Source organism: Pseudomonas rosaeacicularis, assembly GCF_057128745.1.
The window spans coordinates 1-57,043 of record NZ_JBSKHT010000015.1 but is presented as its reverse complement, the minus strand read 5'-3'; the positions used below and the strand labels follow the sequence as shown (position 1 = coordinate 57,043).

The window sequence follows — 57,043 nt, the reverse complement described above, 5'->3', positions numbered from 1 at the left end:
CGTGCACGGATTTGCCCACCTGCCACGGCCAGTGGTTGCCCAACACCGATTTCACCAACGGCTTTCACCTGACCCAGCACATCGGGCCGAATTATCTTGGCGGGCAATTGGACAGCGATGCGCGAACGGCCATTCACCTGACCCATCGTATCGGCGCACTGCTGGTGACGTTTTCTTTGCTGGCGCTGGCTTGGCGACTCAGTCGTGAGGGACTTAGGGGCATGGCCGGTTTGTTGTTGCTGGCGCTCGGGATGCAGATTGCGCTGGGCCTGAGCAACGTGATTTTTCACCTGCCGCTCGGGGTAGCCGTGGCGCATAACGCAGGCGGCGCGGCGTTGATGCTGACGATGACGTTGATCAATTATCGGGTGCGGGCGGTGCGAGTCGTTGCCACCAAACGCGCGCCGAGCTTCTGGCATTACGCGAACATGATGTTGCACCTGGGTCCGCATCGGTGATGACACCAAACCTGTAGGAGCCAACTTGTTGGCGAGCGTGACGACGCGGTGTTTCAGGCAGGACCTCTCGCGAACAAGTTCGCTCCTACAGGGGGCGTGCGATTAACAGGAGATGTCGTTGATGAGCAGTTTGATTGTCAGCCGCCATGTACAAGGCGTATGGCGTGACTATCTTGAACTGACCAAACCCAAAGTCTTGGTACTCATGCTGATCACCTCGCTGGTCGGGATGTTCCTGGCCACGCGGGCGGGTGTGGCGTGGGAGGTCTTGGTGTTCGGCAATCTGGGCATCGCCCTGTGCGCGGGCGGCGCGGCGGTGGTCAATCATGTTGTGGATCGCAAGATCGATGCGTTAATGGCGCGTACTCACAAACGCCCTATTGCTCAAGGCCGCGTGTCCCCTGCCGCCGCGCTGACCTTTGCGCTGTTGCTGGCGATCAGTGGACAAGCGCTGTTGCTGGCATTCACCAATGCACTCGCCGCTTGGTTGACCCTGGCTTCGCTGCTGGGCTATGCCGTGATTTACACCGGATTTCTAAAGCGCGCGACGCCGCAGAACATTGTCATCGGAGGCCTTGCCGGCGCTGCGCCCCCTTTGCTGGGTTGGGTCGCCGTGACTGGGCACGTTACCGCCGAGCCGCTGCTGTTGATGCTGATCATCTTCGCCTGGACCCCGCCACACTTTTGGTCGCTAGCGATTCACCGCAAGGACGAGTACGCCAAGGCCGACATCCCGATGTTGCCGGTGACCCATGGCGAGCACTACACCAAAGTCCACATCGTGCTTTACACCCTCGTGTTGCTGGCCGTGAGCCTAATGCCCTACGTCATTCACATGAGCGGGGTGCTCTACCTGGCGTGCGCGCTGGGGCTGGGCGCGAGGTTTCTGTATTGGACCGCCGTGTTGTACCGTGACACCCGGCCGCATGCCGCGATCAATACGTTCAAGTTCTCGATTTACTACTTGTTCCTGCTGTTCATCGCGCTGCTCGTAGATCACTACTTGTTGTTGAATTTATGACCCGAACCCAGAAAACCGTTTTCATCCTTGTCGCCATCATCGCGTTGATTCTAGGCCTGACGGTCAACCGAGTGCTCTCTGGCAAAGGCCAGGGCGATCAAACCGCGTTGATAGATGCCGGCGTGATCCTGCTGCCGCAAAGCCGCGATTTGCCGGACCTGAAAATGATCGATCAGGACGGCCAACCGGTGGTCATGGATGAGCTGAAAGATAAATGGACGCTGCTGTTTTTCGGCTACACCTTCTGCCCCGACATCTGCCCGACCACCCTCGCCCAGCTGCGCCAGATCAAGAGTGAGTTGCCCAAAGAGGCCGCCGAAAAACTAAGGATCGTGCTGGTGAGCGTCGACCCGAATCGGGATACGCCGCAGCAACTGAAGACCTATTTGGGGTATTTCGATAAGACGTTCGTTGGGTTGACGGCATCCTCAGTGAGCGATCTGCAGAAGATCGCCAATGCGGTGAGCATTCCGTACATCCCCGCCGACACGAGCAAGCCCAACTACACCGTTGATCACAGCGGCAACCTCGCCCTGCTCGGCCCCGACGGTACACAGCGAGGGTTCATCCGTGCGCCGCTGAACAACCAGAAGCTGGTGGCGCAGCTGCCGGGGTTGGTTGAGAGGAAGTAGCACACGCTATTGATTCATGTAGGAGCTGACGACCAGCGGGAGGCTACGATTACGGCTTGCCTGACACACCGCATCGCAGCCTCCCGCTGGTCGTCAGCTCCTACAAATTGGTTTGCGTTTGGCAGGGGCGTCACGCCAAGAAAAGCAGGCCTGCGTTCATCAAATCAAAACGCCGGAACCACCGCGCCTTTGTATTTCTCCAGGATGAACGCCTTGGTCTCCGGGCTGTGCAGCGCGGCGACCAATTTCTGGATAGCGGGGGCGTCTTTGTTGTCTTCGCGGGTGACCAGGATGTTGGCGTACGGCGATTCAGCGCCTTCGATCACCAGCGCATCCTTGGTCGGATCGAGCTTGGCCGCCAGCGCGTAGTTGGTGTTGATCAGCGCCAGGTCCACCTGAGTCAGCACGCGCGGCAAAGTCGCGGCTTCCAGTTCACGGAATTTCAGGTTTTTCGGGTTCTGATCCACATCACGCGGCGTCGACAGAATGTTGCTCGGATCTTTCAGTGTGATCAGCCCGGCCTTTGCCAGCAGCAAGAAAGCACGTCCTTCGTTGGTCGCATCGTTGGGCATAGCGATGGTCGCGCCGTCAGGAAGTTCTGCCAGGCTCTTGAGCTTGTCTGAGTACGCACCGAACGGCTCGACATGAACCTTGCCGACACTCACCAGCGTCGTGCCCTTACCTTTGTTGAACTCATCCAGGTACGGCTGATGCTGGAAGAAGTTGGCGTCCATGCGCTTCTGATCGACCTGCACGTTGGGCTGCACGTAATCGTTGAAGACTTTGATATTCAGCGTCACGCCTTCTTTGGCGAGCATCGGTTTAACGAACTCGAGAATCTCGGCGTGGGGCACAGCGGAAGCCGCGACGGTCACTGTTTCATCGGCGTGGGCCGACAGGGCAACAACGGCGGCGAAGGCTGCCAAAAGCTTTTTCATGCGTCTACTCCTTGAATGCACGCCATAGAAATACAGCGTGCATTTGCCGATCAGCAATCGGCCAATTCTGTTAACGGTGTGAGAAGTGGGCGACAAGCTTGTCGCCAACGGTTTGCAGGATCTGCACCAGCACCAGCAGCAATACGACCGTCACAAACATCACATCGTTCTGGAAGCGCTGGTAACCGTAACGAATGGCCAGGTCGCCCAGCCCGCCCGCGCCCACCGCACCGGCCATCGCGGTGAAGGACACCAGCGCAATAGCGGTGACGGTAACCGCCGCCAAAATACCCGGACGCGCCTCAGGCAACAGCGCCTTGACGATGATCTGCCGCGTCGTTGCGCCCATGGCCTGCGTGGCTTCGATAATCCCACGATCCACTTCGCGCAGCGCGGTTTCCACCAGGCGAGCAAAGAACGGCGTGGCCCCAGCAATCAACGGTGGCAAGGTGCCGAGAATCCCCAGCGACGTACCAGTGATGACTTCGGTCAACGGCATCATCACGATCAGCAAAATGATGAACGGCAGCGCGCGCAGCATGTTCACGATCAAACCGACCGTTGCATACAGCGGCTTGTTCTCCAGCAACTGACGCGGCGAGGTGAGGAACATCAGCACGCCCAGCGGCAGCCCGAGCAGGATCGTGAAGGCCAGGGATACGCCGAGCATGATCAGGGTGTCGCCCGTGGCAACCCAGATTTCGTACCAGTCGACATTCGAAAACAGATTGAGGAAAGCGTCCATCAGCGCAGCACCTCCATGTGAACGTCAGCCGCGGTGAAGCGTGCAAACGCGGCGTCCATGTCGCCGCCGGTAATGGCGAGCGTCAACTGCCCATAGGGGGTGTCTTTGATGCGATCGATGCGACCGGCGAGGATGCTGTAGTCCACGCCTGTTTCGCGCGCCACCGTGCCCAGCAGCGGCGCGTAGGTCGCTTCGCCCTGGAACGTCAGACGCACGATACGTCCCTGCACATTGGCAAAGTCGTTACGCTGCTCGTTCTCATCAACTTGCTCGTCCTCCTGGACGAAGCGTTTGGTAGTCGGATGCTTGGGATGCAGGAACACATCCGCCACCGCGCCTTGCTCGACGATCACGCCTGCGTCCATCACCGCCACTTGATCACAGACCCGGCGGATCACGTCCATTTCATGGGTGATCAGCACGATGGTCAGCTTCAGCTCGCGATTGATCTCGGCCAGCAATTGCAGCACAGACGCCGTGGTTTGCGGGTCGAGCGCGCTAGTGGCTTCGTCGCACAGCAGAATCTTCGGCTTGGTCGCCAGTGCGCGGGCAATACCGACGCGCTGCTTCTGACCGCCGGAAAGCTGCGACGGATACTTCTTGGCGTGATCCGAAAGGCCTACCCGCTCCAGCAGCTCGGCCACTCGCTGATTGATCTGCGCGGTGGACATGTCACCGGCCAGCGTCAGCGGCATGGCAACGTTGTCGGCCACGGTTTTGGAAGACAGCAGATTGAAGTGCTGAAAGATCATCCCGACCTGACGGCGAAAGCGGCGCAGGCCGTCGGCGTCCAGTGCGGTGACGTCTTCATCATCGACCAGGATCGTGCCGCCGCTTGGCGCTTCAAGGCGATTGATCAGGCGCAGCAGAGTGCTTTTGCCCGCGCCGGAATGGCCGATCAGGCCGAAGACCTGGCCGTTCTCGACGCGAAGGGAGGTCGGGTGCAGGGCGGGAATTTCCCTGCCGGCGACCCGATAGGTTTTATGGACGTTATGAAACTCGATCACGTAGCGAACCTTGTGGGGGCGCGGTAAAAAATCAGCCGACGGGCAGGGCGCGGGTCGGCTGCTGGGGCGATGCCATTGCTGGTTACTGTCGCCTCGGCTGGATAAACCGGGCGCGCATTTTAGCCTGTCCAACCGGGATTGGGCCCAGCGTTCTTAGCATTTATTTCATGACTGATCTGCCAAACGGTAATAACGCCATTTCATTCAAGGGCGACAGGAAAGGTGGACCAAAGGTAAGAAAAAACACGGAACGGCCATTTCGCTCGCCAGTCATTACATAAGCGTCGTTATTTCCCCGTGCCTTTTCCGGGGAGATTTCTTGCTTACAGAGCCCACTCGCTTTTCATTCAAGTGGGCCGTCCGAACCGAGGAGATTCTGTCTGATGGCTACGAACAAACCTACGAATACCCCTGATGGCAAGACCAGTGAGCTGGCAGGTGCCGACACCCTGGACAAAGGGAATACAAACGCCAAGCTCGACAGTCTGGAGCAGTTTCGTTCTGACGCAACCGGTCAGGCTCTGCGCACCAACCAGGGCGTAAAAGTCTCTGACAACCAGAACACGCTGAAAGTCGGCGCGCGCGGCCCGTCGCTGCTCGAAGACTTCATCATGCGTGAAAAGATCACGCATTTTGACCATGAGCGCATTCCAGAGCGCATCGTTCACGCACGCGGTGTGGGTGCCCATGGTTATTTCCAGACCTACGAAAACCATAGCGCATTGAGCAAAGCAGAATTTCTGCGCGATCCGGGCAAGAAGACCCCGGTGTTCGTGCGTTTCTCCACCGTTCAAGGCCCCCGCGGCTCGGGCGATACGGTGCGTGACGTGCGTGGTTTCGCAGTCAAGTTCTACACCGACGAAGGCAACTACGACTTGGTCGGCAACAACATGCCGGTGTTTTTCATTCAGGACGCCATCAAGTTTCCGGACTTCGTGCATGCGGTGAAACCTGAGCCGCACAACGAAATCCCCACCGGCGGTTCAGCCCACGACACGTTCTGGGATTTTGTATCGCTGGTACCTGAGTCCGCGCACATGGTGCTGTGGACCATGTCTGACCGGGCGATTCCGAAAAGCCTGCGCAGCATGCAGGGTTTTGGTATCCACACGTTCCGCCTGATCAATGCCGAGGGTAAATCCACCTTCGCCAAGTTTCACTGGAAGCCAAAGTACGGCACTTGTTCGCTGGTGTGGGACGAGGCACAGAAGCTGGCCGGTAAAGATACCGACTTCCACCGCCGCGATTTGTCCGAATCCATCGAGATGGGCGATTACCCGGAATGGGAATTGGGCGTTCAGCTGGTTTCCGAAGAAGACGAGCACAACTTCGACTTCGACCTGCTTGACCCAACCAAGATCATCCCGGAAGAGCTGGTGCCTGTGACGCCGCTGGGCAAAATGGTGCTCAACCGTAACGTGGACAACTACTTCGCCGAGACCGAGCAGGTTGCGTTCTGCCCGGGCCACGTCGTGCCAGGCATCGATTTCTCGAACGACCCACTGCTGCAGGGCCGTCTGTTCTCGTACACCGATACGCAGATCAGCCGTCTGGGCGGGCCGAATTTCCACGAAATCCCGGTTAACCGCCCGGTTGCGCCCAACCACAGCAACCAGCGCGATGCTCAACACCGCACCACTATCGACAAGGGTCGCGCTTCCTACGAGCCGAACTCGATTGATGGCGGCTGGCCGAAAGAAACGCCATCGGCTCCGATTGATGGCGGTTTCGAGACGTACCCAGAGCGTGTTGAAGCGCACAAGGTTCGTGAGCGCAGTGAGTCGTTTGGCGATCACTTCTCCCAAGCCACGCTGTTTTTCAACAGCATGGCGCACCACGAGAAAGAGCACATCATCGCGGCGTACAGCTTCGAGTTGGGCAAGGTGGAGCGTGAGTACATCCGCGAGCGTCAGGTAAACGAGATTCTGGCGAACATCGACCTTGAGCTGGCTTCACGTGTAGCTGCCAACCTTGGTTTGCCTGCACCGAAGGCCGGAACTGTTCCTGCGCGCAAGGCAACCAAAGCGACGGTGGATAACTCTCCGTTGCTGAGCCAGGCGAACCTGCTCCCTGCTGACATCTCGTCGCGCAAAGTGGCGATTCTGGTAGCAGACGGCGTGGACGATAAGGCGGTTGCAGCCATGAAGGCCGCGGTCGAAGCCCAAGGCGCTCACGCCAAGGTGCTGGGTCCGACATCAGCACCTGTGAAGACTGCTGGCGGGAAATCGCTGCCAGTAGACGCCTCCCAAGAAGGCCTGCCATCGGTGGCTTTCGATGCGGTGTTTATCCCGGGTGGCGCGGCGTCGATCAAGGCGTTGAGCGGCGACGGCGTGGCGCTTCACTATGTGCTGGAAGCCTATAAGCACTTGAAGGCCATCTCGTTCAGCGGTGAGGCCAAGGAGTTGATCACTCTGCTGCGTCTCGAAGAAGATGCCGGTCTGTTGGCAGTGTCGGACAGCAAATCGTTCGATGCCTTCTTCGAAGCAATGAAGCAGCACCGGGTCTGGGCGCGTGAGCCTAAGGCCAAGGCTGTTCCTGCCTAAAGAGCCTGCTGCTCGTTCTGTAGGAGCCAACTTGTTGGCGAGCGATGGGCGCGGTGTTTCAGGCACACCGGCTCGCGAATAAATTCGCTCCTACAGGGTTGTGGTTAAAATAAAAAAAGGCGCTGCCCGTGAGGACAGCGCCTTTTTTGTTGGCCTTAGATCAGAGCTGTGCGGGTTTCAGAATGACCTGAGCTGGCTCCCCCTTCTCAATCTGGCGACGTAGCTGAAGCTCGAAGTCCGGATTGATTCTGGTCACACGCTTGTGGATCAGCGTTGCCAGCCACGGGTAATCATCGACACGCGGTACCTGCAACACGACTTCGCAATTGAATGCAGTCGTGTCGGCAGCGATGTCGTTCAGTTGACGACGCAGCAGCTTCATATCGTCGAGCTTCAACTCAATTGTTGTGCTTTCAGCCGATGGATCGATCACTTTCGCGATTCGTTTGGCTTCAGCCGCTTTAAGCTCTGCTTCTGCTTTCTCAAGCTCGGCTTTGCGCGCATTGGCGATGGCGCCATTCACCCCGCTGGTCAGAGCAGGTGCCTTGGGCATCAGGGCGCGAGCACGGCTTAGTGCGGTGGCGGCGGCATTGACGTCACCTTTTTGCAGCACGATCTGGCTACGGCTCAAATAAGCCTCGGCCAATTCACGCTGGTACTGCTCCAGACGCGGATCATCGGGTTCTTTCGTTTGCAGGGCCGCCAATTGGTCTTCGGCGGTTGCCAGCTCGCTGCTGGCAATGTTTTTCTCGAGCTGTTGATAGGCGTCAGGCGGCGCAACCGGAACGGGCGCCTCGACGGGCTTGTTTTGGCAAGCTGCCAACAGAAAGGTAAATGCAGCAAGCAGCAGATAACGGGATGCGTACGGCTTCATTCCTGCGATTCTCTATTTGCGCAAAAAACGAGCAAGTCTACACATAAGTGCCTTGCACCGAAAACAACGGATCACTGCGTGACGGCGGCGCAACCGTCATTGCACATTGCCGCCATTTATTATCGCCGAGTATGACTGTTCTTCCAGCACAAGGTTCTACCGCTTGGGTAAAACGAAACTCAGCAGGAACAGCGCAGCCGCTGAGACCACGATCGACGGTCCTGCCGGTGTGTCTTTGAACCACGACATTGCCAGCCCGCCGCAGACCGCAATGATGCCAATAAGGCTGGCCCCGACGGCCATTTGTTCAGGCGAACGGGCGTGACGCTGTGCCGCAGCGGCCGGAATGATCAGCAGGGAAGTAATCAGCAGCACACCGACGATTTTCATCGCGACGGCGATCACCACGGCAATCAGCAGCATCAGCGTCATGCGCAGCGCAGCGACTGGCAGACCTTCGACCGTCGCTAGCTCTTCATGCACGGTGATCGCCAGCAGCGGGCGCCATAGCGCCGTAATGAGGACCAGTACCGCCGCGCTTCCGCCGAGAATCCACGCCAGGTCGGTCGGGCTGATGGCCAGCAGGTCGCCAAACAGATAACCCATCAGATCAATGCGCACATCACGCATGAAACTCAGCACAACCAGGCCCAGAGACAAGGTGCTCGGTGCGAGAATCCCCAGCAGGGTGTCCGACGCCAGTGGCTGACGCTGTTGCAACGTGACCAGCAGCACGGCCAGCAATAAGCAGCCTACCGTCACCGCAATAGCCGGGCTGACGTCCAGCAGAAATCCCATCGCTACGCCAAGCAGCGCGGCGTGGGAAAGGGTGTCGCCAAAATAAGCCATGCGTCGCCACACCACGAACGAGCCTAACGGCCCCGCTACCACTGCCAACGCAAGGCCTGCGAGCAAGGCGTACAGAAGAAAATCAGCCATGCTTGCAGCCATCTCCGTGTGCGTGGTCGTGGTTATGATCGGGTTTCGTCGCGGGCGCGGCAGCGCACACTTCGCCGTGCAGATCGTGGGCGTGATCGTGATGATGGTGATAAATCGCCAGGCTCGGTGCGTTCTGGCCGAACAGCTCGACGAATGCCGGATCGTTGCTCACTTGCTCCGGATGACCCGAGCAGCAGACGTGGCGATTGAGGCAGACCACTTGATCGGTGGTGCTCATGACCAAATGCAAGTCATGAGACACCATCAGCACGCCACATTGGTGGCGGTCCCGAAGTCGGGTGATCAGCGCATAAAGATCCGCTTGCCCCGCAACGTCAACGCCTTGCACCGGCTCGTCCAGCACCAGCAGTTCGGGCTTGCGCAATAGAGCGCGAGCCAGCAGCACGCGCTGCATCTCGCCACCGGAAATGCCTTGTAGCGGGCTGTCGATGACTTTCTCTGCGCCCACTTCGGCCAATGCCGACAGCGCGGTGGCGCGGCTGACACCCGGGACCAGACGCAGGAATCGCAATACCGATAGTGGTAGCGTCGCGTCGATGTGCAGCTTTTGCGGCATGTAGCCAACGCGCAGCTTCGGTTTGCGCCAGACAGTGCCAGAGTCCGGTTTCAGCAAACCCAACACCGCACGCACCAGCGTCGTCTTGCCCGCACCGTTGGGGCCGATCAGCGTCACGATCTCGCCGGGATTTACGCTCAACTGGATGTTTTCCAGCACGCTTTGTCCGGCGCGGGTCACGACGACGTCATTCAAGCGGATCAATGCGTCGCTCATCAAGCGGCCTTGCAACCGGTGCAGATCCCGACCACTTCGACGGTCTGGGTTTCGACGTCAAAGCCTACTTCTTTGGCTGCGCTGATGATTGCGTCGCTGATGACCGGGTGCTGCAGCTCGATAGCCGCGTGGCATTCGCGGCAAATAAGGAACTGGCCCTGATGCGCGTGCGTGGGGTGGTTGCAGCCGGCAAAGGCGTTGAGCGACGCGATGCGGTGCACCAGACCGTTTTCCAGCAGGAAGTCCAATGCGCGGTAAACGGTGGGCGGGGCTGCGCGGCGGCCGTCTTCCTCACTAAGGACAGCGAGGATGTCATACGCGCCCAACGGTTTATGGCTTTGCCAAACCAGCTCCAGCACCCGACGACGCAAGGCGGTGAGGCGCAGGCCTTTGCCAGCGCACAGCGTGTCGGCTTCGGCGAGGGCCGAGTGCACGCAGTGAGAGTGATCGTGGGGGCGACTGGCCAACGGTGTTTTAGGCATGGGCGGCGACGACTTTTGTGAGAGACGTTATTATGTTACCCGTTCCTGCCCTCATGAGTGGTCACCGTGTCCCGACTTTTTTTGCTTTTTGTCGCATCCCTGCTTGGATTCCTGACCATTTCTACTGCTCAGGCTGACGTTCGCGTGCTGACCAGCATCAAGCCGCTACAACTGATTGCGTCTGCTGTGCAGGAAGGTGTCGCGGTTCCGGAAGTGCTATTGCCGCCGGGGGCGTCGCCACATAACTACGCGCTGCGGCCTTCCGACGTACGGCGGGTAAAGGAGGCCGATCTTCTGTACTGGATAGGCCCGGACATGGAGACTTTCCTGCCACGCGTACTCGAAGGCCGTAATCAGCCATCCATTCCTGTCGAGTCCTTGCCGGGTATGCATTTGCGTCATTTCACCGCAGGCGCTGCTCACGACGACGGCGATGCCGACGAGCATGATCACGATCATCGTCCTGGCAGTCTTGATGCTCACCTGTGGCTGTCATCGGTGAATGCGCGGGTGATTGCGGCGAAGATGGCCGCGGACCTGAGCACGGCGGACCCGGCCAACGCAGCGCGTTACCAAAGCAACGTCAAAGCATTCGATGAGCGGCTTGACGCCACCGACACGAAGATCAAAGCGCGGGTCGCTGGCATCGCCGACAAGAAGTATTTCGTGTTCCACGAAGCGTTCGATTATTTCGAAGAAGCCTATGGGCTGGAGCATGCAGGTGTGTTCACCGTCAGCAGCGAGGTGCAGCCTGGCGCGCAACACGTCGCTGAGATGCGCAAGCGCCTGGCAGCTTTCGGTAAGACCTGTGTGTTCAGTGAGCCACCGCTGCGGCCGCGTCTGGCAGAAACCTTGAGCGCGGGTTTGCCGGTGAAGCTGGCAGAACTCGATGGCTTGGGTGGCTACACCCCCGCGACGGCTCAGGGTTACGAGCAGCTGCTGCAAAAGCTGGGGGATGATCTGGCGGGATGTCTGGAGAGTTTGTAACGCTGTCGCTTTTGTAGGAGCCAGTGACCTGTGGGAGCGGACCTGTCCGCGAAGACGTCAGTACATCCGACAAATCTTCGCCGACAGAGATACCGCATTCGCGGACAGGTCCGCTCCCACAAGTCCAGAGGTGTCACTTACAACGCAAACGGCAGCGGGATGTGGGTTTCCTGGCGCTGTTCCAGCCGCTTCTGGAATTCCATCGGGTCATGAATCAGCACGTCTTGCCCGGCGAACGACTCGGCCGCGATCAATCGCGACAGCCAAAACCGCACGCAAGCCACACGCAGCATCGTCGGCCATAGCTCGGCCTCGGCCGCCGTGAACGGCCGCAACCCCGCGTACGCCCCCAGCAATGCTCGAGCACGCGGTGCATCGATGGTGCCGTCTTCGTGGGAGGCCCAATCATTCACCGCGATCGCCACGTCATACAGCATCGGCCCGGAGCAGGCATTGTAGAAGTCGATCACACCGGTCAGGTGAGTGCCTTCAAACAACGTGTTGTCGCGGAACAGGTCGGCGTGCAAGTTCGCGCGGGGCAAGGCCATGATCTTCGCCTGATAGCGCGCGATCTCTTCAACCGCCTTTTTCAGCAGCGCGCCCTGCGCATCGCCCAGATGGGAGATGAAATTGGCGCCCTCCTGCAGCATCCAGTCCAGCCCACGGTCAGTTTTGCGTTCCAGCACATGCCCGCGGGTTGCCAGATGCATACGGCCCATCAACTCGCCGATCTGTACACAATGCTGTGTATTCGGTGTGGTCGGGTGCTTGCCCGGCAGTCGCGGTTGCAGCAGCGCCGGTTTGCCTTTCAGCTCGCGCAGTGCCTGGCCATCGATGGTGCGCAACGCATAAGGCACGGGCAGATTGGCGTCGTGCAGCACGTCCAGCAGTTCGATGAAGAACGGCATTTCCTGAACCGGACCGCGTTCGACCAGTGTCAGTACGAACTCGCCCTGCTCCAGACTGATGAAAAAATTGGTGTTTTCACTTCCGGCGGCAATGCCCTGAAAGTCACGCAGGTGGCCGAGCCCGTAGGGGGCGAGAAAAGCTTCCAGCTCGGGCCGAGCCAGGGGAGTAAAAACCGACATAGAGGACTGCCAAATAAGTGAATGTAGGACGTTACCAGCTGAAAATTACCCACTGGGGAATCAGCATGTCCGGCGGGTCAGACCGGATAAATTGCGCGCTTGTACCGTCGGCGCGCACCAGGTAATAAGGCTTACCGTGCTTGGGCGTGATCTTGACCGCATACACAAACCCGTTCACGCGGTATTCCTGAATAAACTTGTCGCCGTCCTGGCGAATCGTGACGTCGGGCTCCGCCGTTGGTGCTTCATCCTCGGCAGCCATTGCTATCAAAGGGCAAATGCACAAGACGCTTGCCAGCCACAGGCGATTAAGCGCGCGCATGATAACCTTGCTCCTTTGTCGTCAACGGTCCGCGCATTCTAGCGCCAGACCCGCCGAAAAGGTTGATTCTGCCCATGAGCCAAGCCCCCCTCGTCCTGGTGGACGGTTCTTCTTACCTGTATCGCGCTTTTCACGCGCTGCCACCGCTCGCTACGTCCAAAGGCCTGCCCACCGGTGCAGTGAAAGGCGTATTAAACATGCTCAAAAGCCTGCGTCGTCAGTATCCGGAAAGCCCGTTTGCCGTGGTGTTCGATGCCAAAGGCGGGACGTTTCGTGACGAAATGTTCGCCGAATACAAAGCTAATCGCCCGAGCATGCCCGATGACATGCGTGTTCAGGTCGATTTGCTACATGCGTGCGTCAAAGGTCTGGGCTATCCGCTGCTGTGCGTAGAAGGCGTGGAAGCGGACGATGTGATTGGCACACTGGCCCGCAGCAGCGCGGCGGCGGATCGGCCGGTGGTGATTTCCACGGGCGACAAGGACATGGCGCAACTGGTCGACGGGCACATTACTTTGGTCAACACGATGACCGGTAGCGTGCTGGATGTGGCTGGCGTCAAGGAGAAGTTTGGAGTCGGTCCTGAGCACATCATCGATTACCTGGCGTTGATGGGTGACAAAGTCGACAACATCCCGGGCGTTCCCGGCGTTGGCGAAAAAACCGCAGCGGGTTTGCTGACCGGTATCAATGGCGGTCTGAAAGAGCTTTACGAGAACCTGGACAAGGTCGCGACACTGACCCTACGCGGGGCAAAATCCCTGGCAGCCAAGTTGGAAGAACACCGGGAAATGGCTTTTCTCTCCTATCAGCTGGCGACGATCAAGATCGACGTGCCGCTGGATATCGAGCTGGACGCCTTGCACTGCGGTGAACCGGATCACGACGCATTGATGGCGCTGTACACCGAGCTTGAGTTCAAAAGCTGGATCGAAGACCTGCAACGTGACGCCAGACAGGCCGGCAAGGAAATCGTCGTTGAAGAGCAAGCGCCGATCATTGAGGCCAAGTACGAGTTGATCCTGGAACAGACGCAATTCGACGATTGGTTGAAGAAGCTGGAGGCTGCCAAGTTGTTCGCCTTCGTGGTGCAGAGCAATGGCACCGACGCGCAACGTGCGAAGATCGTCGGTATTTCCTTCGCTATCCAGACCCACGAAGCGGCTTACATCCCGCTGACTCACTCCTACATGGGCGTGCCGCAGCAACTGGACCGCGACGCTGTGCTTAAAGCGGTCAAGCCGATGCTGGAGGATGCGGACAAGATCAAGGTCGGTCAGCACGCCAAGTTTGCGATTAATCTGCTGGCCAACTGCGCCATCGACGGCGATCAGGCGCAGGGCATCACTGTGCAGGGCGTCAAGTTCGACACCATGCTCGAATCCTACGTCCTCGATTCAACCGCCACGCGTCACGACCGTGACAGTCTGGTCGCCAAGTACTTGAATCACACGCCGGTGAATTTCCAGGACATCGCTGGCAAAGGCGCCAAGCAGCTGAGTTTTGATCAGATCGCGTTGGAGCAGGCCGGTGTTTATGCGGCCGAAGAAGTTGACCTCACGCTGCGCCTGCATGAAACCCTGCAAGCCAGGCTGGCAGCGATTCCTACGCTGGCGCCCGTGCTGAACGACATCGAGATGCCGTTAATGCCCGTGTTGGCGCGAATCGAGCGCCAGGGCGCGTTTGTCGACGCCAAGCTGCTGGGGATTCAGAGCGTCGAGTTGGGTAACAAGATGACTGAGCTTGAGCGCGAAGCTTTCGCTATTGCAGGCGAAGAATTCAACCTCGGCTCGCCCAAGCAGTTGGGGGTGATCTTGTACGAAAAGCTCGGCATGCCGATCATCAGCAAGACCGCGACCGGTCAGGCTTCCACTGCCGAAGCGGTGTTGCAGGAACTGGCCGAGCAGGACTTCCCGCTGCCCAAAGTGCTGATGCAGTACCGTTCGATGAGCAAGCTGAAAAGCACGTATACCGATCGCTTGCCGGAGCAGATCAACCCACGCACCAATCGTGTTCATACGTCCTACCATCAGGCCGTCGCGGTTACAGGTCGCTTGTCGTCCAGCGATCCAAATCTGCAGAACATCCCGATTCGCACTGCTGAAGGCCGACGCATTCGTCAGGCGTTCGTGGCGCCCCAAGGCTACAAGCTGTTGGCGGCGGACTATTCGCAAATCGAGCTGCGGATCATGGCGCATCTGGCCAAGGACGAAGGTTTGCTACACGCCTTCCGTAACGATCTGGACGTGCACCGGGCGACGGCTGCCGAAGTGTTCGGCGTCGAACTGGAAGGCGTTACCACCGACATGCGTCGTAGCGCCAAGGCGATTAACTTCGGTTTGATCTACGGCATGAGCGCATTCGGTCTGGCCAAGCAAATCGGTGTCGATCGTAAGCAGTCGCAGGCCTACGTGGACCGTTATTTCGCGCGTTATCCTGGCGTGCTTGAGTACATGGAGCGCACACGCGCCCAAGCTGCTGAGCAGGGTTTTGTCGAAACCATTTTCGGTCGCCGGTTGTACTTGCCGGACATCAACGCCAAAAACCAGGCCTTGCGCAAAGGCGCCGAACGCATGGCGATCAACGCGCCGATGCAGGGCACTGCAGCGGACATCATCAAGCGTGCGATGGTGGCAGTGAATGGCTGGCTGGATTCGTCAGGGCTGGACGCCCGCGTGATCTTGCAAGTCCACGACGAATTGGTATTGGAAGTGCGAGAGGATCTGATTGATAAGATCAGCCAGGAAATCCGCGTGCACATGAGCGGCGCTGCCGAGCTGGACGTGCCGTTGCTGGTTGAAGTGGGCGTGGGGAATAACTGGGACGAGGCGCATTGATCCGGTTTTGAAGTAGCACTCGTCCCTGTAGGAGCGAACTTGTTCGCGAGGCGTTTCACCTGATGCCGCGTGGAATTCTCGCCAACAAGTTGGCTCCTACAGACAGCGGCGCGGCACTAATTTCCAACCGGTTTTGAACTTCCGCCGTCAAATCCTTGTCAGAGGTTGCGAATGGCTGACGTAGCCATTCAGCTCCTATGTTGTGTTAAGTGTTGGCAGATATCCGGACCTTTCCCTAGTGGTCTGGACTTGGACCCCGAACTTCCCCTCCCCACATGAAGTCCGGGGTTTTTTTTGCCTGCGATTTACTCAGCAGGTGCCTTGTCTTCCAGCTCCATCCAGTCCGCCAACACGGTGTAAGCCTCCTCCAGCCCCAAGCGCTTGGGTGCCGAGAACAGCTGAATCGTGACTGCATCACCCCAACCCTTGCGGATCTCGGCCTGTACTTTGAGCAACACGTTTTTGGCGGCGCCGAAGGTCAGCTTGTCGGCTTTGGTCAGCAGAATGTGCATCGGCATCTGACTGGCAATCGCCCAATCGAGCATCAGCAAATCGAAGTCGGTCATCGGGTGGCGAATGTCCATCATCAGGATTAAACCCTTGAGACTTTCGCGGCTCCCCAGATAGGCCTCCAGGTGACGCTGCCAGTGCAGCTTGAGCGGAATCGGAACTTTTGCATAACCGTAGCCCGGCAGGTCGACCAGACGCCGATCGTCGTCCAGACTGAAGAAGTTCAACAGTTGCGTACGACCTGGCGTTTTCGATGTACGAGCCAGGCTGGCGTGGGTCAGGGTGTTAAGAGCGCTGGACTTGCCCGCATTCGAACGACCGGCAAAAGCGACCTCAAAACCTTCGTCGTCGGGGCACTGATCGACTTTGGCGGCGCTGAGCATGAACTTGGACTGTTGGCACAGGCCGAGGATGGGATTCTTGAGTTGCATGAGATTTCCGGTGGGGAAGTTGCCTGCTGGAGGGCGGCAAGGTGGTTCATATCCGTTTCAGTGGGGCGAGTATACACTTCGGCGGGGTGACAACCCGCCCCGGCCGCCTAGACTTACGCACAGTAACCAGGCACAGCAGCAAGCGGTCAGCCCATCTTTGCGTGAATGCTGCCGCGTAGATTGTGCAGGCACCGCATTGGCGAGGACTACCGAACCATCATCCGCAGGGTGAAAGAGTAGGCCCGCTATTCACTTTTCACTTTTAGCCGTATTGGATTAGCCGATGAACAAACTATTCGTGAGTCTGCTGTTAATGCTAGGCCTATGCGGCACTGCCCACGCCGCTGATGTGGTAGTCGGTGACCCCGCCGCAGGCCAGGCGAAAACAGCGGTGTGTGGTGCCTGCCACGGACCCGACGGCAATAGCATGGCCCCCAACTTTCCAAAACTGGCAGGTCAGGGTCAGCGCTATCTGCTCAAACAGCTTCACGAAATCAAGGACGGCAAGCGCGTCGTTCTGGAAATGACCGGTCTGTTGAACAATCTTAGCGATCAGGATCTGGCGGACATGGCGGCTTACTTCTCTGGCCAGAAAGGCAGTGTGGGCGCGGCCGATGCCAAGCTGGTTGCTCGCGGTGAAGAACTGTTCCGCGGCGGCAAGCTCGATCAGGGCCTGCCGGCCTGCACGGGATGCCATTCACCAAACGGTGCTGGCAACGCCCCGGCGGGCTTTCCGCATCTGGGTGGACAGCACGCCGATTACATTAAAAAACAACTCACGGCCTTCCGCGAAGGCGAGCGCACCAACGACGGCGACACCATGGTCATGCGCAGCATCGCAGCGAAGTTGAGCAACAAGGATATCGACGCATTGTCGGCTTATATCCAGGGCCTGCATTAAGGGCGGATTAAGGCGCGGGGCGACTTTGCGTGCTTTGACATATGCGTTAATGAATCCTGTTTCGCCGGGCCAAAAAGGGTAGCGAACGGCTGCCCTTTTTCTTGGCCACAGGCGTTACACTTGCGAACTCACGCCTCGACGACCGGTCCTAATCCGGTCTCGTCGAGGCGACTTTTCATGCCCAGGAGTTAAGCATGCGTAATCTGATCCTCAGCGCCGCTCTGGTTGTTACCAGTTTGTTTGGTTTGTCCGCCCAGGCCGCAGAGCCTATCGAAGCTGGCAAACAGTATGTCGAGTTAAAGAGCGCCGTTCCCGTTTCCGAGCCAGGCAAGATCGAAGTCGTCGAAATGTTCTGGTACGGCTGTCCACACTGCTACGCCTTTGAACCCACCATCAATCCATGGGTTGAAAAACTCCCTGCCGACGTTCATTTCGTCCGCGTTCCTGCCATGTTCGGTGGCCCGTGGGATGCACACGGTCAATTGTTCATCACCCTCGACACCATGGGTGTTGAGCACAAGGTTCACGCCGCTGTCTTTGAAGCCATCCAGAAGGGCGGCAAGCGCTTGACCGACCCGAACGACATGGCTGAATTCGTCGCCACCCAAGGCGTCGACAAGACCAAATTCCTTGAAACCTTCAACTCGTTCGCCGTAAAGGGCAAGATCGCCCAATACAAAGAACTGGCCAAGAAATACGAAATCACCGGCGTACCGACCATGATCGTTAACGGCAAATATCGCTTCGACCTCGGCAGCGCCGGCGGTCCAGAGCAGACCCTGCAGGTCGCCGATCAGCTCATCGCCAAAGAACGTGCGGCGATGGCCGCCAAGTAAGCGGCCCGTCATGGCGCGCTGGGGCAGTACTGAACGCATCGTTGGCCGGCCTTCGGCGAAGGTCAACGAACGCCATCTGCAGGAAACGGGGCTGCCGGCTGACGGTCGGCTTCGTTTGCTCAGTTTCAACATTCAGGTGGGAATAAGTACTGAGAAGTACCGTCACTACCTGACCCGCGGCTGGCAGCACCTGTTGCCGCACAATGGCCGCGCGGGGAATCTTCAAAAGATTGGCAACTTGCTGGGCGACTACGACTTTGTTGCCCTGCAGGAAGCCGATGGCGGCAGCCTCAGGTCAGGTTACGTCAATCAGGTCGAACACCTTGCCCAACTAGGGTCCTTCCCATATTGGCATCAGCAACTCAATCGCAATCTCGGACGCTTCGGCCAGCACAGCAATGGCGTGCTCAGCCGTCTGAAGCCGTGGGAGATCGAAGACCATCCGCTGCCAGGCCCATCTGGGCGTGGGGCAATTCTGGTCCGGTTTGGTGAAGGCCCCGACGCGTTGATCGTCGTAGTCATGCATCTGGCGCTGGGCGCTCGGACGCGCACGCGACAACTGGCCTACATCCGCGAACTGATCGGCGGTTATCGCCATCAAGTGCTGATGGGCGATATGAACACCCACGCCTCAGACCTGCTCGAATTGTCGCCGCTGCGCGATTTAGGTCTGCTGGCGCCTCAGATCGAAGCCACATTCCCCAGTTGGCGCCCTCAGCGCTGCCTGGACCACATCCTGCTGAGCCCGACCCTGACGCTTGAAAAAGTCCAGGTCCTGGCTCATCCCATCTCTGATCATCTGCCGGTCGCGGTGGAGATTCGCTTGCCGGCCTCATTAATTGGGGACTCCCTGCCGATAACAAGCTCATCTCCTCCGGGACCTGTGGAATGAGCGACGAAGCACAACGCTGGAAAGAAAAGTACCTCAAGAGCATCGATCAGCAAGACAAGTTGGAGCGCCGCTGGAATGCGCGCCTCGACTTGCTGCGACGTGGCTTGGTGCGCAGCAGCCTGGCCGCCGAAGGGGCGGACAGGGCAGTCGATCTGTGCATGAAAGAAATGCGCGAAGTGGTGCGCACCGACGACATGGACGCAGGCTTGGCCGCGCTGATACCCCGTCTTGAAAAAGCGGTGCTGGAATCCGAACAGCGGCGCGAACAGCGTGTGGAGCAAATGGGGGCGGCGTTGACCTCACTGGTGACGCAACTTCAGTCGTTGCCGTTGCCCAAAGAGGTGAGCAAACCGCTTAAGCGATTCGCCAAGGGCCTTGAGGATCGAGTCAACCAGGCGCGCGAATTGCCACTGTTGTTGGGTGAGCTCAGTGGTTTGCAGGGCCAGGCGCTGGCGCTGCTGGAGCACCCTGAACTGGCGGCGCGCCCCGGTTTTTTGCAGCGGCTATTCGGTGGGCGAGACGCAACGGAACAAGAGCCCGAAGAAGACGCGGGGACCGCGCATAGGGTCCAGTGGACCAACGAAGCCCCTGTGCAAACTGCGCTTCAGGAGCCGCCAGCAACGGTGGTGGCTCCTCACGCTGAACCCGAACCTGCGTTGCCCATCGGTGATCTGCAGGAGGCAGATTCTCGGTTGGAGCCGCCGCCGACGCCTATTGCCCCCGACGATGGCTTTTACGAAAAGCCTGCATTGGAAGCGCCCGCGCCAGTCTCGGTTCAACCACTGACGTCGTTACAAGAACCAGCACAACCAGAGCAGGTGCAGGCTCCAGAGCCTGCTCCATCCGAGGTCGACTCGCCCGTTGAAGATCCTCCCACCGAAACACCTTACAGCCTAGACGCCCGACCCGAGCCTCAAAACGAAATAGTGCAACCACTGGAAGCCGATGCCGAAGACCTAGCTACCGAAGCCGACGAAGACAGCCCTTTCTCTCTACCCTCTTCTCCCGAGCCGACCTACAGCTCAGTCGCCGCGCATATCGAGCAAACGCTTTTAGGTTTACTCGACGACCTGACGTTGCCAGAGCATCACCGGCCGCAAGCAGAAGCAATGCGATTGCGGCTGGAAAATGGCCTGAATTGGTACGAGCTGCTACCGATTCTCGACGATCTGGCTGTCTTGATGCTTGCTATCACCGACAGCGGGCAGCACGAGTTTGAGATCTACCTGCAACAACTGAACGACCGGTTAGAGTCTTTCCAGCGCAATCTCCAGGCTGCGAGTGCCGATCATGCCGACACGCAGTCCGCTTCTCGCCAACTGAATGACCAATTGCGTGAGCATGTCGGCGGATTGCAAACCAGCGTTCAGGACGCAGCCGACCTGGACAGCCTCAAAAGCGTGCTGGAAAGCCGGCTCGAGGGGTTGATCGGCGCCATGGATCAACACCAGAAAGAGCGCGATGAGCGAGAGCAGGAGGTTGCAAGCAAGCTGCAATCGTTGGTCGGTCGGGTGGCGACGATGGAGCAGGAGGCTCAGGGCTTCCGCGTTCACCTGGAAGAACAGCGGCAAAAAGCGCTGATCGACACCCTGACGGGGTTGCCCAACCGCGCTGCCTGGAATGAGCGGTTGGAGCTTGAGATCAAGCAGATGCAAAAGCACCGTGCCAGCCTGCTGCTGGGCATTCTGGATCTGGATCACTTCAAACGTATCAATGACGGATACGGGCATCTGGCGGGCGACAAGGTGCTGAAAATCATTGCCTCGCAGCTTAAAAGGCGGCTGCGTCCCAATGACTTCATCGCTCGGTTTGGCGGTGAGGAGTTCGTCTTTCTATTGCCGGGCACTGCGCTGGCGGACGGCCTGACGTTGCTGGAGCGTCTGCGCCTGACTATTGAGCAGTGCCCTTTTCACTTCAAAGGTGAGCCGGTCACTATCACGGTATCGATGGGCATCACCACGTTCAAGCCGGGTGAGCGCAGCGACCTGGTACTCAAACGAGCCGATGAAGCGCTTTACCGCGCCAAACGTGAAGGCCGTAATCGGTTGGAGCAGGGATGACACAAATGGCCAAGAGGTAAGTGGATGTTTCATTTTTGGCCTTTCTTTGAGCACCTCGTGAAGCTTACGTTATGCTATTGCATTACTCGCCTATGTGTTCTGCCTTGATATGAAGCTGCTCTGCTCCGCTCTATTGCTCCTTTTGCTGACTGCTTGTGCCAGCGGCCCGAAGCTCGACACCAGTCACCCCTCGGTTAACTTCGACAATCGCGCGCAGTTTGTGGTGGTGCATTACACCTCCGCATCGCTGGAGCGTTCGCTGCAGTTGTTGACCCATGGCGAGGTCAGTAGCCATTACCTCATCGGTGACGGTCCGGCCACTGTCTACAAGCTCGTAGATGAAAGCCAGCGCGCCTGGCACGCCGGGGAAAGCGAGTGGGAGGGTCGCACGTGGCTCAATTCAAGCTCCATCGGCATCGAAATCGTCAATCCGGGTTACAAAGACACGCCTACCGGCAGGCTTTGGTATCCCTACAGCGAAGCGCAGGTTCAGGCGCTTATCGTGCTGCTCAAAGACATCGTTCAGCGCAACCACATCGAGCCGCGCCACATCATCGGCCACAGCGACATCGCGCCGCTGCGCAAGCTGGACCCAGGACCGCTATTCCCCTGGAAACGTCTGGCCCAGGCAGGCTTGGGTGTCTGGCCCGACGAGCAACGGGTAGCGCAGCGTCAGTCGCAAATGATGGGGCTTGTACCGAGCGCTACCTGGTTTCAGCAGCAGTTGGCTTTGCTGGGTTATTCGACCCCGCAAACGGGCCAGTTCGATGTTGCTACCCGCCATGTACTGGCAGCGTTCCAGATGCATTACCGGCCGCAAAAATTTGATGGTGAGCCTGATCTGCAAAGTGCAGCTATCCTCCAAGTGCTCAATCTCAAGAATTAAATTCGCATGCGCGTCAGAATTGACGGGCTATTTCCGTGCTTGTTGCTATACCTCATGGGTATTCGCGCGGATATCTACCAATGTGGATAGCAACAACCCAGTTACGCTCAATTTTCTACCGACCTTCGCTGCTGGCCTTGCTGGCGGCGTTGTTGAGCGCGGTTATCTTGCTGGCAGGAAGTTTTGGGTTGGCAATGCATCAGGCGCGGCAACAGGAAAGCGCCCAGATGAATGCTCAAGGCGAGCGCTTTCTGGTTCGTCTTGAGCAGTTGTTCGGCCAATTGCGTGCTGGTCTGGATCAACTGGAAGCCCAACCGCTGCGTGGCTGCAGTCCGCAAATGGTTGAACAGCTTCGTGAGGTCAACGCGCGCTATCGCTTCATTTATGAGGCTGCGTATCTGACCGACACCACACTGTGTTCAAGCTGGACGCGGGTAAGCATGATCGGCAAGGTTCGGGTGCCGGACATCCGCGGGCCGACCTACGACTACTGGCTCAATACTTCAACGCAGCCGGATGACAACCTCGCATCGCTGGTGCTTGGACGCGGCGACTTCCGCGTCTCGACCTCTCGCGGTCATCTGACTGACGTGGTTGATTTGCCGCCGGGCGGCAGTCTGATTGTGGTTCTCAATAATGGAGCCAAAGCCGTTCCAGTGCTGGGACCGACCCAAGTGTGGCCGCCCACCGAAGACTGGTCGCCGGCCTCGGTCGAGACGCTGATCACCACTCACGACCAACTCATTTACCGGATGCCCACGCAAAGCCCTGAGTATCAGTTGGTGCTGGTCACGCCTCGCAGCGGCTTACAACAGAAAATCACCGGCGCCTGGTGGCTGCTGGTGCCTGCCAGCGTGCTGGTGTCGCTGTGCATCGGTGCGCTGGTGCTGCAATTGGTTCGCCAGCGCTTGTCGCTGGGCGGCGAACTGCATGGAGCATTGCGCCGGGGCGAATTGAAAGTGCTTTACCAGCCCATTTTCGACCTTAATACGCGCATCTGTGTAGGTGCCGAAGCGCTGGTGCGCTGGCGGCGGCCAGACGGCACGCTCACAAGCCCTGATTTATTCATCCCGCTGGCGGAAAATACCGGCCAGATTCGCCAGATAACCGACTTCGTACTTCAGCAACTACTGGAGCAATTGGGCCAATTGCTGCGGGCCAATCCGCATTTGTATATTTCGGTCAATCTGGCAGCGTGTGATGTCATGGCGCCGAGGATCGGTCGAGTCACAGCCCGGCTGCTAGCCCTGCACCGTGTAGCACCGCGGCAGATCGCGTTCGAGGTGACTGAGCGCGGGCTGATCGACGTGGTCGTTGCGCGTAATCATCTCCAGGCGCTACGCGACCGAGGTCATCAGGTATTGATCGACGATTTCGGCACGGGCTATTGCAGTCTCGCGTATCTGCAAACCTTGCCAGTGGATTGCCTCAAAATCGACAAGGCATTTATTGATGCGCTCGGCCATGATGCCGCCAGTAGCGGTGTTGCGCCGCACATCATTCGCATGGCTCACGCGCTGCAACTGCGCGTCATCGCCGAAGGCATTGAGTTTGAATCCCAAGCGTTGTTGCTCAAGAGCGAAGGCGTGATTTACGGCCAGGGTTGGCTGTTCGCGCGGCCGTTGACCGCGAAAAAATTCACTGAACTGGTGACTGGCGGACGACGTGATGCCGGGCGTCGTGCAGACGACGTGGCCTGAGGCTTTGAGCTAGAGCGGCAGCGCCATATAGAACTGCGTGCCTTGAGCGGGTCGCGAATACACGCCCATCCGGCCGCCGTGCAGCTGCACGATCTCTTTGCACAAGGCCAACCCCAGTCCCGCGCCACCTTTTTTGCGCCCTACCTGCACGAACGGCTCGAAGATACGCGCCTGTTGGCCGTAAGCGATGCCCTCTCCATTATCTTCGACGCTGACGATCAGCCGCTCGCCGTGACGACGAGCCTGCAAGCGAATCAGGCCCCCGTGGGGGGTATGGCGCAATGCGTTGTCGAGCAAATTATCGAGCACACGTTCCAGCTGAGCGCGGTCGGCATTCAGGCGCGGCAGTGGCTCCTGCATTTCAACCAGCAGAATAATGTCCTGTTCCTGCGCCTGATCGGCAAAGCGCACGCGAGATTCTTCGAGCAGTTCGCTCACATCGAAGGGTGCCAAGGTCAATTTTTGCAGGCCGTTCTGATAGCGGGAGAAATTCAGCAGGTCATTGATCAGCTGCATTAAGCGCTGCATTTCTTCGTTGACGGTCTTGAGCAGATCCGCCTCTCGCGATTCAGGCGGGAAATGCACCCGCTCCTGCAGCAAGCCGAACGCCATGTGCATGCCGGTGACCGGCGTGCGCAGTTCGTGTGACGCACGCAATACGAACTCACTGCGCACTCGCTCAAAGGCGCGCTGCTCGGTGACATCGTGCAGCACCATTACTGCGCCGAGAATGTGGCCTTTGGTGTGGCTGACCGGTGTCAGGCTGTAGGTCAGCAGGCGCGTCTCGCCTTCGATCTCGATAGACAGATCTTCTGGCGCGCGCTCCAGAGTGCCGCCGCGCAATACCAGGTAAAGCTGCTCATCCAGCTCCGGGCGTCCCAGCGCCTCACCGAGCCCCAGCCCCAAGCGATCCTCTTCCCAGCCCAGTTGCCGCTGAGCAACTGGGTTCAAGTGCTCCAACTGCCCTTGGCGATCAATCATCAGCAGGCCGTCGTCAATGCTGTCGAGCACCGCTTGTAAGCGCTGCTGCCCTGCCAGCAATTCGTCGACATTGGTCACCTGATGCCGACGCAGGGCCTCGGCCATGATCCCGAACCGGCGGGTCAGCAGATTCATCTCGGCCGCCGAGGAGATTGGCAAGGTGACTTCGAAGTTGCCCTGCCCAATCTTGTCAGCCGCCTGTGCCAGCGCTTCGATGGGCGCACCGAAACGTCGGGCGATCCCGTGGGCGGTGATGAACCCTATGCCCAGCACTGCCAGCCCGACCAGCCCCAGCAGCCCGGACACCCAAAGTGCGTGGCTGCGTGCGCTGGTTTCGGACTGGTTGATGTTTTCCAGCGCTTGGCGGTGAGCGTTCAGCAATCCATTGCGTAAAACATTGAAGCTGGCACTGAGTTCAGCGTCTTCCCCGATCGGTTGCGCAGCGTTTCGCGAACGCTCATAGGCCTGAACGAAGTTCTGGTAATCCAACCGCGCCTGTTCAAAGCCGTTGTTGGTATGAGTCTGAACGTCGTGGTTGATGCCTTCAGTCAGTAACTCCTGAAATTGCTGCTGTGCCTGTGAGAGACCCGGTTGAACCGGCTTGTCGCGCAGCATCATGACCAGTTGATCGCCCAGGTTTTGCCGCAGCTTCAGGCCCAGGTCGAGGGTGACGAAGTTATGCTGAATCAGAGCTTCCTGAGACTTTGCCATCTGCATGACGGAGACAAGCCCCAGCAACAGGCCCAGCAGCGCGACCGTGATCAGGGCTGAAATGCTGAGAAAGAGGCGTGTGCGTAACTTCATCGCGAACTTCATGGGCGACAAATCATAGGTTGTACTGCTTACGCTTGCGGTAGAGCGTCGAGGCGTCGATGCCTAAGGTTCTGGCGGCCTGATCGAGCGTGTCACTGGTGGCCAATACCGCGCCGATGTGAGCTTTTTCCAGTTCGTCGAGACTCAGTGCTGCGCCGACCCGTGGGGCGTTGTTGACCGGTTGTTCGGCCATGCCCAAGTGCGTGATCTCGACCTTTTCCTGTGGGCAGATAATGCTTGCCCGCTCAATGACGTTTCGCAGCTCACGGATGTTGCCCGGCCAGCGATAGTTGAGCAGTGCGCTTCGTGCTTCTTCGCTGAAACCGCGTGCTGGTCGGCCATACTCTTTGACGAAACGCGCCAGAAAGCGGTCGGCCAAGGTCAGAATGTCTTCGCTGCGTTCACGCAGCGGTGGCAGGTTCAGGGTGATGACGTTGAGGCGATACAGGAGGTCTTCACGGAAGCGGCCTTCACGGACCATGTCTTCCAGATTCAGGTTGGTCGCGGCCAGGATGCGCACATCGGCCCGGCGAGTTACCGGGTCGCCTACGCGCTCGTACTCTTTGTCCTGAATAAAGCGCAGCAGCTTGGGTTGCAGGGTCAGGGGGAAGTCGCCGATCTCATCGAGGAACAATGTACCGCCGTCAGCCTGGTTGACCCGGCCCAGCGTGCTTTCGCTGGCACCGGTGAAGGCACCGCGGCTGTGACCGAATAGTTCGCTTTCCATCAGCTCTGCGGTCAGCGACGGGCAGTTGATGGTGACGCAGGATTTCTTCGCCCGCTTGCTCCAGCCATGAATCGCTCGCGCCAGCTCGCCTTTACCGGTGCCAGACTCGCCAAGAATCAGGATGTTGGCATCGGTATTGGCGACCTGACGGGCCGTCTCCAAAATAGACATCATCGAAGGGCTGTGGGAATCCAGACCGTCCTTGGGCTTGCGGACTTCGCCCTCCAATGCTTCCAGGCGGGCGGACAGCTGACGCACTTCCAGCTGTTTAGCAGTCGCCAGCCGCAATTGGTCGGGGCTGCACGGCTTGACCAGGTAGTCTGCAGCGCCGGCCTGAATCGCGTCCACGGCCGTGTCGACCGCCGAATGCGCAGTCACGATGACAACGCGCATCCACGGTGCTTGCACGCGCATTTGCGCCAATACGTCTAGCCCGTTGTCTTCACCCAGACGCAAATCCAGGAAACACACGTCGAACACCTGACGTTGCAACAGCGCCTCGGCCTGTGCCGCACTGTTGGCGGTTGCCACGTTGTAGCCTTCATCTTCCAGGCAATAGCGGAAGGTGCGAAGGATGGCGGATTCATCATCCACAAGCAGAATACGGCCCTGATTCTCAGTGGCTGCTTCCATTTTTCCTACGCTCCTGTACGAATGATCTTTGGTTAGTCCCGGAAACATCGGGCAAGTTGCATGGTTGATTCTGATTGATTAACGGCTCGACATGGAAGTTATCTGCGCAAGATTGCTTGATTCCGGAATTCCCCACCTATCTTTTTCAGCGAATAGTGCTCGATTACACAGACGCACCGAGGCCGTGATGGCATTCGGTACAGAACGACTTGGTCCACAGTCAGTCTTTCAAGTTGTCCTTTTTGTATTCGTTGGAGATTTGCCATGCACCCGCTGAAGAAGATCGCCCTGGCCACCGCCACTGTTACCGTGCTGGGTTTTGCCCCGCTTTTTGCTCAGGCCGCCGAGGCTTCGAAGGGTGATCTGCAAACCCAGCTGGCCGAAGCGCGGCAGGAAGGTTCGATCTGGACCGCCTTTGCGCTGAACCGACATTTGAGTCCATTCAGCCTGTCAGTCGAAGTGGAACAAGGCACCGCCATCCTCAAAGGCAAGGTCGAGAACGAGGTCGATAAAGAACTGGCCGGGCAGATCGCCGGGGACACCCAGGGCATCAACAAAGTGGATAACCAGCTAGAAATCGACGATGCAGTGGCGTCGGAGCCGGGCACCAAGGCCAACATGGCACAGCGTTTTGAAGACGCCACCCTGACCGCCACCATCAAGTCCAAACTGCTGTGGAACAGTGTCACCGAGGCGCTGAAGATTGACGTGAGCAGCCAGCAAGGCGTCGTCACCCTCAAGGGGCAAGCGCAGAACGCCGACGCCAAGCAGTTAGCCGGTAGCCTGGCGAGCAACACCGATGGCGTGACTGAAGTGAACAACTTGATCAGCCTCAGCGCCCGCGACACTCAGGCGATCAAGGATCAGAGCGCTGCCGAAGCTAACAGCGTGCGTGAGGAATTCAGCGATGTCTGGATTACCAGCAAGGTCAAATCCAGTCTGATTTACAGCCGCACGCTGGACGGACTGAACATCAAGGTTGATACCAAAGCAGGCGTCGTCAAGCTTGATGGTGTGGTAGCCAACTATGCCGAGAAAGAGCTGGCTGTAGAGATCGCCCGGAACATTCGCGGGGTCAAGGGCGTAAATGCCGACACGTTGCGAGTGACAACGCGCACGGCGGGTTGACGGCCCTGTGGAAGCGCGCTTGCCCGCGATTGCATCTGTCAGGCGCCATTGTTGATGGATGGGCCGAGAGTTACGCGGACAAGCGCGCTCCTACACCGTTACGTGTCCAACATCGCTAAACCAATCCCCGCTTCGTGCATTACGCACGATGACAAATGTTCAATCGTGCAGCTTGCTCGTAAGACCTTTCCCCATATCTTAGATAACTATTTGATTTATAAGGTATTTAATCGATCAAAAAAGCTGGCACACAGGCTGCAATACTTCTTTCAAGAAAGGCCTGAATCGTCGGCCGGCAAGATTGATAGCCACCCAGGTGGAAGGGAGCATCGGAATGATTACTCAGCGTCTCGCTCAAATGCGTATTTCGCCACTGCACCTGCAGCAAGGCCTTTTCGCCAGCTTGGCGCTGCTGATCACTTTGATCGCAGCTCAACAATTCCATTATTGGAATAAGAATCAGGAAGTCACCCAGATCCAGTCGCTTTATCGCCACTCTGCACCTGTGGCCATCGCGACTGCTTTGAAAGCTACCGATGTTGCACTGAGCTTTCAGGCTATCGATGAGTCTGCGGTTGCCGATGGGCAGGCGCCTCGTCAGCAGAGCTGGGTGTTCTAAAAGAGTTGGATCTTCTGACCGATTGAAGTCAGAGGCGCGTCTGCATCGAAATATCGATCCCGATTCGATGTGTAGAAATCAAAAACAGTAAGGAGAATCACCATGTTGAGTTGGGCAATCACGTTTCTGATCATCGCTATCGTCGCTGCAGTCTTGGGCTTCGGTGGTATCGCAGGCACCGCAACGGGTATCGCCAAGATCCTCTTTGTTGTCTTCCTGGTGATGTTCGTAGTTTCGTTCTTCTTCGGTCGTCGCGGTCGAGGCTGACATGGCGGTTAAAGCTCTCCATGGCCTGGCACTGTCGCTCTTGATGAGCGGCAGCGCCATGGTTATGGCGGCCAACGACGGCCAGTCTCGGGTGAACGAGCTTTTAAGTTCGGACCCCGAGTACCGGCAGACGTGGTCGAGTGTTGTCAAGAAAGAAGAGCGGTTGCCCGATTGGGTGATTAACCTCTCTGGATCGTCCGAGCAAATGAGTGCAGTCACAGAAAACGGTGACGGGTATTTGGTCGGTCCTCTTTGCGAAACCAAGGACACTTGCATCAATAATCGTCTGATCGTGGCCTTCAGTCTCGATAAGGAAGACGCTTATGCCATGTTGGTTGAAGTAGCTGCGGGCTTGCCGGCAGATAAATCACCCACTCGTCACGCCGACTACCGCTTTCTGGGTAAGCCGGATGAGGACATGCAGGCATTGTTGAAAGAGCAACTGAAAAAAGATCCGAACTGGTACTGATTTAAACGCAGGAAGACCGAGGCTCTGATCTTATCTTCCTGCTTCATGCGCCCCGAAGACGGCGGCGCGCGACCACGGGGCCGGGTTGTTTTGATCAATGGATGATCGATTCGACCTAGGGGTACAGGGAGTACCTCCGTTTACGGGCCGGGTCAGGAAGCCGCAACGCAGGTCCATCGTTTGACTCGTTACGTGTGTCAGATAATGGGCTTGCGAGGCGCAAAATCTCCCCCCATACACCCCCTCTCTATATAGCTGATTTCTCTTTATTCTCCAATCGGTAGGCGTCCTGCGCCCTGTAGCGAAACGTCCTACGACCGTATACCGAGAAATATCTGCCCGAAATCTGCCCACGGGCGAAGTAAATATTCTTTGTCTTGCCCTTCGCAAAACTTGTCTCCACGGGCTAAAGGCGACGTTTTAGCCACTTCTCAGCACAGCTCGGCACGCCTCGGTGATCTCCACATTTCCCTTCAACAACTAAGTCTTTGATTTTCCTCATGCCGATTCGGCATGAGGTAGTCATTTACGGCATTAGACGATCAGGTCGGGCGTGGGAATAGTTGCGCCCTTTTTCGCCTGCCAAGAGCTCGGATGCTCGTTTGCGGTGACCTTCTGGAACATTCCAAGGCCGGCGGCGCTTCGGATCAACCCTTCAGGGCAGATTCGCAGGTGTGGGTTGAGGAATGTCCAAGCCATCTAAAACAAGGGTAATGACATGAAGAAGGCAAAACTGAGCCTCGCCTGGCAAATCCTCATCGGGTTGGTATTGGGGATCGCGTTAGGGGCCCTGCTCAATCACTTCAGCGCAGAAAAAGCCTGGTGGATCAGCAATATTCTGCAGCCAGCGGGTGACATCTTCATTCGCTTGATCAAGATGATCGTTATTCCGATCGTGATCTCATCTTTGATTGTCGGAATCGCCGGCATGGGCGACGCCAAGAAACTGGGCCGTATTGGGTTCAAAACCATTCTCTACTTTGAAGTAGTCACGACGATTGCCATTGTCGTGGGGTTACTGCTGGCCAACGTTTTCCATCCTGGCACCGGGATCGACATGAGCACGCTGGGGACCGTGGATATTTCGCAATACGAGAAGACCACTGCCGAAGTGCAGCACGACCATGCGTTCATCGCGACGATCCTCAATCTGATCCCGTCGAACATTTTTGCGGCCATCAGCCGTGGCGACATGCTGCCGATCATCTTCTTCTCGGTGTTCTTCGGCCTCGGTCTCTCCAGTCTGCAAGCCGAAGTGCGTGAGCCACTGGTGAAGGTGTTTCAGGGCGTCTCGGAAACCATGTTCAAAGTCACGCACATGATCATGAATTACGCGCCCATCGGCGTGTTTGCGCTTATCGCGGTGACGGTGGCTAACTTTGGTTTCGCCTCGTTGCTGCCGTTGGCCAAGCTGGTAATTCTGGTTTACGTCGCCATCGCCTTCTTCGCCTTTGTGGTGCTCGGCCTGATTGCGCGCCTGTTTGGCTTCTCGGTCGTGAAGCTGATGCGCATCTTCAAGGACGAGCTCATCCTGGCCTACTCCACGGCAAGCTCTGAAACCGTGCTGCCTCGAGTGATCGAGAAGATGGAGGCCTACGGCGCGCCGAAGGCGATCAGCAGTTTCGTGGTGCCAACCGGTTATTCGTTCAACCTCGATGGCTCGACGCTGTATCAAAGCATTGCCGCGCTGTTCATCGCGCAGCTGTATGGCATTGATCTGTCGATCGGGCAGCAACTGATGCTGGTGCTGACCCTAATGGTCACCTCCAAAGGCATTGCCGGCGTACCGGGCGTGTCGTTTGTGGTGCTGCTGGCAACGCTGGGCAGTGTGGGTATTCCGCTCGAAGGGCTGGCATTCATTGCCGGTGTCGACCGCATCATGGACATGGCGCGTACTGCGCTGAACGTGATCGGCAATGCGCTGGCAGTGCTGGTCATCTCCCGCTGGGAAGGCCTGTACGACGATGCCAAGGGCGAACGTTACTGGAAGTCGCTGGTGCGTGAGCGCAATAACGAGTCTTCGCCTGCGGGTCAGACCACAGTCGATTGATGTGTTGAGCGCTTGACTCCAAACCCCGGATTTCCGGGGTTTGTTGTTTGTGCGGGTTGAGGACAACCCCCGTAGGAGCGAATTTATTCGCGAGGCGTCGGCCATATAAATCCGGATGCGCCAGATACCTCGCTCGCGAATAAATTCGCTCCTACAGAAGACGTCGTACCGTCCCGCATTTTATGCGTATTAGGGTTTGTTGTTCCGCCCTGCGCCGCTATCATCCCCCGCATCTTTCGAGGGACTTACCGATGCTCAACGGCCTATGGCTTGGCTTTTTTCTGGTGGCGGCGGTGTCGGCGCTTTCGCAGTGGTTGATCGGCGGCAACGCTGGCATCTTCGCGACGATGGTCGAAAGCATCTTTGCCATGGCCAAGTTGTCGGTCGATGTGATGATTCTGCTGTTCGGCACACTGACCCTGTGGCTGGGCTTCCTGAAGATCGCGGAGAAGGCAGGCATCGTCGATTGGCTGGCCAAAGTCCTTGGCCCTTTGTTTACCCGCTTGATGCCGGAGGTGCCGCCCGGCCACCCTGCCCTCGGCCTGATCACCCTCAACTTCGCGGCCAACGCTCTGGGCCTGGATAACGCCGCCACGCCTATCGGGCTGAAAGCCATGCGCGCCTTGCAGGACCTGAACCCCAGTCAGACCATCGCCAGCAACGCGCAGATTCTATTCCTGGTCCTGAATGCTTCCTCACTGACGCTGCTGCCGGTGACGATTTTCATGTACCGCACGCAACAGGGCGCGCCTGACCCGACGATGGTGTTTCTGCCGATTCTGCTGGCAACCAGCGCCTCGACCCTCGTCGGTCTGCTCTCGGTCGCGGTGATGCAGCGGCTGCGATTGTGGGACCCGGTGGTGCTCGCCTACCTGATCCCGGGCGCATTATTGCTGGGCGGCTTCATGGCCGTACTGGCGGGACTGTCGGCCACGGCGCTGGCCACGTTGTCTTCGGTGCTGGGCAACGTCACCCTCTTTGGCTTGATCATCCTGTTTCTGGTGATTGGCGCGTTACGCAAGGTCAAGGTTTATGAGGCGTTCGTCGAAGGCGCAAAAGAAGGCTTCGACGTGGCGAAAAATCTGCTGCCGTATCTGGTGGCGATGCTTTGTGCGGTGGGCGTACTGCGGGCTTCGGGCGCGCTGGATTTGATTCTTGAGGGGATTCGGCACGTCACCCAGTGGTTTGGCGTGGACACCCGCTTTGTCGATGCCCTGCCAACGGCGCTGGTCAAGCCATTCTCTGGCAGCGCCGCACGCGCGATGCTGATCGAGACGATGCAGACCCAAGGCGTCGACAGCTTCCCGGCATTGGTCGCAGCGACTATTCAAGGCAGCACCGAAACCACCTTCTACGTACTGGCTGTGTACTTCGGCGCGGTGGGGATTCAGCGCGCACGCCATGCTGTCGGTTGCGCGCTGCTCGCGGAACTGGCTGGCGTGATCGCGGCGATCTTCGTTTGCTACTGGTTCTTCGGCGCCGCTGCGTAACTCTTCTGGCCCTGCTCCACCGTCCACTGCAGTAGCTGGGCCGTCAGCGTATCGCTGGCGCGCCCGAAGCCTGCAACCACCGCTGGCACTTGTTTGTCAGTTACCGGTTGATGCACCTCGAAACGGCGACTGGCGATAATGCGCTGCCGCTCGTTGACGATGCGGGCGTCCAGTCGAATCACCACTTCAATGGCTTGTGCGGTGTATTCGCTCTGGAACGCCTGCAGCTCCCCGCCCAGCTCGAAATCCGCCTGCAGATTGCTGTCATCGGTACTGATCGACTGCACTCGCCCGTCGCGATAAAACGCATCGGTCAGCCGGTTACGCAGCAGCACCGGGGCCGGATCGCTCCAACGCGCGCCTTTGTAGCTGCTGATGACATCGCCCTGAGGGATGACCGCAATGCCGGGACTGTCCAGCGCTTCACTGGCTTTAGGCCGCACGATGCGCAATGACCACGGGACCGACGTCAGGTTTTTCGCGGCAGTAGTGGCGGTCGGCAAGCGGTAAACATCGGAGGGCTCAGTCTTGGGCAAGATCGAGCAGCCGCTCGCCAGCAGGATCACGCTCAGGATCGCCAAACGACCCATGGACTGACGGGCAAGCCTCATGGCTCGAACTCCTTGTTCTTGTCACTGCCGAGTAAATAGCCACTGGGGTTGGCGTCCAGACGGCGGGAAATGGTTTTCAGCGAGGTAAGGGTCTCACGCAGCTCGCGAATCGCCGGGCCCAGTTCGCCAAGCCCCTGCATGCCGCCGTTGAGCGAATCCTGATTGCGCGTCAGCAATGCGTTGATCCTGGCGCTGCTCTGCTCCAGAGACTTCATGGCGTTCTCGGCGCTGCCGATCACCTGCTTGCCGTCGCTGGTCAGTAACGTATTGGCGTTGCGCATCAACAGCGAAGTCTGTTCCAGCGTGCCGCCAGCCTGTTTGCTGAGAACCGTCAGTTGCTTGAGGGCCTGGCGAATGTCGTCGCGTTGATCAGAAATCGCTCCGGTGGTTTGCTCAAGGTGCTGGAGAGTCTGGGTCAGCGTTTGTACGTTGCTGGAGGAGAACATCTCGTTGGCGTTGTGCAGCAGCACGTTGATGTTGGTCAGCAGGTCGTTGCTGTTATTCAGCAGGCGCGCAATGGGCGATGGCGCGGCGATGATGACCGGTATCTTGCCGTCTTCGCCCACCAGCTCAGGGCTTTGGGGTGTGCCACCGCTGAGCTGAATGATCGATGTGCCGGTAATGCCGTTCAGGGCGAGTTTGGCCTGCGTATCATCCTTGATGGGCGTGTCCCCGGTGACACGAATCTGCGCCAGAACCCGGCGCGGGTCCTGCGGATCGAGCTTGAGCTGGATAACGTCACCCACCTTGATCCCGCTGTACTGCACGGCGCTGCCACGGGAAAGGCCGGTCACCGCTTCGTTGAACACGACCTGATAGTCCTTGAAAGCGGTGTCGACGCTTGATTTGGCCAGCCACAGGCCAAACAGCAGCGCTGCGGCGACCACGATCACGGTGAACAAGCCGATCAACACGTGATGGGCACGGGTTTCCATCCTCAGACCTCTTTTTGATGATTGGCGGCGGCGTAGGCCATGCGGCCCCGAGGGCCATGAAAGTATTCGTGAATCCACGCATCGTTTGTGGCGGCGACCTTGTCGATGCTGTCGGCGACCAACACACGTTTTTGCGCCAGCACGGCGACGCGGTCGGTGATGGTGTACAGCGTGTCCAGGTCGTGGGTGACCAGAAACACGCTCAAGCCCAAGGCATCGCGCAGGGTAAGGATCAATTGATCGAACGCCGCCGCGCCAATAGGATCGAGGCCTGCGGTGGGTTCGTCGAGAAAGAGTATGTCCGGGTCCAGCGCCAGAGCCCGGGCCAACGCCGCGCGCTTGATCATCCCTCCAGATAGCGACGCCGGGTATTTATGTGCCGCTGACAACGGCAACCCGGACAACGCCAGCTTGATGCCGGCCAGATGTTCGGCTTCCTCGCGGCTCAACCCGGCGTGCTCGACCAGCGGCAACGCGACGTTCTCGGCAATGGTCAGCGATGAAAACAAAGCGCCCTTTTGAAACAGCACACCGAAACGTCGCTCAACTTGCGAGCGCCCTTTCTCCGACAAATTCTGAAGATCCTGACCCAATACGCGGATGTTGCCCTCATCCGGGCGGCGCAGCCCGACGATGCTGCGCAGCAACACCGATTTACCGCTGCCGGAGCCGCCGACCACGGCGAGGATTTCACCGCGATACAAATCCAGATCCAGGTTTTCGTGCACGCTCTGGGTGCCGAAGCGATTGCACAGGCCGCGCACTTCGATCACCGCTTCGGTGGGTTGTACGCAGCGTTTGGTCACCAGCCCAGCTCCATGAAAAACATCGCCGCCAGGGCATCAAGCACGATCACGACGAAGATCGACTGCACCACGCTCGATGTCGTGTGCGCGCCGACCGACTCAGCGCTGCCCGTGACTTTGAAGCCCTCAAGACAGCCAATCGATGCAATGAAGAAGGCAAAGATCGGTGCCTTCACCATGCCCACCAAAAAGTGTTGAACGCCGATGTCGGCCTGCATCAGCGACAGGAACATCGCTGGCGAGATATCCAGCGACAGCGCGCAAACCACGCCGCCGCCTACGATGCCGCAGACCATCGCCAAAAACGTCAGCATCGGCAGTGAAATCAACAGCGCAATCACCCTGGGCACCACCAGCAGCTCTGTAGGACTCAAGCCCAGCGTCCGGATAGCGTCGATTTCTTCGTTCGCCTGCATCGAACCAATCTGTGCGGTAAAAGCGCTGGCGGTGCGCCCGGCCATGAGAATCGCCGTGAGCAGTACTGCGAATTCTCTGAGAAACGAGAACGCCACCAGGTCAACGGTGAAGATCGTCGCACCGAAGGCCCGCAGCACGGTAGCGCCGAGAAACGCCACCACCGCCCCCACCAGAAATGTCAGCAACGCCACGATGGGCGCCGCATCCAGCCCGATCTGCTCGATATGGGCGATGATCGAGGTGGTACGCCAGCGCTTGGGGCGAAACAGATTCAGCGCGATGGTTTGCAAAATCAGGCCGACGAAACCAAGCAGTTGCAGCGTGTCCTTCCAGATCACATCCACCGCGCGACCGATCCGCTCCAGCAGCTGCATGCCGACGGCTTTTTCCGGATCTTTGACCGGCGCACAGTAATCGCACAGCGCCGCCTGGATGGTCTGCATCAACGCGCGGCTGGATTCCGGCAGATTGGGTGCCTGCACTGACAGCAGACGAAGACGCTCGACGCCAAGCAGTTCAACCAACAGCGATGCGCCCGCGGTGTCCAGCGCCCCCAGCTGACTCAAGTCAACGACCGTGCTGGCGCTGAATCCGTCGCGCAGGACTTCGGTCTGATGACGCAAGCTGGGGTAGTGGGCGAGTGTCCAGTCTCCGGTAATCCGAAGCTGCGTGGGACTGCTCGCAGTATCCAGTAGGGCGCTGCCCGAAGATTTCGGTGCGCGAGTAGCCGGCGTGAGGGACGAATTCATGGCGACGAGCTTAGTTGGTATTGGCAGGGTCGGAAGGCGCCGCAGCAGGCGTCTTTTTCTCGGACGTGGCCTTGTCCGAATCGTCTGCATCATAGCTGTCCGCGCCCGGTTTCAAACCCGCAGGCGTAAATCTTTTGCGGGTCACGGCCGGTTGATCCCGATCCGTCACTTCAAAGCGCAAGACGCCGATCATCTGTCCATCGTCTGTGAGCACCCTCACCTGCCATTTGCCGAGCACGTCCGGCGGGAAGTTCTGCTTATGGGTCCAGGCGCGATAACCCTCTTCCCGGCCGCCGTGGATATCCAGTGCGATGCGATCGACTTCCTTACCGTTGTGGCGCCATACGTGATAAATGCGCTCATCTAGCCCACGGGGTGCATTGATTGAGGTATAGGCGTACAGGCCTCCACCGCGAAGCTGGTTAACGCCGATCTCCTGGATGCTGTCGCCAGGGGTACGGCTCTGGTTATCAAACGTGGTACTGACTGCAACTTCGGTGAGCCACAGTGTCGCTGGCGGCACCCATGAGCGCAGCAGCCAGCCTGCGCCGCCGATGGCCAGCGTCATCACCACAAGCCCCACGCCGCGACGCCAATTGTTGATCGGGAAGCTCGACGCCAGGCTCGGGAATGCCAGCAGCATGGCAGTGATCAGCGACAGCTTGTAACTCTCGGCGGTGGTCAGGTGAAGAATGATCGGCAGAGCGGTCAGCAATGCTGCGAACAGCGTGAGCGTGTGCAGCGCCATGAACAGCCAGCGCTTGGGCGCCAGCCATTTGTAGTACAGCGGGTCGATGATGGAGATCAGCCCGGCGGCGCCCAGCAATCCGGTGAATACCAGCTGGCCGCTGTTCCAGGTAGTGGTGATGAAGAAAAACGGCAGCACAAAAAACAGGCTTTCCTGGTGAATCATCTGTGTGCCGTAGCGCAGCAGCGGCTTGGGAATCTCCTTTTTGAAGATTTTCGCGAACAGGGTCATGGCGCTGTTCTCGAACATCAGCCAGATCCAGCTCAGCAGCAGAATGACTGCAATCCACGTCGCCAGCTTGGCCTGACGATCCACCAGCATGAAACTGCCGATCCCCGAGCAAAAACCGAACAGCGCGATAACACCGGGATAGCGCTTCATCAGCCCGAGGACGCGCTGTACAGCTGAATGATTGACGAGGGCGTTCCAGTCCGGCATTTCGCTTGTTCACTTTGTTGTAGGAAAAATCTTTTGCAGGGTATCAACATCCGGCACGCAACAAACTGTCGGAAATCCCTCCGTATCCAGCCGGGCACGCGTGGAACTGTGGGAGGGAGCTTGCTCGTGATTCGCTACTTCGCGCTCGGCAGATGTGGCGAATGTACCGGCCTCATCGCGAGCAAGCTCCCTCCCACAATAAGAACCAGCCCGTTTTTTAGGAGAGCGCTTCTAAAGTGGCCGTCTCTTGTACGCCCACACCCGCCAGACGATCAGCAACACAATCAGCGCAATCAACACCACGCCTATACCGTACAGCTCGTCATAGCTGAGCAGCGGTTTCTCGATGCGCAAGTAGCCAGGCTGCGCGAGCATCTTGCGCAAGGCCTGATTGGCCAGGTCCAGGCTGACGGCGCGTGTGCGCTTGGTCGGGTCGTCGAAACGACCATCGGTGTAATCGTTGATTGCGCCCCAGTAATAATCGGCCAGCGCGCTGTTGCCTTGCACGGCCCAAGCCTGCTTGGCGATAGACCCTTGCTGCAAGCGCGCGAAAGTCGCTGGATCAAGCCCGTCTTTGCGCAGACGTGCCAGCATTGAGCGCGTCGCTGTCACCGCACCATCGATATCGTCGCGGTCCACGTCGGCGTTCAAGCTAAGAAAACCGGTATCGCCGAAGACTTCGCGATCCGACCACGGGCCATATGAAAACCCCTTATCCAGACGCAATTCGCTGTAAAGCGCCCAATCCAGATAAGTTTTCACCATGTCCCATGTTTCGTCGTGTTGTTCGCCCAGGTCAGGCTCGGGGAAGAACAGATGCAGTTTGGCGTTATCCCCTAGCGTGCCGCGGGTCAGCACGCGTTCGGGGTCGGCTTTCTCGGTAATTTGGGGCAGCGCAGGGTGTTCGGTTGGGTCGACTGCGTTGAGCTGGCCGTAAGTGCGTTCAAGATAAGCCGGTAACAGGCGATCGAGATCCCCGACGATGATCAGCGTCATATTGTTGGCCGCGTACCAACCGCTGTGGATGTCTTCTATCTGATCGACCGTCAGATGCTCCACTTCCGGGCGTTCGGAACATTTAAGCCCAAGCTCCACTGCCAACTGATTGCTGGCGCTGTGCCCTTGATCACGCAGATCGAGCAAGCGCTGCAGGTGAGAATGATGGCCGCCGTCTTCGTGTTCGACGATGCGTTTGGCGTTGTCCAGATTGGCTTGATTGATCTGAGTATGCGTGAGCACGTTGAGCAGCAGGTCCAGCACTTTGCGTTGGTTTTGCGCCGGGGCTTCGATCACGAATGTGGTGTCGGCGTTGCTGGTGAATGCATTCCAGTCCCCGCCCAGCGCCTGCATTTGCTCCTCGAGGCCTCCTTCCCCCCTGTCATCGACGCCGCTGAACAGCAAATGCTCAAGCACATGGGGCAGCTCTTTGTCGGCGCAGTTGAAATCATCGAAACCAATGCCGACCACGAGGCGGATCGACACATGACCCTTCTCGGCGGGCTTGAGCAGCAATTGCAGACCATTGGGCAACACGTACCCCTCGACCTGAAAGCGGTCGAGCGCCATGGACGGAAGAGAGATCAACAGTAAAGAGACGAGAAGCAGGCAACGCATAAAACGGGCTTCCTTGCGGGCCGGTATGTGTAACAGACTTCAAACCGGCCCCTGCGTTCACCGGGATCAGTCGGGCAACGGCTCGCTAGAGAGCGCACCTGTGTCAGTGTTCCCGAGAACTGCATACGCGCTGCTGCAAAACATCGAGTTCAGGCGCTTCATATCTGCGATCAGTTCCAGATGCAGCGAGCTGGTTTCGATACTTTGCACGATCTTACGTTGCAACCTGCTGACATGAGCGTGTGCCAGACGCCGTTCCTGTGCCCGGAAACGTCGTTTTTCACGCAGCAGTTGGCGGGCGCTTTCAGGATCGCCACTGAGAAACACCGACAATCCCAATCGCAGGTTGGACATCAACTGCGCATGCAAGCCCGACAGCTCTTCAAGTCCGACTTCAGAGAAAGAACGGCCCTTGGAGGTTTTTTGCTGCTGAACCTTGCGCAGCATGCGCTCGATCAGACCGCTGGCCAGCTCGAGGTTGATTGTCAGCTCGATAATTTCGGCCCAGCGGCGGTTGTCCTGGTCGCTCAAGTCTTCGCGTGGCATTTGCGCCAGATACAGCTTGATGCCGTTATAGAGCACCTCGACGTCGTCGTTCAGGCGGCGTACTTCCTGAGTCACGGCCGTCTGGTTGCCGCGTAGCACTTCTTGCATGGCATTGAGCATGCTGTCGATCAAATCGCCCATGCGCAGGGTTTCGCGCACTGCATTGGCCAACGCCAGGCTCGGAGTCGCCAGCGCTGTCAAATCCAGATGACGGGCTTTGATTTGAGTATTGGTCTCGGGCTGCTCCGGCAACATGGCGGCGCACAACCGCCCCATCGGACCGACCGTCGGCAGCATGATCACGCAACGCAGAGAGTTATAGATAACGTGGAAACTGATCACCAGGCTGGCGGGACTCAGCTCCAGCGAGTCCATCCAGTTTACCAACGGGGTCAGGACTGGGGTAATCAGCAACAGGCCGATCAATTTGTAGAGCAGGCTGCCAAGCGCGACCTGGCGGCCGGCGACGTTCTGCATGCTGGTGCTGAGAAACGCCAGCAACCCGCTGCCGATATTGGCGCCGATTACCAGGCCGATGGCGACAGGCAAGCTGATGATTTCTGCGCCGGCCAGGGTTGCAGTCAACAACACGGCGGCCAGGCTGGAATAGGATATCAGCGCGAACATGGCGCCAACCAGGGCGTCCAGCAGCAGGTCACCGGTCAGCGAGGCAAACAGCACTTTCACGCCGGCGGCTTGAGTGATTGGTGCAGCGGCACTGACGATCAGTTGCAGTGCCAGAATGATCAAACCCAGGCCGATTCCCACTCGGCCGAACTGGCCAGCACGGGTCTGCTTGCGCGACAGGAAGAAAATCACGCCGAGAAAAATCAGCAGCGGCGACAGCCACGATAGGTCGAAGGTGAGGATACGAGACATCAGCGCCGTGCCGACGTCCGCGCCGAGCATGATTGCCAGCGCAGGCGTAAGGCCCATCAAGCCCTGACCGACGAATGAGGTCACGAGCATGGCCGTTGCGTTGCTGCTTTGCACAAGTGCCGTGACTAAAATCCCGGCGATAAAGGCCAACGGACGCTTGGACATGTTCTGGCTAAGGATACGGCGCAACTGCGAGCCGTAAACGCGCAGAATCCCGGTCCGAACGATGTGGGTGCCCCAGATCAGCAGCGCGACGGCAGACAGCAAATCGAGCAGGGTCAGCATACAAAAAGCCCCCTGAAGGTTGCCCATATGGGCAAAAAATGAAAGGTGCAGCGTGTAGCGAGCATGAGCTGTGAAAGCTGCTCAACTAAGCTTTAGTCGGCTTGAGGCCTTATTGCCAGCATCGCACACGGAATAGCGGTTTTGAAACAAATCTGTCACAAATCAGGCGTTTGACCGCTGTCCACCTGTAGGAGCGCGCTTGCCCGCGATATTCCTCAGCCTATTGAAATAGCTGCAGATGACACACTGCCATCGCGGGCAAGCGCGCTCATACCAATACCTCGCCCAAAAAAACGGGGCAACTCATGCCCCGTTTTCGCAGCGCAAGCCTAACAGGGCTTTATTGACCCGGTACGTCCTTGCGAAGTTTCACAGGGTCGCTCATGGCCTTCTTCTTGGCCATCGACATGCGCATCTTGATGTTGATTGCTTCCACCGCCAGCGAGAACGCCATCGCAAAGTACACGTAGCCCTTTGGCACATGCACATCAAACGCATCGGCGATCAGCACTGTGCCGACCACGATCAGGAACGACAGAGCGAGCATCTTCAGCGACGGATGCTGATCGATGAAGCGGCTGATAAACCCCGAGCACAGCATCATGACCAATACGGCAACGATGATCGCAGCCACCATGACCGGTACGTGGGACACCATGCCGACAGCAGTGATGACCGAATCCAGAGAGAACACGATGTCGATGATCGCAATCTGGATGATGGTGTAGATGAACGTGCCCCCTTTGCCTTTGGGCTCATCAAGGCTTTCTTCTTCACCCTCCATGCCGTGGTAGATCTCTTGCGAGCTTTTCCACAGCAGGAACAGACCGCCGAAGAACAGGATCAGGTCGCGCCCGGAAATACCTTGTCCCAGCACAACGAACAGATCGGCCGTCAGCTGCATGACCCAAGTGATCGACAGCAACAGCAGAATCCGAGTGACCATGGCCAGCGCCAGGCCGAAGATCCGCGTACGCGGCTGCATCGACTTGGGCATGCGGCTGACCAGAATCGAAATCATGATGATGTTGTCGATGCCCAGGACGATCTCCAGGGCAGTCAGGGTAAAGAAAGCAACCCAGATTTCCGGGTTGGTCAGCCATTCCATTTGGTAATCCTTTGAGCAGGTCTATTGCTCGCCGGCGCCTGTCGCGACAGCGAGGGAATCATTGGCCTTACAGACTGCTGAACAGAGGGAAAATCCCCATCAGCAACGCGGCGACCATTATGCACAGGCAAACCAGCACCGCCCACTTGAGGGTAAAACGTTGGTGATCGCCAAATTCGATACCGGCCAATGCCACCAGCAGGTAGGTGGACGGCACCAGTGGGCTGAGCAAGTGGACCGGCTGGCCCACGATCGAGGCACGTGCCATTTCTACCGGGCTGATCCCGTAATGGGCAGCGGCTTCGGCCAGCACCGGCAAGACGCCGTAGTAGAACGCGTCATTGGACATGAAGAAGGTGAACGGCATGCTGACCAGCGCCGTGATCACAGCCAGATACGGCCCCAGTGCGTCCGGAATCACAGCCAGCAGACTTTTCGACATCGCATCGACCATGCCGGTACCCGACAGGATACCGGTGAAAATACCGGCTGCGAAGATCAACCCGACGACTGCCAGAACGCTGCCAGCGTGCGCGGCGATACGGTCTTTCTGCATGTCTAGGTTCGGGTAGTTGACGATCATGGCGATGCTGAAGGCCACCATGAACAGCACCGGCAGTGGCAGCAGGCCCATGATCAGGGCCACCATCAGGGCAAGGGTCAATAGGCCGTTGAACCAGATCAGTTTAGGGCGGCGAGCCTCAGGGAACTGCGACACGCTGATCTCGCTGTGATCGACTTCATCGCCCGGCAGGTGCAGTTCGCCAAGGCGAGCGCGCTCACGTTTACCGTAGACGTAGGCGATAACCAGAATCGCGACGACGCCGGCGAGCATTGCAGGAATCATGGGCACGAAAATGTCGGAGGGGTCCACATGCAGCGCACTGGCCGCCCGTGCAGTCGGACCGCCCCACGGGGTCATGTTCATCACGCCGCCCGCCAGGATAATCAGGCCAGCCATGATGCGGGGGCTCATGCCCAACCGGCTGTACAGCGGCAACATGGCCGCGACGCAGATCATGTAAGTGGTTGCGCCGTCACCGTCCAGGGAAACCACCAGCGCCAATACAGCGGTGCCGACCGAGACTTTTACCGGGTCGCCTTTGACCAGCTTGAGAATCTTGCGTACGGCCGGATCGAACAACCCTGAATCGATCATCAGGGCGAAATACAGAATGGCGAACATCAGCATCACGCCGGTCGGCGCAAGCTTGGTGATGCCAGCCAGCATCATCGGCCCGATTTCAGAGGCGAAACCGCCGAACAGTGCAAATACGATCGGCACCAGGATCAAAGCGATCAGCGCCGACAGGCGTTTGCTCATGATCAGGTACATAAAGGCGACAACCATGGCGAAGCCGAGGAAGGTCAGCATAGGAATACTCCAGGCAAAACGTGATTTGAGAAAGACAAGAGAGACGAATCAGCTCAAATCAACGGCGCTTGGGTAGGGAGCGAATCAGGGTTGGAGTGCGGGGTGTGGTGCGGGGTACGAGCAAGCATCAGGTTCACCAAATTTGTTGTTGTTGACTGGGCCGGTGAACGTCGAAACGTCCTGCCTGGCTGACCGGTCTTTTGCCGGCGGTGGAGGGATCCTAATGCGCGAAGCTTTCAGCCAGCTTTCGCAGGCTTTTCCGTTGATCGTTAAATGAACGATGAAGCGATTGACGCTAGGGAGTGTCTGACGCTGTAACTGACTTCGGAGAACAGGCCATGAGCGAGTTGCACACGGGTGGATGCCATTGCGGCAATCTGCGGTATGAATTCGATGCGCCGCTGGCTGACATCGCGCACTGCCATTGCTCGATCTGTCGACGCACCTCGGGCGGGATCGTGATGACCTGGATCTCTGTGCCGATCACGTCATTCAAGTGGCTGGCGGGCAGTCCCACGGCATATGACTCCGGGCCGACATGCGTGCGTTATTTCTGCAATAACTGTGGGGCGCAGGTGGCGCTGCTGAGCCGCAACAGCCCGGAGGAAATGGACGTCACCATCGCCACTCTCGATCACCCGGAAGAAGCCGCTGCGTCGCGCCACATCTGGACAGACAATCGCCTGCCGTGGCTGCATCTGGATGAGCAGTTGCCGGGCGAGCCGGGAGAAACAATTTGATTATTTGATCGAATCAAAATTGTTGGAGGGAGGCTTGCCCGCGAAGTCGTCACCGTGTTCTACCTGTTGGAACCCTATGTTCTGCTTCGCGGGCAAGCCTCGCTTCAATAGATCCGGGAGCGATGTTAGGGCAGCTCCAGCCCACCCGCAGCTTTGTGAAGCGCCCGAAGATGTTCGCCGACCTGTTTGAGATTGTCCTCGGTGGCAGCGATTTCCTTCGCGCGATCAGGTTCCAGCAGCGCCCTCACCTCCTTGTCCAGATCACCGGTCAACCGCTGCAACTGCTTTTGGCGCTGGCTGCTCTCTGCCTCAAGTCGCTGCCATTCCCCTTCCTGGGGCAATCCATATCCACCGCTGCCGAGCAGTTCTGCCGGACGACTGAGGAAGCCGCTGTTAGCGAGAATGTCTTGCAGCGTGCCGGTTGCGTGGGCAACGCTGTTGTCCTTCTGCTCCCGAGCGCTGAGATATCGCTGTTTCACTTCATCCTGTGCCAGCAGCAATTGCCGACGCAGGCTGGCTTGTTCTAGCAGCAACATCGCCGCGCTGGTACGCAAGTCCGCCTGAGCGAACCAAGGCGCGCGCTCTTTGGCGGGCAACGCGAGCCAATCCTCGACACCGGACTGTTTGACCGGCAGATTTTTGCGCAGCACATCGAACATCGCCTGATAGCGGTCGCGATAGGAATCGAAGCGATAGCCCAGGCGCAGCGCTTCTTTCGGATCGTCCAGCACGCTTGTGTCCGCCAGCCCTCGCCCTTTGAGTACTTCGAGCAAGCCGTTGGGCAAAATACTGTCCAGGCCCTGAAGTTTTGGATCGTTGGTGCCACTGCGCAGCAGCTTGAGGTTTTCGACTGCGCAGTTGTTCGAGATGAACCAATAATTGCCGTCGTACGCCCAGTGCATCTCGGCGGCGTGCTGCACCAGTCCGTCGATCTCGTCACGAGAAAGCTTCATCGGCACCGACGCCAGGCTGCGCAGTTCGGTCTTGGTGTATTCGTCGATCACTTGGCCCAAGGGCAAAACAAACAGCCGCGAAGGATAGGCGCCAGTGAGGCCGCTCCAACTCGACAGCTGTAGATCATTTACAAACGCGCGATAGGACAGCACCAGATGTTGGTCCAGATCCAGTCGGCAATCCGGGCCGCGAGGGCGTCCAGGTTTGCAAATCACCAGGCGCAGCATCGAATGGCCCCAGCGGCTGACCAGATTCTGATTGGCTTCGGCCAGCAGGTAGTCCACTTCGTACACGCGTTCAGGATCAAGTTTGCCCAGCGGCTCGCGCGCAAAGTCGTTTCCCGCGTTGAGGAACGGATAGCTCTTCGGACATTCATCCTTACTTGCGGGCGCCCAGCCAAAATGCTGTTTGTAGTAGTCATAAAGCGCGGGGCGTCGGCAGGCGTAGGCCGGATCGAGCAGGAAATACTCCATGTTCACGGCAACGAATTCGAGCGGGCTGCTGATTTCGTAGATGTCCGGACTGCGCGCGACCTGACCGTTCTTCTCTTCCCGGTCCCCTCGTCGCCCGACATATTGCGGCCAGCCTGCTAGGTCCAGCAGGCGCGGGTCATCGCTCAGGGTGAAACGGCGATCCGTCTGGCCTCGACATTCATCCGGCAGCCCGACCTTGCCCAGACTGTTTTCACGGCGTCCACACATGATGATGAGCGAGCGCTGATTTTCAGGCCAGAACTGGCCGCGATCATAGATGTGCGTCAGCTCGTGCAGCACCGTGGCGAGCATTTCTTTGCGCACGGTGCCGTGAGGACGTGTGGTTTTTGTGGTGGCGGCACTGCCGTCAGTCAATGAGGCCAACAGGTTGCGATTCAAGTCCAGCTGTCCGGACCCGTCCGCCTGGCCGTAGGCGTTGGCTGGCATGTGATCGGACCAGCTCACATCGACCTTGCGATCAAGCTTGCTAACAAAGAGCGGCGGCAACGCGGCTAGCGCCTCATTGAGCAGCGCCTGACTGGCTTGCTGTTGATCGGCGCTCAAGCCTTCGGCGGTAAGCGACAGCGTGAGGTCGGCAAATGCGCTGTTGCACAAAAGCGTGAGCGCAGATGCCATCAGCCAGACGGCAATTGGCCTCACAGTGCGAGGATGGCTTCGGCGAGTACTTGATCGCTGGCATTGCGGGCCTCTGGCAGACGTTCGCGCAGGGTATTGAAGGCTGCGTCGAGCTGGGCACCGTGGATGTCGCCGTTGGTGGCGACGTAGCTGGCGGCGTCGTCCTTGGCTGCCAGGACGATTTTCGAGTCGCGAATAGATGTAGTGGTGTCCGACGTGAAGTCGATGGTGCGGCCAAATGCACGAACAACGATGTTACTGGTGGCTTTCAAGGTTTGGGCTTGAGCCATGCCTGCCAGCATAAGCAGGCCCAGCGTGACAGCGATCAACGGGGTACGCATGGAACGTCTCCAGAAATACAGAAGATACAAAGTGGTCATTGGACGAGGATTGCTTGCGCCAGTTCAAGGTCGCTGGCACGAAGTTTTGGTCGAGTCTGGCGCAGATACATCAAGGCCGACTCCAGCTGTGCTCCCCGCAGTTGGCCGTCACTGGCAAGAAAGGCTGCAGCGTCATCCTGGGCGGCAAGTATCAGTTTGTTATCGAATGGTCCGGTCGTCACTTGAGTTGTGGCGAACCCGGTTTTGACCAGGCTTTGCGTGGTGACATCGAAAGCCTGTGCCTGGGAGATCCAGAGCAGGCTGACAATTGTCGCAATCGACAGGCAAGGCGATAAAGGCATGAGACTCGGGGTACGGGTAAATCGAGCTGCAAGGCTAGCGCAATGCCCTGTTCAGAGCTAGTCCGAGAAGCAGGGCGCGCCGGGCAGGAAGCTGTCTGATTGCTGAATCAGATGGCCAGGATTGCCTGCGCTAACTGCGCGTCACTTGCCTGCATCTGTGGAGCTATTTCACGAATGTGCTGGAAAGCACCTTCCAGCTGAGCGCCGCGGATATCACCGTTGGTGGCGACGAAGCTGGCGGCATCCTCGCGAGCGGCGAGGACGATTTTGTCGTCTTTCAAAGAGGATGAGATTTTGGACGTTGCGTTGGACGACGCGTCAAGGGCGCGGACCACGGCATCAGTTGTGACAACGAAGCTCGAAGCGCTGGCGCTGGTGGCAGCAATCAGCAAAGCGGCGCCGGACAATAGACAAAGGCGAGACATAGTAGAACTCCATAGAGTCACAGGGAAAGCCACGCTCGCGAAGGGGGGCGAGAACAGGCGTCGCTGGGACGGGGTTTGATAATTGGTGCAAAGATTAGCGTAGCGAAGGGGTTAGCACTATCACGGCGTATTGCCAGCGGCTTCGGCGGCGGCTGACGCTGACGACAATCGACCTGGAGCCCTTGGAAAGCAGAGACTGTACCTGTTGTTGGTAAAATCTCCATAACTGTACTAGTGCCTTAAATTACTCTGCTGAAACGACAAAACCCGTCGCAGTTACCCGCGACGGGTTTTGTGTTAAGCAATTCGGGGTGCTGGTGAGAAGGCTATTCGCCTTTGGACCAGCGGACGCTAATTTAGCGCCAGAACGGCTTGCTCAGCTCTTCGTAACGTTGCGATTCGCTGATACCTGCGTCGGCCAGAAGGCGCGAATCCAGACGAGCCAGTTGATGGCGGCTGGAAAGGCGACGCTGCCAAAGCATCAGATTAGCGAAAGCGCGCAGAGGCAACGAGGCTTGGGCGGTTTTTGCGGTTTCTTCGTAGAACAGATCGGAACTGACTGTACGTTCCATGGTGCTTCTTCCTTCCGCTTATGGCGGGATTAGATAGTGACTTGATTGGTGCCAATCTTCCTCTCGTTTTAGCGCTCACTACAGACACAGTTCATTTGTATTGTAAGAGTTCAGTTAACTGTTCAACGGCACTGTTTGGTTCAAATTTGGGCCAACTGTACTTGTTGGCACCAGAATAGTGCGTTTATCCTTCTTTTAGCATTGGACGGTGATTTTTAGAGGATAAATAGACAGGTACAGCAGTACAGTTTTTTCCATTTACGCGATCAGTAATTGGAGACTGATAACAAAAGGTCGTCATCAGCTGGAAACTGTTTTATTAGGCAGGAAGCATTCGGCCTATTTCTTCCAGATTGATGTGCCAAGCCAGTGCGTCGCGCAGCACATGCGGGGTGTGGCCCCCCATGGCGCACGCACGTCTAAAGTAGTCATTCAGGGCATCTCGATAAGCAGGATGCACACAGTTGTCGATGATGACCCGCGCCCTTTCCCGAGGTGCCAGGCCACGCAGATCAGCGAGTCCTTGCTCGGTGACAAGGATATCCACATCGTGCTCGGTATGATCGACGTGGCTGACCATAGGCACCACGCTTGAAATAGAACCGCCCTTGGCAATGGATTTGGTCACGAAGATTGCCAAATGGGCATTACGGGCAAAGTCTCCAGAGCCGCCAATCCCGTTCATCATCCGTGTGCCGCCGACGTGAGTGGAGTTGACGTTGCCGTACAAATCGAACTCCAGCGCAGTGTTGATCGCGATGATCCCCAAGCGGCGCACCACTTCCGGATGGTTGGAAATTTCTTGCGGTCGCAATAACAGTTTCGGTTTGTACTGGTCGAGGTGGTTGTAGACCGAGCCATGCTTGCGCTCGGAAAGTGTCATGGAGCTGCCCGAAGCGAAGCTCAGCTTGCCAGCTTCAAATAAATCGAAAGTGGAGTCCTGCAAGACTTCCGAATACATAGTCATGTCGTGAAAGGGTGAGTCGAGCAACCCCGTCATCACCGCATTGGCGATGGTGCCGACGCCTGCCTGTAAAGGCATGAGCTGATTGGTCAGCCTGTTCTGTCGCACTTCGTTCTTGAAAAACTCCACCAGATGTCCGGCAATGCTCTGGGTTTCGCTGTCCGGCGGTAAAACCGTTGACGGGGAGTCGGCCTGATTGCTGATCACGATCCCAACGATCTTCGAGGGATCGATCTGGACCGCAGGGTTGCCGATACGACTGTCGGGTTTCAAGACCGGAATTGGCAGTCGAGTCGGCCGGTAGCTGGGTATATAGATGTCGTGCAGACCTTCAAGCTCCAGCGGCTGCGCCAGATTGATCTCGACGATTACCTCCTTGGCGAGAATCGCGAAGCTGGCGGAGTTACCTACCGAGCTGCTGAGCACTAGATGGCCTTCCTCGGTGATTGCCACGCATTCGATAACAGCCAGGTCTACAGCAGTGATCTGGCGGTTACGCAGTTGTTCGACGGTGTCCGAAAGATGCTGGTCGATGAACATCACCGTTCCATCGTTGATCGCCTTGCGCAGGGTGCTGTCGACCTGAAATGGCATGCGTCGTGACAGCACGCCGGCTTCGGTCAACTGCTTGTCGAGGTCGTTGCCAAGGCTGGCGCCCGTCATCAGGCTGATCTTCAGCGGCGTGGTCTTGGCGCGTTCGGCCAAAGCCTGTGGGACCGCCTTGGCTTCTCCTGCGCGAGTGAAGCCACTCATGCCAACGGTCATGCCGTCCTTGATCAAAGAAGCGGCATCAGCCGCGCTCATTACTTTGCTCATCAGCGACGGCAGGCGGATACGTTCACGGTACATGGATTGTTATCTCGGACGGGGTAAGCGAGCGCCCAGTCTAGAGCGTGAAGTTTTTTTCGTCCCACTACCAAGGTCGCATTGGAGGGCTCTAATTAGAGGGTTTCAGGACAAAACACTGTTGCCCAGAATGTAAAAACCCTCCAGCCGATGACCGCGCTGGAGGGTTGTTATGTAGCGGGCCAGAGCAATTATTCGACGGCTTTGACCATGTCTTCGATGACCTTTTTAGCGTCGCCGAACACCATCATGGTTTTGTCTAGGTAGAACAGTTCGTTGTCCAGACCGGCATAACCGCTGGCCATCGAGCGCTTGTTGACGATGATGGTCTTGGCCTTGAACGCTTCGAGGATTGGCATGCCGGCAATGGGCGATTTCGGGTCGTTCTTCGCCGCAGGGTTCACCACGTCGTTGGCGCCCAATACCAGCACCACATCCGCCTGGCCGAACTCGGAGTTGATGTCATCCATCTCGAACACCTGGTCGTAAGGCACTTCGGCTTCAGCCAACAAAACGTTCATGTGGCCGGGCATCCGGCCTGCCACCGGGTGGATCGCGTACTTCACGGTCACGCCGCGATGGGTCAGCTTTTCAGTCAGCTCTTTAAGCGCGTGCTGCGCGCGAGCCACTGCAAGGCCATAACCCGGCACGATGATCACAGTATCAGCGTTGGTTAGCAGGAAGGTCGCGTCGTCAGCAGATCCGGATTTCACTGGGCGAGCTTCTTTAGTACCTGCAGCAGCGCCTGTATCAGTTGCACCACCGAACCCGCCGCCGATCACGTTGAAGAAGGAGCGGTTCATGGCCTTACACATGATGTACGAGAGAATCGCGCCCGATGAACCCACCAAAGAGCCTGCAATGATCAGCATCGAGTTATTCAGCGAGAACCCGATTCCTGCTGCTGCCCAGCCCGAGTAGCTGTTGAGCATGGAAACCACGACCGGCATGTCGGCGCCGCCAATCGGGATAATCAACAGCACACCGATCACGAAGGCCAGGATCAACATGACGCTGAAGGCAAACAGGCTGCCGGTGAACATAAAGGTCAGGCCGAAGAACAGGGTCGCCAGGCCAAGAATCAGGTTCAGCTTGTGCTGACCCGCGAATTGCACCGGTGCGCCTTGAAACAGACGGAACTTGTACTTGCCCGACAACTTCCCGAAGGCGATGACGGAACCGGAAAAGGTGATCGCACCAATTGCTGCGCCGAGGAACAACTCCAGCCGGTTACCGGCAGGGATCGGATCGCCCAAGTGGTGAACGATCCCCAATGATTGCGGCTCTACCACGGCGGCAATGGCGATGAACACCGCTGCCAGACCGATCATGCTGTGCATGAAGGCGACCAGTTCCGGCATTTTGGTCATTTCGACGCGCTTGGCCATGATCGAGCCGGCCGTGCCGCCAACCAGCAGGCCGATGATGATGTAGCCGATGCCTGCGGTTGCACCGTCGGTGGACAGCGCCGCCAGCTTGTACACCAAGCCAACGGTGGTGAGCACTGCCAAGCCCATGCCCAGCATGCCAAACAGGTTGCCGCGACGTGAAGTGGTCGGGTGGGACAAGCCTTTGAGCGCCTGGATGAAGCAGATCGCCGAGACCAGATACAACAGCGTGACCAGGTTCATGCTCATTACTTTGTCACCTCTGTTTTAACTTTGGGCGCTTTCTTCTTGAACATCTCAAGCATTCGCCGGGTAACCAAGAACCCGCCGAATACGTTGACGGCGGCCAGGGCAACGGCAAGCGTGCCCATGGTTTTGCCCAGAGGGGTAACGGTCAACGCAGCCGCAAGCATGGCGCCGACGATGACGATGGCGGAGATGGCGTTTGTGACAGCCATCAGAGGGGTATGCAGCGCAGGGGTGACGTTCCAGACCACGTGGTAACCGACGTAAATCGCCAGCACGAAAATGATCAGGTTATAGATCCCGGGCGAGATGAACTCTTCCATTATTTTTATCCTCAGCCGTTCTTGCGGATGACTTGGCCGTCGCGGCACATCAGGCACGCGGCGACGATGTCGTCTTCGAGGTTGATCTCAAACTGGCCTTCCTTGGTGAACACCAGCTTCAGGAAATCCAGCAGGTTGCGGGCGTACAGCGCGGACGAATCGGCGGCCACCATGGCGGGCAGATTGGTATGACCGACGATGGTCACGCCATGCTCAATCACCACTTGGTCGGCGACGGTCAGCGGGCAGTTGCCGCCTTGCGCTGCGGCGAGATCGATTACCACCGACCCTGGCTTCATTTGCGAGACGGTGTCGGCGCTCAGCAACACCGGCGCCTTGCGGCCCGGGATCAGAGCCGTGGTGATGACGATGTCCGCCAGTTTCGCGCGTTCGTGCACGGCAACTGCCTGGCGCTGCATCCAGCTAGCAGGCATCGGGCGGGCGTAACCACCGACACCCACAGCGGCTTCACGCTCTTCGTCGGTTTCGTACGGAACGTCGACGAATTTCGCACCCAGGGATTCGATTTGCTCCTTCACCGCAGGACGCACATCGGACGCCTCGATGACTGCGCCCAGCCGCTTGGCTGTAGCAATGGCCTGCAGTCCGGCAACGCCTGCGCCGAGAATCAGCACGCGGGCGGCCTTTACGGTGCCAGCGGCGGTCATCAGCATCGGCATGAAGCGCGGATAGTGATGGGCTGCCAGCAATACCGATTTGTAACCGGCAATGTTGGCTTGCGACGACAGCACATCAAGACTTTGCGCGCGGGAAGTGCGTGGCGCGGCTTCAAGCGCAAACGCGGTAATTCCGCATTCGGCCATTTTGCCGATGATCTCGTTATTGAAAGGGTTGAGCATCCCGACAACGATCGTGCCCCGTTTGATCAGGGTCAGTTCGCTGTCATTGGGAGCGACAACCTTCAAGATCAACTCCGCGCCGAATGCATCGCTGACGCTGCCAATCGTCGCACCTGCCGCTTCATAGGCATTGTCCGGAACGCTGGCAGTTATACCCGCCCCCGTTTGAACGGTGACTTTATGACCTTGGCCGATGAGCTTTTTGATGGTTTCCGGGGTTGCAGCAACCCGCGTTTCACCCGTCTGGGTTTCGAGAGGGACACCAATGTGCACGTCAAATCTCCTGCGTGATCTTTTTTATGCTTAGAAAAATAGGCCAGCGCGCTACGGATGGCGCCTCTGGGGCAGCGATCACCACGTCCCTGCCGAGAATGGCGGGGCGCGGCATTTTGCAGGTCAGGCGTTGCCCCATCAAGAAGTTCTGTAACTGGTCGTAACTTTTACTACAAATTACCCTGTGACCGTTTGACGCAATAAAGCGCTGCAAGCCTTGTGTTTATTGGTTTGTAGCTTGTCAGATGGTATTCGAAGAAATTTTTACCTTGTGGCTGTTCAGTATCTAAATTCAGGCTGCAGGGCACGCTCCACAAAGCCTGTAGCGTGTTTTCGATAACAGACACTGCTGTTTCTTAAATGCGACAAATTAGGACATTTGTAGGCTTGCAAATCGACTGACTACAGAGTCAACAAATTATTTAGTCAATTGAATCAGGGAAGTGCGTACTGCTCAGCTTGTTCCACTAACCAGTCGCGAAAGGCCCTCAGTGATGCTGACTCCACTTTTCGCTCAGGAATCATCAGGTAATAGGCTTTCAGGCTCGTCAATGCATGTGGGTTAGCGACAACCAGGCGGTTCTCGGCCAGCTCGCGCTGAATCAGGAAGGGCGGAATGAGCGCGACCCCCATGTCGTGCATCGCCGCTTGCGCGAGCATGGAGAATAGCTCGTAACGCGGGCCTGTCATGTCGCGAGGGATATTCAGGTTCATGGCGTTGAACCACTGGCGCCACGCATAGGGCCGGGTGGTTTGTTGCAGCAGCGGCATCTCGGCCAGCTGTTTAGCACTCAGATGTGATCGGTGGCTCAGCAGCGCCGGGCTACAGACAGGCATGGGATTCTCGCTCATCAAGCGATGAGACTCGGTCCCGGACCAGTCGGCATCGCCAAAGTAGATGGCCGCATCAAACTCGGTATCGGCAAACAGGAACGGGCGAGTGCGGTTGGTGAGGTTAATGGTGACGTTAGGTTGGCGTTGCTGAAAATCTTTGAGTCGGGGCAGTAACCACTGAGTGCCGAAGGTGGGAACAACTGCCAGCTCGATCACGTTGGTGCCCTGATGACCCATCACTGAAAGCGTATCGCGCTCGACGGCATCCAGCTGCGTGGCAACTCTTCGGCTGTAGGAAAGGCCTGCTTCGGTGAGTTTTACTCCGCGCCTGGAGCGTCGGAACAGTTCCACGTTCAGGAACTCCTCAAGGCTGCCAATCTGTCGGCAAATTGCACTTTGCGTCAGAGAAAGCTCCACGGCAGCCTTGGTAAAGCTCTCGTGGCGGGCAGCTGCTTCGAAGCTGACCAGCGCAGCAGTACTCGGAATTTTGCGGCGCATGTACAGCTACCTCACCAATGGGTACGGAATTGGGCTGATTAATGTGTTACGGAGTGAGAAATTAGCACAACACAGTGAAATATCATCGTTTGCCCGATGGGGAATCGGCGCCTAGGATCACTGCACGACTATTGCGCGGATCAGCGCACGCACCGATCACGAGGAGATTTTTCATGGGCGCCAAAGCGAGCTTTAGCTGGATCGATCCGCTGTTGCTGGATCAGCAGTTAACTGAAGAGGAGCGCATGGTGCGCGACAGCGCTGAGCAATTCGCCCAGGACAAGTTGGCGCCGCGTGTCCTCGAAGCCTTCCGCCATGAGAAAACCGATCCCGCCATCTTTCGCGAGATGGGCGAAATCGGTCTGTTGGGCGCCACCATTCCTGAGGTGTACGGCGGAAGCGGGCTGAACTACGTGTGTTACGGCCTGATCGCTCGCGAGGTAGAGCGCGTGGATTCCGGTTACCGGTCCATGATGAGTGTGCAGTCCTCTCTGGTCATGGTGCCAATCAATGAATTCGGCACTGAGGCGCAGAAACAGAAGTATCTGCCCAAGCTCGCCTCTGGCGAATGGATCGGATGCTTTGGCCTGACCGAGCCCAATCATGGTTCTGATCCCGGTGCGATGATCACTCGAGCGAAGAAGGTCGAAGGCGGCTATCGCCTGTCCGGTAGCAAGATGTGGATCACCAACAGCCCTATCGCTGATGTGTTCGTAGTCTGGGGCAAGGACGACGAAGGTGACATTCGTGGTTTCGTGTTGGAGAAAGGCTGGCAAGGCCTGAGCGCGCCTGCCATACACGGCAAGGTTGGTTTGCGCGCCTCTATAACAGGCGAGATTGTGATGGATAACGTATTCGTGCCCGAAGAAAACATCTTTCCAGACGTGCGCGGTTTGAAGGGGCCGTTTACTTGCCTCAACTCCGCCCGCTATGGCATTTCCTGGGGTGCACTGGGTGCAGCTGAGTTTTGTTGGCACACCGCGCGTCAGTACACGCTTGATCGTCAGCAGTTCGGGCGTCCGTTGGCTGCCAATCAGTTGATCCAGAAGAAGCTCGCCGACATGCAGACCGAGATCACTCTGGCGTTGCAAGGTTGCCTGCGACTAGGGCGGATGAAGGATGAAGGTACTGCCGCAGTTGAAATCACCTCCATCATGAAGCGTAACTCTTGTGGCAAGTCTCTGGATATCGCCCGTATGGCGCGGGACATGTTGGGCGGTAATGGGATCTCTGACGAGTTCGGCATTGCACGGCACCTTGTGAATCTGGAGGTGGTGAATACCTATGAAGGTACGCACGATGTTCATGCGCTGATTCTTGGTCGTGCTCAGACCGGCATTCAGGCTTTCTATTAAGGAGTTGTCATGGGCGCGCTTTCACATCTGCGGGTACTGGATTTGTCCCGAGTCCTGGCGGGCCCTTGGGCTGGGCAGATTCTTGCTGACCTTGGTGCCGACGTCATCAAGATCGAGCGCCCCGGCAATGGTGATGATACTCGTGCGTGGGGTCCTCCTTTTCTGAAGGATGCCAATGGGGAAAACACCAGTGAGGCTGCTTATTACCTGTCAGCGAATCGGAACAAGCAGTCAGTCACCATCGACCTCACCCTGCCAGAGGGTCAGAAGCTGGTACGTGAATTGGCGGCAAAGTCGGACATCGTCATTGAGAACTTCAAGGTAGGAGGTTTGAAGGCCTACGGGTTGGACTACGAGTCTTTGCAGGCAGAGAACCCTCGATTGATCTATTGCTCGATCACCGGCTTTGGCCAAACTGGGCCCTATGCCAAGCGCGCTGGTTACGACTTCATGATCCAGGGGTTGGGTGGATTGATGAGCCTTACTGGTCGTCCGGAGGGTGAAGATGGTGCGGGGCCTGTAAAGGTAGGCGTAGCACTGACGGATGTCCTGACGGGGCTTTATTCGACGTCGGCCATTCTGGCGGCGTTGGCGCACCGCGATCAGGGTGGTTTCGGGCAACATATTGATATGGCGCTACTGGATGTTCAGGTCGCCTGTTTGGCCAATCAAGCGATGAATTACCTCACTACAGGCGTAGCTCCTCGTCGCTTGGGCAATGCTCATCCCAACATCGTCCCTTATCAGGATTTCCCCACCGCCGATGGCGACTTCATCCTGACGGTGGGAAATGACAGCCAGTTTAGGAAGTTTGCTCAGGTTGCCGGTCAGCCGCAGTGGGCGGAGGATCCGCGGTTCTCTTCTAATAAGCAGCGTGTGGCGCATCGGGCCGAGTTGATCCCTCTTATTCGCCAGGCGACCGTGTTCAAAACAACGGCCGAATGGGTGACGTCGCTGGAGTCAGTTGGGGTGCCGTGCGGGCCTATCAATGACGTGGCTCAGGTTTTCGCCGATCCGCAGGTACAAGCGCGAGGCTTGGCGATCTCGCTGCCTCATGCATTGAGCGGAGTGGTGCCTCAGGTTGCAAGTCCTATCAGGCTCTCGGAAACGCCTGTTGAGTACAGGCGCGCCCCACCGATGTTAGGTGAGCACACCCGGGAGGTTTTGACGCGGGTACTTGGGATGACTGATGAGGCTATCATCGCACTGCGTGCTGCCGGAGTACTGTAGCTGTAGCGGCTGTACCTATATAGAGAAGGATCCATATTCCCCTATATATAGGTTGCTAGAACTTTTTCGGAATGAATGCGAATTAAGGGGTTGACGCCCCTGAGGATCTGTCTATAATTCGCCCCACTTCCGGCGCAGACGAAACGGAAAACTTCTTGAATATCAAGTAGTTGG

General features: G+C 57.9%; 52 protein-coding genes (1 of these 52 cut by a window edge). 21 read left to right on the top strand and 31 right to left on the bottom strand.

Annotated features, from left to right (window positions below):
* From ACWKWM_RS19730 to ACWKWM_RS19720, 3 genes are all read left to right on the top strand, one after another.
* A protein-coding gene (locus ACWKWM_RS19730) for a COX15/CtaA family protein (protein ID WP_483847753.1) crosses the window boundary here: on the top strand, nucleotides 1-458 show its end. It extends 598 nt beyond the left edge of the window; the window shows 458 of its 1,056 coding nt (coding positions 599-1,056); its start codon lies off the left edge, out of view; it ends in the stop codon at nucleotides 456-458.
* A gap of 121 nt (nucleotides 459-579) precedes the next feature.
* Nucleotides 580-1,479 carry a heme o synthase gene (gene cyoE, locus ACWKWM_RS19725; RefSeq protein WP_483847752.1) on the top strand — a complete coding sequence of 300 codons (900 nt, stop codon included), beginning with the start codon at nucleotides 580-582 and terminating at the stop codon, nucleotides 1,477-1,479.
* A complete protein-coding gene (locus ACWKWM_RS19720; RefSeq protein WP_483847751.1) occupies nucleotides 1,476-2,111 on the top strand; it encodes an SCO family protein in 636 nt (211 codons plus the stop codon). The genes cyoE and ACWKWM_RS19720 overlap by 4 nt, the downstream gene beginning before the upstream one ends.
* A 164-nt stretch (nucleotides 2,112-2,275) precedes the next feature.
* Here ACWKWM_RS19720 and ACWKWM_RS19715 read toward each other — a convergent pair whose 3' ends face one another.
* From ACWKWM_RS19715 to ACWKWM_RS19705, 3 genes are all read right to left on the bottom strand, one after another.
* Nucleotides 2,276-3,049: a MetQ/NlpA family ABC transporter substrate-binding protein gene (locus ACWKWM_RS19715; RefSeq protein WP_483847750.1), complete on the bottom strand. Its 774-nt coding sequence runs from the start codon at nucleotides 3,047-3,049 to the stop codon at nucleotides 2,276-2,278.
* Between the two features lie 70 nt (nucleotides 3,050-3,119).
* Entirely contained in the window at nucleotides 3,120-3,794 is a 675-nt protein-coding gene (locus tag ACWKWM_RS19710) for a methionine ABC transporter permease (RefSeq protein ID WP_483847749.1), read from the bottom strand.
* Entirely contained in the window at nucleotides 3,794-4,801 is a 1,008-nt protein-coding gene (locus ACWKWM_RS19705) for a methionine ABC transporter ATP-binding protein (RefSeq protein WP_483847748.1), read from the bottom strand. The genes ACWKWM_RS19710 and ACWKWM_RS19705 overlap by 1 nt, the downstream gene beginning before the upstream one ends.
* A 383-nt stretch (nucleotides 4,802-5,184) precedes the next feature.
* Here ACWKWM_RS19705 and katE point away from each other — a divergent pair, with 383 nt between their 5' ends.
* Nucleotides 5,185-7,344 carry a catalase HPII gene (katE, locus tag ACWKWM_RS19700; protein WP_483847747.1) on the top strand — a complete coding sequence of 720 codons (2,160 nt, stop codon included), beginning with the start codon at nucleotides 5,185-5,187 and terminating at the stop codon, nucleotides 7,342-7,344.
* Between the two features lie 160 nt (nucleotides 7,345-7,504).
* Here the strand turns inward: katE and ACWKWM_RS19695 are convergent, their stop codons facing one another.
* The 4 genes from ACWKWM_RS19695 to ACWKWM_RS19680 all read right to left on the bottom strand — a co-directional run bounded on the left by ACWKWM_RS19695 (nucleotide 7,505) and on the right by ACWKWM_RS19680 (nucleotide 10,432).
* Nucleotides 7,505-8,218, bottom strand: coding sequence for a PA5502 family lipoprotein (locus ACWKWM_RS19695; protein ID WP_483847746.1), 714 nt, complete (start codon nucleotides 8,216-8,218; stop codon nucleotides 7,505-7,507).
* Between the two features lie 156 nt (nucleotides 8,219-8,374).
* Entirely contained in the window at nucleotides 8,375-9,157 is a 783-nt protein-coding gene (znuB, locus tag ACWKWM_RS19690; RefSeq protein WP_483847745.1) for a zinc ABC transporter permease subunit ZnuB, read from the bottom strand.
* Nucleotides 9,150-9,950: a zinc ABC transporter ATP-binding protein ZnuC gene (znuC, locus tag ACWKWM_RS19685; protein ID WP_483847744.1), complete on the bottom strand. Its 801-nt coding sequence runs from the start codon at nucleotides 9,948-9,950 to the stop codon at nucleotides 9,150-9,152. The genes znuB and znuC overlap by 8 nt, the downstream gene beginning before the upstream one ends.
* Nucleotides 9,950-10,432, bottom strand: a complete 483-nt coding sequence (locus ACWKWM_RS19680) for a Fur family transcriptional regulator (RefSeq protein ID WP_483847743.1) — start codon at nucleotides 10,430-10,432, stop codon at nucleotides 9,950-9,952. Before ACWKWM_RS19680 ends, znuC begins: the two co-directional genes overlap by 1 nt.
* Before the next feature lie 66 nt (nucleotides 10,433-10,498).
* On the opposite strand from ACWKWM_RS19680, the gene ACWKWM_RS19675 reads away from it, so the two are divergent.
* Complete coding sequence (locus ACWKWM_RS19675; protein ID WP_483847742.1) at nucleotides 10,499-11,419, top strand: zinc ABC transporter substrate-binding protein; 921 nt, start codon at nucleotides 10,499-10,501, stop codon at nucleotides 11,417-11,419.
* Nucleotides 11,420-11,556: 137 nt separating this feature from the next.
* On the opposite strand, the gene ACWKWM_RS19670 is transcribed toward ACWKWM_RS19675, so the two are convergent.
* Complete coding sequence (locus ACWKWM_RS19670) at nucleotides 11,557-12,507, bottom strand: homoserine kinase (protein ID WP_483847741.1); 951 nt, start codon at nucleotides 12,505-12,507, stop codon at nucleotides 11,557-11,559.
* A 31-nt stretch (nucleotides 12,508-12,538) separates the two neighbouring features.
* Entirely contained in the window at nucleotides 12,539-12,829 is a 291-nt protein-coding gene (locus tag ACWKWM_RS19665) for a DUF2782 domain-containing protein (protein WP_483847740.1), read from the bottom strand.
* Between the two features lie 74 nt (nucleotides 12,830-12,903).
* Between ACWKWM_RS19665 and polA the strand changes: the two genes are divergently transcribed.
* Nucleotides 12,904-15,666: a DNA polymerase I gene (polA, locus tag ACWKWM_RS19660; protein ID WP_483847739.1), complete on the top strand. Its 2,763-nt coding sequence runs from the start codon at nucleotides 12,904-12,906 to the stop codon at nucleotides 15,664-15,666.
* Nucleotides 15,667-15,971: 305 nt separating this feature from the next.
* Here polA and yihA read toward each other — a convergent pair whose 3' ends face one another.
* A complete protein-coding gene (gene yihA, locus ACWKWM_RS19655; RefSeq protein ID WP_483847738.1) occupies nucleotides 15,972-16,607 on the bottom strand; it encodes a ribosome biogenesis GTP-binding protein YihA/YsxC in 636 nt (211 codons plus the stop codon).
* Nucleotides 16,608-16,890: 283 nt separating this feature from the next.
* Here yihA and ACWKWM_RS19650 point away from each other — a divergent pair, with 283 nt between their 5' ends.
* From ACWKWM_RS19650 to ACWKWM_RS19625, 6 genes are all read left to right on the top strand, one after another.
* Entirely contained in the window at nucleotides 16,891-17,508 is a 618-nt protein-coding gene (locus tag ACWKWM_RS19650; RefSeq protein ID WP_483847737.1) for a c-type cytochrome, read from the top strand.
* Nucleotides 17,509-17,702: 194 nt separating this feature from the next.
* Nucleotides 17,703-18,344 (top strand): thiol:disulfide interchange protein DsbA/DsbL, encoded by a 642-nt coding sequence (locus ACWKWM_RS19645; RefSeq protein ID WP_483835341.1) that lies wholly within the window; start codon nucleotides 17,703-17,705, stop codon nucleotides 18,342-18,344.
* Nucleotides 18,345-18,354: 10 nt separating this feature from the next.
* Nucleotides 18,355-19,236, top strand: a complete 882-nt coding sequence (locus ACWKWM_RS19640) for an endonuclease/exonuclease/phosphatase family protein (RefSeq protein WP_483847736.1) — start codon at nucleotides 18,355-18,357, stop codon at nucleotides 19,234-19,236.
* Nucleotides 19,233-21,296 carry a GGDEF domain-containing protein gene (locus ACWKWM_RS19635; RefSeq protein ID WP_483847735.1) on the top strand — a complete coding sequence of 688 codons (2,064 nt, stop codon included), beginning with the start codon at nucleotides 19,233-19,235 and terminating at the stop codon, nucleotides 21,294-21,296. The genes ACWKWM_RS19640 and ACWKWM_RS19635 overlap by 4 nt, the downstream gene beginning before the upstream one ends.
* 109 nt (nucleotides 21,297-21,405) lie before the next feature.
* A complete protein-coding gene (locus tag ACWKWM_RS19630; RefSeq protein ID WP_483847734.1) occupies nucleotides 21,406-22,182 on the top strand; it encodes an N-acetylmuramoyl-L-alanine amidase in 777 nt (258 codons plus the stop codon).
* Between the two features lie 80 nt (nucleotides 22,183-22,262).
* A complete protein-coding gene (locus tag ACWKWM_RS19625) occupies nucleotides 22,263-23,882 on the top strand; it encodes an EAL domain-containing protein (protein ID WP_483847733.1) in 1,620 nt (539 codons plus the stop codon).
* A 9-nt stretch (nucleotides 23,883-23,891) separates the two neighbouring features.
* Here ACWKWM_RS19625 and ACWKWM_RS19620 read toward each other — a convergent pair whose 3' ends face one another.
* Both ACWKWM_RS19620 and algB read right to left on the bottom strand, forming a co-directional pair.
* Complete coding sequence (locus ACWKWM_RS19620; RefSeq protein WP_483847732.1) at nucleotides 23,892-25,679, bottom strand: KinB sensor domain-containing domain; 1,788 nt, start codon at nucleotides 25,677-25,679, stop codon at nucleotides 23,892-23,894.
* Between the two features lie 10 nt (nucleotides 25,680-25,689).
* A complete protein-coding gene (gene algB, locus ACWKWM_RS19615; RefSeq protein ID WP_483847731.1) occupies nucleotides 25,690-27,036 on the bottom strand; it encodes a sigma-54-dependent response regulator transcription factor AlgB in 1,347 nt (448 codons plus the stop codon).
* Between the two features lie 264 nt (nucleotides 27,037-27,300).
* On the opposite strand from algB, the gene ACWKWM_RS19610 reads away from it, so the two are divergent.
* The 6 genes from ACWKWM_RS19610 to ACWKWM_RS19585 all read left to right on the top strand — a co-directional run bounded on the left by ACWKWM_RS19610 (nucleotide 27,301) and on the right by ACWKWM_RS19585 (nucleotide 33,059).
* Complete coding sequence (locus ACWKWM_RS19610; RefSeq protein ID WP_483847730.1) at nucleotides 27,301-28,164, top strand: BON domain-containing protein; 864 nt, start codon at nucleotides 27,301-27,303, stop codon at nucleotides 28,162-28,164.
* Nucleotides 28,165-28,498: 334 nt separating this feature from the next.
* On the top strand, nucleotides 28,499-28,783 hold the full coding sequence (locus ACWKWM_RS19605) for a hypothetical protein (RefSeq protein WP_483847729.1): 285 nt from the start codon (nucleotides 28,499-28,501) through the stop codon (nucleotides 28,781-28,783).
* Between the two features lie 102 nt (nucleotides 28,784-28,885).
* Entirely contained in the window at nucleotides 28,886-29,050 is a 165-nt protein-coding gene (locus ACWKWM_RS19600; protein WP_002555679.1) for a DUF1328 domain-containing protein, read from the top strand.
* A gap of 1 nt (nucleotide 29,051) precedes the next feature.
* Entirely contained in the window at nucleotides 29,052-29,519 is a 468-nt protein-coding gene (locus ACWKWM_RS19595) for an inhibitor of vertebrate lysozyme family protein (protein ID WP_483847728.1), read from the top strand.
* A gap of 718 nt (nucleotides 29,520-30,237) precedes the next feature.
* Nucleotides 30,238-31,569, top strand: coding sequence for a glutamate/aspartate:proton symporter GltP (gltP, locus tag ACWKWM_RS19590; protein WP_483847727.1), 1,332 nt, complete (start codon nucleotides 30,238-30,240; stop codon nucleotides 31,567-31,569).
* Between the two features lie 251 nt (nucleotides 31,570-31,820).
* Complete coding sequence (locus tag ACWKWM_RS19585) at nucleotides 31,821-33,059, top strand: nucleoside recognition domain-containing protein (protein ID WP_483847726.1); 1,239 nt, start codon at nucleotides 31,821-31,823, stop codon at nucleotides 33,057-33,059.
* On the opposite strand, the gene ACWKWM_RS19580 is transcribed toward ACWKWM_RS19585, so the two are convergent.
* From ACWKWM_RS19580 to ACWKWM_RS19540, 9 genes are all read right to left on the bottom strand, one after another.
* Complete coding sequence (locus ACWKWM_RS19580; protein ID WP_483847725.1) at nucleotides 33,032-33,670, bottom strand: ABC-type transport auxiliary lipoprotein family protein; 639 nt, start codon at nucleotides 33,668-33,670, stop codon at nucleotides 33,032-33,034. The two genes, ACWKWM_RS19585 and ACWKWM_RS19580, sit on opposite strands and share 28 nt — an antisense overlap.
* Nucleotides 33,667-34,605 carry an MlaD family protein gene (locus ACWKWM_RS19575; protein ID WP_483847724.1) on the bottom strand — a complete coding sequence of 313 codons (939 nt, stop codon included), beginning with the start codon at nucleotides 34,603-34,605 and terminating at the stop codon, nucleotides 33,667-33,669. The genes ACWKWM_RS19580 and ACWKWM_RS19575 overlap by 4 nt, the downstream gene beginning before the upstream one ends.
* Nucleotides 34,606-34,607: 2 nt before the next feature.
* Complete coding sequence (locus ACWKWM_RS19570; RefSeq protein ID WP_483847723.1) at nucleotides 34,608-35,411, bottom strand: ABC transporter ATP-binding protein; 804 nt, start codon at nucleotides 35,409-35,411, stop codon at nucleotides 34,608-34,610.
* Nucleotides 35,408-36,577: an MlaE family lipid ABC transporter permease subunit gene (locus tag ACWKWM_RS19565; RefSeq protein ID WP_483847722.1), complete on the bottom strand. Its 1,170-nt coding sequence runs from the start codon at nucleotides 36,575-36,577 to the stop codon at nucleotides 35,408-35,410. Before ACWKWM_RS19565 ends, ACWKWM_RS19570 begins: the two co-directional genes overlap by 4 nt.
* Before the next feature lie 10 nt (nucleotides 36,578-36,587).
* On the bottom strand, nucleotides 36,588-37,763 hold the full coding sequence (locus ACWKWM_RS19560) for a DUF5924 family protein (RefSeq protein WP_483847721.1): 1,176 nt from the start codon (nucleotides 37,761-37,763) through the stop codon (nucleotides 36,588-36,590).
* 231 nt (nucleotides 37,764-37,994) lie between these two features.
* Nucleotides 37,995-39,377 (bottom strand): M16 family metallopeptidase, encoded by a 1,383-nt coding sequence (locus ACWKWM_RS19555; protein ID WP_483847720.1) that lies wholly within the window; start codon nucleotides 39,375-39,377, stop codon nucleotides 37,995-37,997.
* Nucleotides 39,378-39,443: 66 nt separating this feature from the next.
* The gene (locus ACWKWM_RS19550; protein WP_483847719.1) at nucleotides 39,444-41,087 is read right to left on the bottom strand and encodes a Na/Pi cotransporter family protein; all 1,644 of its coding nucleotides are present in this window, start codon (nucleotides 41,085-41,087) and stop codon (nucleotides 39,444-39,446) included.
* A 340-nt stretch (nucleotides 41,088-41,427) separates the two neighbouring features.
* Nucleotides 41,428-42,195: a TerC family protein gene (locus tag ACWKWM_RS19545; protein ID WP_483835360.1), complete on the bottom strand. Its 768-nt coding sequence runs from the start codon at nucleotides 42,193-42,195 to the stop codon at nucleotides 41,428-41,430.
* Nucleotides 42,196-42,262: 67 nt separating this feature from the next.
* Entirely contained in the window at nucleotides 42,263-43,570 is a 1,308-nt protein-coding gene (locus ACWKWM_RS19540; protein WP_483847718.1) for a CitMHS family transporter, read from the bottom strand.
* Nucleotides 43,571-43,908: 338 nt separating this feature from the next.
* Here ACWKWM_RS19540 and ACWKWM_RS19535 point away from each other — a divergent pair, with 338 nt between their 5' ends.
* Nucleotides 43,909-44,310, top strand: a complete 402-nt coding sequence (locus ACWKWM_RS19535; protein ID WP_483847717.1) for a GFA family protein — start codon at nucleotides 43,909-43,911, stop codon at nucleotides 44,308-44,310.
* A gap of 125 nt (nucleotides 44,311-44,435) precedes the next feature.
* Here the strand turns inward: ACWKWM_RS19535 and ACWKWM_RS19530 are convergent, their stop codons facing one another.
* From ACWKWM_RS19530 to ACWKWM_RS19485, 10 genes are all read right to left on the bottom strand, one after another.
* Nucleotides 44,436-46,373, bottom strand: coding sequence for a DUF7844 domain-containing protein (locus ACWKWM_RS19530; RefSeq protein WP_483847716.1), 1,938 nt, complete (start codon nucleotides 46,371-46,373; stop codon nucleotides 44,436-44,438).
* Nucleotides 46,374-46,393: 20 nt separating this feature from the next.
* Nucleotides 46,394-46,714 (bottom strand): DUF2388 domain-containing protein, encoded by a 321-nt coding sequence (locus tag ACWKWM_RS19525; protein ID WP_483847715.1) that lies wholly within the window; start codon nucleotides 46,712-46,714, stop codon nucleotides 46,394-46,396.
* A 35-nt stretch (nucleotides 46,715-46,749) separates the two neighbouring features.
* Nucleotides 46,750-47,055, bottom strand: coding sequence for a DUF2388 domain-containing protein (locus ACWKWM_RS19520; protein WP_483847714.1), 306 nt, complete (start codon nucleotides 47,053-47,055; stop codon nucleotides 46,750-46,752).
* A gap of 107 nt (nucleotides 47,056-47,162) precedes the next feature.
* Nucleotides 47,163-47,480, bottom strand: a complete 318-nt coding sequence (locus tag ACWKWM_RS19515; RefSeq protein ID WP_483847713.1) for a DUF2388 domain-containing protein — start codon at nucleotides 47,478-47,480, stop codon at nucleotides 47,163-47,165.
* Nucleotides 47,481-47,836: 356 nt separating this feature from the next.
* On the bottom strand, nucleotides 47,837-48,052 hold the full coding sequence (locus ACWKWM_RS19510) for a DUF1127 domain-containing protein (protein WP_268798615.1): 216 nt from the start codon (nucleotides 48,050-48,052) through the stop codon (nucleotides 47,837-47,839).
* Nucleotides 48,053-48,371: 319 nt separating this feature from the next.
* Entirely contained in the window at nucleotides 48,372-49,865 is a 1,494-nt protein-coding gene (scpC, locus tag ACWKWM_RS19505; RefSeq protein WP_483847712.1) for a succinyl-CoA:acetate CoA-transferase ScpC, read from the bottom strand.
* A gap of 188 nt (nucleotides 49,866-50,053) precedes the next feature.
* Nucleotides 50,054-51,499: an NAD(P)(+) transhydrogenase (Re/Si-specific) subunit beta gene (locus tag ACWKWM_RS19500; RefSeq protein WP_483847711.1), complete on the bottom strand. Its 1,446-nt coding sequence runs from the start codon at nucleotides 51,497-51,499 to the stop codon at nucleotides 50,054-50,056.
* Complete coding sequence (locus ACWKWM_RS19495) at nucleotides 51,499-51,819, bottom strand: NAD(P) transhydrogenase subunit alpha part 2 (protein ID WP_483835369.1); 321 nt, start codon at nucleotides 51,817-51,819, stop codon at nucleotides 51,499-51,501. The genes ACWKWM_RS19500 and ACWKWM_RS19495 overlap by 1 nt, the downstream gene beginning before the upstream one ends.
* Nucleotides 51,820-51,830: 11 nt before the next feature.
* Entirely contained in the window at nucleotides 51,831-52,952 is a 1,122-nt protein-coding gene (locus tag ACWKWM_RS19490) for a Re/Si-specific NAD(P)(+) transhydrogenase subunit alpha (RefSeq protein WP_483847710.1), read from the bottom strand.
* Nucleotides 52,953-53,387: 435 nt separating this feature from the next.
* Nucleotides 53,388-54,284, bottom strand: coding sequence for a LysR family transcriptional regulator (locus ACWKWM_RS19485; protein ID WP_483847709.1), 897 nt, complete (start codon nucleotides 54,282-54,284; stop codon nucleotides 53,388-53,390).
* 173 nt (nucleotides 54,285-54,457) lie between these two features.
* On the opposite strand from ACWKWM_RS19485, the gene ACWKWM_RS19480 reads away from it, so the two are divergent.
* Together ACWKWM_RS19480 and ACWKWM_RS19475 are read left to right on the top strand one after the other, a co-directional pair.
* Complete coding sequence (locus ACWKWM_RS19480) at nucleotides 54,458-55,639, top strand: acyl-CoA dehydrogenase (RefSeq protein ID WP_483847708.1); 1,182 nt, start codon at nucleotides 54,458-54,460, stop codon at nucleotides 55,637-55,639.
* A gap of 9 nt (nucleotides 55,640-55,648) precedes the next feature.
* Nucleotides 55,649-56,869: a CaiB/BaiF CoA transferase family protein gene (locus ACWKWM_RS19475; protein ID WP_483847707.1), complete on the top strand. Its 1,221-nt coding sequence runs from the start codon at nucleotides 55,649-55,651 to the stop codon at nucleotides 56,867-56,869.
* Nucleotides 56,870-57,043: the final 174 nt, after the last annotated feature.

Bases quoted from the DNA above. Each gene is read 5' to 3' on its own strand.
- ACWKWM_RS19560 (WP_483847721.1), bottom strand. From the start codon at position 37,763: ATGCCGGACTGGAACGCCCTCGTCAATCATTCAGCTGTACAGCGCGTC.
- znuC (WP_483847744.1), bottom strand. From the start codon at position 9,950: ATGAGCGACGCATTGATCCGCTTGAATGACGTCGTCGTGACCCGCGCC.
- polA (WP_483847739.1), top strand. From the start codon at position 12,904: ATGAGCCAAGCCCCCCTCGTCCTGGTGGACGGTTCTTCTTACCTGTAT.
- ACWKWM_RS19680 (WP_483847743.1), bottom strand. From the start codon at position 10,432: ATGCCTAAAACACCGTTGGCCAGTCGCCCCCACGATCACTCTCACTGC.
- ACWKWM_RS19620 (WP_483847732.1), bottom strand. From the start codon at position 25,679: ATGAAGTTCGCGATGAAGTTACGCACACGCCTCTTTCTCAGCATTTCA.
- katE (WP_483847747.1), top strand. From the start codon at position 5,185: ATGGCTACGAACAAACCTACGAATACCCCTGATGGCAAGACCAGTGAG.
- ACWKWM_RS19610 (WP_483847730.1), top strand. From the start codon at position 27,301: ATGCACCCGCTGAAGAAGATCGCCCTGGCCACCGCCACTGTTACCGTG.
- yihA (WP_483847738.1), bottom strand. From the start codon at position 16,607: ATGCAACTCAAGAATCCCATCCTCGGCCTGTGCCAACAGTCCAAGTTC.
- ACWKWM_RS19580 (WP_483847725.1), bottom strand. From the start codon at position 33,670: ATGAGGCTTGCCCGTCAGTCCATGGGTCGTTTGGCGATCCTGAGCGTG.
- algB (WP_483847731.1), bottom strand. From the start codon at position 27,036: ATGGAAGCAGCCACTGAGAATCAGGGCCGTATTCTGCTTGTGGATGAT.
- ACWKWM_RS19510 (WP_268798615.1), bottom strand. From the start codon at position 48,052: ATGGAACGTACAGTCAGTTCCGATCTGTTCTACGAAGAAACCGCAAAA.
- gltP (WP_483847727.1), top strand. From the start codon at position 30,238: ATGAAGAAGGCAAAACTGAGCCTCGCCTGGCAAATCCTCATCGGGTTG.
- scpC (WP_483847712.1), bottom strand. From the start codon at position 49,865: ATGTACCGTGAACGTATCCGCCTGCCGTCGCTGATGAGCAAAGTAATG.
- ACWKWM_RS19630 (WP_483847734.1), top strand. From the start codon at position 21,406: ATGAAGCTGCTCTGCTCCGCTCTATTGCTCCTTTTGCTGACTGCTTGT.
- ACWKWM_RS19635 (WP_483847735.1), top strand. From the start codon at position 19,233: ATGAGCGACGAAGCACAACGCTGGAAAGAAAAGTACCTCAAGAGCATC.
- ACWKWM_RS19665 (WP_483847740.1), bottom strand. From the start codon at position 12,829: ATGCGCGCGCTTAATCGCCTGTGGCTGGCAAGCGTCTTGTGCATTTGC.
- ACWKWM_RS19640 (WP_483847736.1), top strand. From the start codon at position 18,355: ATGGCGCGCTGGGGCAGTACTGAACGCATCGTTGGCCGGCCTTCGGCG.
- ACWKWM_RS19605 (WP_483847729.1), top strand. From the start codon at position 28,499: ATGATTACTCAGCGTCTCGCTCAAATGCGTATTTCGCCACTGCACCTG.
- ACWKWM_RS19595 (WP_483847728.1), top strand. From the start codon at position 29,052: ATGGCGGTTAAAGCTCTCCATGGCCTGGCACTGTCGCTCTTGATGAGC.
- ACWKWM_RS19585 (WP_483847726.1), top strand. From the start codon at position 31,821: ATGCTCAACGGCCTATGGCTTGGCTTTTTTCTGGTGGCGGCGGTGTCG.
- ACWKWM_RS19720 (WP_483847751.1), top strand. From the start codon at position 1,476: ATGACCCGAACCCAGAAAACCGTTTTCATCCTTGTCGCCATCATCGCG.
- ACWKWM_RS19650 (WP_483847737.1), top strand. From the start codon at position 16,891: ATGAACAAACTATTCGTGAGTCTGCTGTTAATGCTAGGCCTATGCGGC.
- ACWKWM_RS19550 (WP_483847719.1), bottom strand. From the start codon at position 41,087: ATGCTGACCCTGCTCGATTTGCTGTCTGCCGTCGCGCTGCTGATCTGG.
- ACWKWM_RS19645 (WP_483835341.1), top strand. From the start codon at position 17,703: ATGCGTAATCTGATCCTCAGCGCCGCTCTGGTTGTTACCAGTTTGTTT.
- cyoE (WP_483847752.1), top strand. From the start codon at position 580: ATGAGCAGTTTGATTGTCAGCCGCCATGTACAAGGCGTATGGCGTGAC.
- ACWKWM_RS19515 (WP_483847713.1), bottom strand. From the start codon at position 47,480: ATGTCTCGCCTTTGTCTATTGTCCGGCGCCGCTTTGCTGATTGCTGCC.
- ACWKWM_RS19545 (WP_483835360.1), bottom strand. From the start codon at position 42,195: ATGGAATGGCTGACCAACCCGGAAATCTGGGTTGCTTTCTTTACCCTG.
- ACWKWM_RS19695 (WP_483847746.1), bottom strand. From the start codon at position 8,218: ATGAAGCCGTACGCATCCCGTTATCTGCTGCTTGCTGCATTTACCTTT.
- ACWKWM_RS19540 (WP_483847718.1), bottom strand. From the start codon at position 43,570: ATGCTGACCTTCCTCGGCTTCGCCATGGTTGTCGCCTTTATGTACCTG.
- ACWKWM_RS19525 (WP_483847715.1), bottom strand. From the start codon at position 46,714: ATGCGTACCCCGTTGATCGCTGTCACGCTGGGCCTGCTTATGCTGGCA.
- ACWKWM_RS19485 (WP_483847709.1), bottom strand. From the start codon at position 54,284: ATGCGCCGCAAAATTCCGAGTACTGCTGCGCTGGTCAGCTTCGAAGCA.
- ACWKWM_RS19600 (WP_002555679.1), top strand. From the start codon at position 28,886: ATGTTGAGTTGGGCAATCACGTTTCTGATCATCGCTATCGTCGCTGCA.
- ACWKWM_RS19500 (WP_483847711.1), bottom strand. From the start codon at position 51,499: ATGAGCATGAACCTGGTCACGCTGTTGTATCTGGTCTCGGCGATCTGC.
- ACWKWM_RS19575 (WP_483847724.1), bottom strand. From the start codon at position 34,605: ATGGAAACCCGTGCCCATCACGTGTTGATCGGCTTGTTCACCGTGATC.
- ACWKWM_RS19710 (WP_483847749.1), bottom strand. From the start codon at position 3,794: ATGGACGCTTTCCTCAATCTGTTTTCGAATGTCGACTGGTACGAAATC.
- znuB (WP_483847745.1), bottom strand. From the start codon at position 9,157: ATGGCTGATTTTCTTCTGTACGCCTTGCTCGCAGGCCTTGCGTTGGCA.
- ACWKWM_RS19565 (WP_483847722.1), bottom strand. From the start codon at position 36,577: ATGAATTCGTCCCTCACGCCGGCTACTCGCGCACCGAAATCTTCGGGC.
- ACWKWM_RS19530 (WP_483847716.1), bottom strand. From the start codon at position 46,373: ATGGCATCTGCGCTCACGCTTTTGTGCAACAGCGCATTTGCCGACCTC.
- ACWKWM_RS19625 (WP_483847733.1), top strand. From the start codon at position 22,263: ATGTGGATAGCAACAACCCAGTTACGCTCAATTTTCTACCGACCTTCG.
- ACWKWM_RS19535 (WP_483847717.1), top strand. From the start codon at position 43,909: ATGAGCGAGTTGCACACGGGTGGATGCCATTGCGGCAATCTGCGGTAT.
- ACWKWM_RS19520 (WP_483847714.1), bottom strand. From the start codon at position 47,055: ATGCCTTTATCGCCTTGCCTGTCGATTGCGACAATTGTCAGCCTGCTC.
- ACWKWM_RS19555 (WP_483847720.1), bottom strand. From the start codon at position 39,377: ATGCGTTGCCTGCTTCTCGTCTCTTTACTGTTGATCTCTCTTCCGTCC.
- ACWKWM_RS19715 (WP_483847750.1), bottom strand. From the start codon at position 3,049: ATGAAAAAGCTTTTGGCAGCCTTCGCCGCCGTTGTTGCCCTGTCGGCC.
- ACWKWM_RS19670 (WP_483847741.1), bottom strand. From the start codon at position 12,507: ATGTCGGTTTTTACTCCCCTGGCTCGGCCCGAGCTGGAAGCTTTTCTC.
- ACWKWM_RS19495 (WP_483835369.1), bottom strand. From the start codon at position 51,819: ATGGAAGAGTTCATCTCGCCCGGGATCTATAACCTGATCATTTTCGTG.
- ACWKWM_RS19480 (WP_483847708.1), top strand. From the start codon at position 54,458: ATGGGCGCCAAAGCGAGCTTTAGCTGGATCGATCCGCTGTTGCTGGAT.
- ACWKWM_RS19475 (WP_483847707.1), top strand. From the start codon at position 55,649: ATGGGCGCGCTTTCACATCTGCGGGTACTGGATTTGTCCCGAGTCCTG.